Source organism: Variovorax glacialis, from assembly GCF_051216375.1.
Lineage (GTDB): Bacteria > Pseudomonadota > Gammaproteobacteria > Burkholderiales > Burkholderiaceae_C > Variovorax.
Window position 1 is genome coordinate 720,187 of record NZ_JBPJZT010000001.1, and the last position, 53,814, is coordinate 774,000.

Sequence of the window (53,814 nt, forward strand, 5' to 3'; positions counted from 1 at the left end):
GACGAAGTCCGCGAAGGTCGAGGCGCCGGAACCGGCGCCGGTCGCCACGATCGTGCGATCGGCCGGCAGGCCCGCGGCCTGCAGCGCACGGGCATAGGCGGTTCCGTCCTGCGCAAAGACGATCCACGGCTCGACGATGCCGAGCACCGCACGCAAGCGCTCCAGCGCGCCCGGCGCCAGCGCGTAGGCCGGCGAGATCGGAGCGAGCGGGACGTTGGCCCAATGGGCCGCCCAGGCCATCAAGGCGTGCTCGATGGCGTTCTCCGAGAGGATCGCCAGGGGACGGTGCGGTCCCGCTCCGGCCTTGACGAGGGCACCCGCGAGCCGGCGCACCGTGCCCAGTGCCTCGGCATAGCTGATGCGCCGCCATGCACCGTCCTCGGTGCGCTGCGCCAGGAGGGTCTGATCCGGATGGATGGCGGCCCAGTGCGCCAGCCAGTGAAGGATGAACGGCGGATGCGGCTCGAGCACGCGCGGCGAGCGCAGCAGCACGGCGCCCGCATGGTCCTGCTCGACGAGCACGGCAGGTTCGTCGAAGACGGCCAAAGGCGCGTCCGCGGCCCGGTCGGGACTGCTCTCTGTCATGTCGATCTCCAAAACTTAACGGCGTTATGTTGTGCTCGCCATCTTTGAGCCGCAGGAGCCATTTGGCTAGTCCGTACAAACCCTAGGCTTGTTCCGGAGCATTTGAAGAATCAAACTTGACAGTGTTAGGTTTGAGCGCCTATGCTGACTTCCTCGGACATCGGCAACCCCGCAACAGGAGACAGAAATGCACTTGACTGGTACCCATCTTTTCCCTGCCATGGACCGCGTGGTCTTCGGCAGGCCCATGGCGCAGGTGGTCGCCGACGAGGCCGCGCGACTGGGCAAGAAACGCGTCTTCCTCATCGTCAGTCGCACGCTGAACACGGAGACCGACGCGATCAGCACCTTGCGCAATGCGCTGGGCGAGCGCTTCGCGGGCCTGTTCGACGGCGTGCCGCAGCACACCTCGCGCGAGGTCGTGGCCAGGGCGACACGGGCGGCCCTCGATGCCGAAGCGGACCTGCTGGTGGCGGTCGGCGGGGGGTCGGTGGTGGACGCGACCAAGATGATCTCGGTGTGCATGGAGCACCGCCTGGTCGATCCACGTCTGGAAGGCCTCGATGCGTTCGAGACCAAGCCCGGGCCCGACGGTCGGCCCATCCGTGCCGAGTTTCGCGGGCCCTCGGTGCGCATGATCGCGGTGCCGAGCACGCTCTCGGGTGGCGAGTACAACGCGGGCTGCCTCGTGACGGACACCGAGCGGAAGCTCAAGCAGACCTTCTTCCATCCGCTCATGATGCCGATGGCGATCGTGCTGGATCCGCAACTCGCCCTGCATGCTCCGGAGACCCTCTGGATCGGCTCCGGCACGCGCGCGATGGACCATGCGATCGAGGCCCTGTGCAGCCGCATGGGCACGCCGCTGGTCGACGCCGTCGTGCTCGAAGGCATCCGGCGCATGGTCGACGCGCTGCCGCGCAGCAAGGCCGAGCCGGCCGACGTCGAGGCGCGGCGGGACTGCCAGATCGCCTCCTGGCTGTGCTCCTACGGCCTCCAGTCCCGCGTGCCGATGGGCGCCAGCCACGCCATCGGCCACGTGCTCGGAGGCAGCTGCGACGTGCCGCACTTCCTCTGCACGCCCGCGATGATGCCCGGCATCCTGAAGTACAACGAACCGGCCTCGCAGGACGCGCAGCGCCTGCTGGCGGGCGCGCTGGGCCATCCGGACCTGAGTGCGTCCGAGGCCTTCCGGCGATTCGCCGCGTCGCTCGGCCTGCCGACCAGCCTTGCAGGTGTCGGGGTCGGGCGCGAGCAGTTCGACCTGATCGCCAGGAACACCATGACCGAGTTCTTCATCTTCAGCAATCCGCGCAAGGTGCGCACGCCGGAAGAAGTGCTCGACATCCTGGCGCTGGCCGCGGAATGAAGGAGGACGCGGCCATGCCCACGCATTCGAACCTTGGCGGCGTCAGCCGCCGCACCGCGCTCGCATCCCTTGCGCTGTTCGCGATCTCGGCGCGCGCCCAGGACTTTCCGCGCAGGCCGATCACCGTGATCTGTCCGTTCAGCCCGGGCGGCACGGCCGACGTGCAGCTGCGCGCCCTCGTCGTCGCGGCGGCGCGCGACATCGGCCAGACCATGATCGTCGAGAACAAGCCCGGCGCCGCGGGCACGCTGGGCCCGTCGACCCTGGTCGGCGCCCACGCGGACGGCTACACGCTGTCGCTCGGGACCACGATCGCCCTGCTGCGCCAGCCCTTCATCCAGCCCACGCGCTACAACCCCGCCAAGGACTTCACCTACATCGCCGGCGTGACCCGCTTCGAATGTGGCCTCGTGGTGCGTGCGGACGCGCCGTGGAAGACGCTCGACGACTTCCTTCGCGAAGCCAAGCGCAATCCGGGCAAGGTCTCCTACGGCACGGTCGGCGTCGCCACGGCCCAGCACACGGCGATGCTGCGGCTGGCCGAGAAGGCCGATGTCGACTGGACCAACGTGCCCTACAAGGGCTCCGGCGAAGTCTTCAACGCGCTGCTGGGCGGCCATGTGCAGGCGATCTCCGAAACCTCGGGCTGGGCGCCGTTCGTCGACTCGGGCAAGTTCAGGGTGCTCGCGTTGTACGGCGACAAGCGGCTCAAGCGCTGGCCCGACGTGCCGACGCTCAAGGAACTGGGCTACGACATCAGCGAATCGATCCCGTGGGGAATCATCGGCCCCGCGGGCATGGATCCGGCGGTCGTGAAGAAGCTCCAGGACGCGTTCCAGCATGCGCTGCGCGATCCCGCCTTCGAGGCCAACCTGGCCTCGGTCGGGCAGGAAGCATGGGGTGCGGATTCCCGCGCCTTCACCGACTACGTGAAGTCGCGCATTCTGGTCGAGGAAGACGTCGTGCGTCGCTACCGTCTCAAGTTGCAGTGAAGGATTCGAACATGTCAGCCAGTCAACCCATTCTCGTGACGGGCGCCGCCGGCGACGTCGGCGGCATCGGCCGCAACGTCACCGCGCTGCTGCTCGCCAAGGGCCACCGTGTGCGCGCGCTCGTGCGCAGGGAGGATGAAAGGGCGCAGGCGCTGCGCGACCTCGGCGCCGAGGTGGTCCAGGGCGACCTGACCGATCTCGATGCCATGCACCGGGCGATCGAAGGCTGCGCGCGTGTCTACTTCGGCATGTCGGTCTCGCCCGCCTATCTCGAGGCGACCGTCAACACGGCGGCGGTCGCGCTGCATCACGGCGTGGAGGCCTTCGTCAACATGTCGCAGATGACGGTGACGCAGATGAGCATCACGGAGAGCACGCCGAGCCCGCAGCACAAGCTGCACTGGCTGGCCGAGCAGGCGCTGCAGTGGTCGGGCCTGCCCGTCGTGAATGTTCGCCCGACGGTCTTCATGGAGGGCTTCTTCCTGCGCTTCGCCGCCGCCGGGGTGCGCCGTTCCGACGAGCTGGCCCTGCCGATGGGGCAGGGCAGGACCTCGCCGATCTCGGCGGTCGACGTCGCGCGCACGGTCGCCGCCATCCTGGACGACCCTTCGCCCCATATCGGAAAGATCTACAACCTGACCGGGCCCGAATCGCTGGACCTCGATCAGTACGCGCGCGAGTTCTCGGAGGCGCTGGGGCGCACGATCCGCTACCGCGACATCCCGGTGTCCGGATGGCGCCAGAAGCTGCTGGAAGCCGGGCTGCCGCCGCATCTGGTCGACCATGTCTCGGCCATGGCGGCGCTCAATGCGCAGTCGCGCTACGACCGCATGACCGACGACGTGCTCAGGCTCACCGGAGAGGCGCCCATGCGGGTGCGCGACTTCGTGCGGCTGCACGAGGAAAAGTTCGTCCTGCGCGCGACGTCGACCGCGGCCTGAGGCCACCTCCTCCATCGTTCATCCTGGGAACCACCATGACGCTACCCACCGTGCTCGCCGATCGCCTGCGACTTCCCGTCGTGGCTTCGCCGCTCTTCATCATCTCCAACCCCGACCTCGTGATCGCCCAGTGCAAGGCCGGCATCGTCGGGTCCTTCCCGGCGCTCAATGCGCGGCCCAAGGAGGATCTCGAAGTGTGGCTGAACCGCATCGAGCGCGAACTCGCCGAGCACGACCGGCTGCATCCCGATCGTCCGGCGGCCCCGTTCGCGGTCAACCAGATCGTGCATCGCTCGAACGACCGGCTGGAGCACGACATGGAGGTCTGCGTGCGCCACCGCGTGCCGATCGTCATCACCTCGCTGGGCGCGCGACCGGAGATCAACGACGCGATCCACAGCTACGGCGGCATCGTGCTGCACGACGTGATCGACAACCGGTTCGCGCGCAAGGCCATCGAGAAGGGCGCGGACGGCCTCATTGCCGTGGCGGCCGGTGCCGGCGGCCACGCCGGCACGCAATCGCCCTTTGCGCTGATCCAGGAAATCCGCCAGTGGTTCGACGGGCCGCTGCTGCTGTCGGGGGCAATCGCGTCGGGACGGTCGATCCTCGCTGCGAAGGCCCTCGGCGCGGACCTGGCCTACATCGGCTCCGCCTTCATCGCGACGCGGGAGGCCAATGCGCCGGACGGCTACAAGGACATGATCGCCGCATCGAGCGCCGAGGACATCGTCTACACGAACCTCATCACCGGCGTTCACGGCAACTACCTGCGGCCCTCGATCGTGGCCGCGGGCATGGATCCGGACGATCTGCCGGTAAGCGATCCGACGAAGATGAACTTCGGGTCCGACCGCCAGAAGCCCAAGGCGTGGAAGGACATCTGGGGCTGCGGACAGGGCATCGGGGTGCTGCGGAACGTGCCGACGGCCGGGCAGCTCGTCGAGCGCCTGGCCACCGAATACGACAGGGCCCGCAACGAACTGCTGGGTCGCGTGGAAGCGCCCGTCGCGGCGCGATCGACGAGCGGCACCCGCATGATGGCGATGACCTGATCCGTTCACGGGCGGCACGACTTCGGCGTATCCGTACACTGGCATCAGTCCCGTCCGACAGACCGAGATGCTGCGACAGGGATGATCGGAGTTCGTCCGCACCGTGGCGGAAGCCCGGTGCCCCAACGCTTTCAGGAGAGCCCGAATGACCAGCAAGAACACGATCTGTCTTTGGTACGAACGCGAGGCCGTGGAGGCCGCCAATTTCTACGCGAAGACATTTCCCGACAGCGCCGTCGGCACGATTTTTCGCGCACCGGGTGACTACCCGGACGGCAAGCAGGGTGACGTCCTGACGGTCGAATTCACCGTCGCGAGCATCCCTTGCATCGGGCTCAACGGCGGGCCGCATTTCAAGCACAACGAATCCTTCTCCTTTCAGATCGCGACCGACGACCAGGCCGAGACCGATCGTCTGTGGAATGCGATCGTCGGCAACGGCGGCGAGGAGAGCGCGTGCGGCTGGTGCAAGGACCGGTGGGGTTTGTCGTGGCAGATCACGCCGCGCGCCCTGACCGAGGCGATCGCCGACCCGGACCGGGCTGCAGCCAAGCGCGCCTTCGACGCGATGATGACGATGAAGAAGATCGACATCGCGACGATCGAGAAGGCACGGCGGGGCTGAGCTATTGCGATGCCCGCTACCAGATAGCGGTTCCCGGCCCGGCGATTGATTCGATTCGAGAAAAAGTGTTTGTCGGATCGCGGCTTTCAGCGGGCGTCTGCGCGACTTAAATTTCACTTCGCAGCGGTCGCGGATTCACGAGGCCGCACCCGCCAGGGGTCGCAACTCGCGACCTAACCATCAAGGAAATCGACACATGAACGCCAACTCTTCCGCCAATGGCTCTGCATCGGAAGCCGGATCTTCGATCGGCATCTCTACCGTCCACGCCGACCGGTTCGAGCGTCAAGGAAATGAATCGACGGGCCAGACCTGCACCGGACGGGTGAGTCACGCCGGCGCGGCGCCGACGGAATGGGACGAGTGGAAGTCCGTGCGGGACCTTGCCTGATCCGATGCTCGGGGAGGCTGTCTACCGACCGGCCTCGGAGATACCCGGATCGCTGGATGCCCCGGCGGACTTCATCAGCTCGGGCGAAGAGTACGGGCTGCCGTCGCGGCGCACCATATCCCGCGCGCGGAAGATGTCCTCTGCCTGGATCTGCTCGACGACGATTCTCGGCTGCTGCTGAACGCTCCGCTCGGTGGCGGGATCGCCGCAAGGTCGGTCCGTGACCGTCATGCGACCGTCGGGCCCCTTGCAGTGATTCACTGGATCCGCGATGGCGGATTGGGCTGCACCGACCACTGCCAGGATGACGAGCAAGCGCAAAGCGTTCATTCGCTGATCATAGGGCGGCGCATCGCGTCTCGTCCAGCAGTTGTGCTATGCACGTCGTCGTACCGCCGCACCCGGGAATCCGTAGCCGACCGTGATGAATTGCGCAATTCACCGAGTCGCAGGGAGTCAGTACACCTTCTTACATATCGCTTCAGGCGTCTTCGCAAATTCTGCAGGCGGCCTACAGTTGGCTCCATGGAGAGATACAGATCGAAGTCCTTTTTCATTCAGGAGGTGTTATGGAAGCAGTCACCGACGACGCCGGCCAACTCAGGGCCGCGGCCACCAAGGCAGAGGTAGCGGCCCGTCGCGCCCACAAAGCCGCGACCGAGGCCTTCCAGCACTTCCTGAAGAACGACGGGGTCGCGCCCCCCGACCAGGCCTTCGACGCGGCGAAAGCGAGCGCCAAGGCCGCGCAGGAGGCCTGGCGCAAGTACGTGCATCACTTCGCCCTGCACGGCGGGCACCTGCATCGCTGCTGACGGAACCGGGCTGCGGGGGCTGCCGGGTTACCTGGAAGCCCTGCGCGCAGGCGCCGTCGCGGCGCGTTTGATGACTGGCTTTGCCGCGGCCGAGGCCCCGGCCTTGGAAGACCGCGGTGCCCGCTTGGCGGGTTTCCTGGGCGCACCGCTCAACGCTTCGAGCAGGTGTCGTCGGGCAAGCTCGTACGAAACCGTTTTCTCAGGCATGGCGACCTCGACTGGTAGGGAATCGCGCAGGCCGGCGGGGGTTGGGTCAACGGCCCGGGCGCCTGGATTCCGAGGTCGATGCTATGAGGCCGCGGTCTCGAAAGCCAGCTTACGTCCCCAAAGCACGCAAGCCCCTCGTGGGAATTCGCGATGCCCTATCGCTTCCAGAATGCCCACCACGCCGTCCGTCGTCGGGCCGGAGAGCGCAATTCCGCACCCAGGGTCGACAACGCGCCCTGTCGCCGGCGGAGCTCGCGCTCCAGCACGTGCGCCAGGTCGTTGGCGTCCTGCTCGCCCTGCAAGGCACGGCGGCGCCATGCGGCCGCCTGCTGGGCCAGCTCGTCATCGCTCAGACTCTCGGGGTTCAAGGACATCGCGGCCATTGTGAGGGGTTCTCGCAACCTCCATCCCCCGGAATTACTCGGAGCACCACCGCGTGCCGCCGGGTACCCTGTTCGGTGGATGCCAGGAAGGCTTCGCGGCAGCAGGGTCATCGGCCCATGGGGTGCAGCGCGATCACGGCCCAGGCGCCGTCGTTGAAGGCCGCCCTCCCACCGAGGGCAGGCAGCAGCGCCTGACCGTCAGGAAGCGCCTGTCAGCTTGCATTCCGGACTGACCGCCGCCGTCACCTTGGCCACCGGCTCGACGGCGCGCAGTTCCATCTCGGCCCGTCCTTCCCCCGCCTTCACTGCCTGCACGATGAGCAGGGGGCGCAGGAGTTGATGATCCGCGGCTCGCATCTCCACATCGCCCACCACGGTCGCCAACTTGATCCCCGCGAGGGCCTGACGTACCGCATCGACGTCGGTGGAGTTCGCCTTGAGGATCGCAGCGTGCAGCAGTTCGAAGGCGAGATAGGCATCCACGCTCAGGTACGTCGGCTTGCGCTTGAACCGGGCCTCGTACGCCTTGACGAACGCCGCATTGCGCTCTCCCGGCATCGACCAGAAATAGCTCTGCGTGCCGTAGACACCGACCGTGCTGTCACCTTGCCCGCTCAGCAAGACTTCGTTGACAGTGCTGGCCGAGATCACGGTCTTGTACTTCGCGAACAGGCCGAACGCCTGCTGCTGCTTGGCAAAGGCAATGCCCGCGGATCCCGGGTAGAGCATCGCCAGTCCCTCGGCGGGCTTGGCGTTCAACTGCGAGATGTAGGAGCCGAGGTCGGTCGCGGTCATCGAGGCGAAGATCGTCTTCTCGATCGTTCCGCCGTTGTCCTGGACGAGGGCGCCGAATTTCTTGGCGTAGTCGTGGCCGACTGCGTAGTCGGCCATCAGCAAGTCCCAGGACTTGATGCCGCTTTCCTGCAGCTGCGTGCGCAGGCCGTTCATCACCATGCTGTCGCTGGTGTCGATGCGAAAGTAGTTCTTGTTGCAGTTCTTGCCCGTGAGGTCGTCGCTGGTGGCGTTCGCATCCAGGAACAAGGCATTCATCCCTGCCACCTTGGCCGTGATGGCCAGCGCCGTGCTCGATGCGTTCAGGCCCGTGAAGAAGGACACGCCGCCTTGCGATACGAGCTTGTCCGCGGCCGCCATGGCTGTCGCGGGCGATCCGGTGTGGCTCTGGATGACCAGTTCGTACTTGCGTCCCAGGGCACCGCCCTGGGCATTGAGCTGTTCGACCGCGAAGGCCGCGCCCTCGGCGATGAACGACCCGTTGGCGGCGAACGGCCCCGAGTCGATGTTCACGACGCCCAGCCTGATCGGCCCCTGACTCTGCGCCAGGGCCAAGGAGGACAGCGAACCCACGATGCCGGCCGTGGCGATGGCAAGGGCCAGGCGGCGGCGGTTGTGACTGATCATGATGACTTGTCTCCATTGAGTGCATGTTGCTTTGGTGCGCTGGCTGCGCTCGCCAGCAGGACTTCGACGTCCGGCAACAGATCCGGACTCGACTCCCAGGCCTGTGGCGCAAACCAGGCGCGCTGGAACCCGATGATCGGACGGCTGCAGGCGACGACGATGCCTTCCACCTCCTTGCGCAAGCCCGGATGGCCTTCGGGCAGGCCTCGAACGATGCGACTGAGCTCGGTGCGCAAGGCGGACGAGACCGCCTCGAGCTGGACCTGCCGGGCTTCGGCCGAGGCGAGCAGCGCCGTCGCCTGGCCGCACAGCCTCGTCAGTTCCGGTGCGCCGCTCCCGAGGCGCTGCATCGCCTCGGCCGCGCCGCTGCCCATCGCCAGGTACAGCCTGAGCTCGAACCGCACGCGGTCACCGATGAGGTTCACGCGCTTCGATACGAAATCCAGGTACTTCGTCATCAGCGCGACCTGCTCGCGCGCGAGCGTGTCGCTCGCCTGTGCCACGCAGGGCCCGATAGTCATGTCGAGCGACGACATGCACCCCCGCAGCCCATTCAAGGTTCGATCGGCCATCAGCAGTCCTCCATGGATTTCAGCAACTCGTCCGCGAGGGAGCTGACCGCTCCTTCGACGAAGGCCAGAAGCACGTCCTGGTGCGACTTGCCCAGGCGCACCACCCGATAGGACGACGCCATGCTCGACACCATGAGCTGATAGGTGTTGAAGACGCGGTAGTAGTGGAGTCGACGGGGATCGATCGTCAGCCCCGACAGGCGCTCGTAGTCCGCATAGAACTGCTCCAAGGGGATCAGTCCGCTCACGAGGAATGTCTTGCCATCCTCGGCCACATTGCCGAACAGGTGCGTCGTCGTATAGGCCAGGTCCCTGTGGCGGTCGCCGAGATAGCCGCGCTCCCAGTCCAGCCATCCGTTGATCCGTCCCGACTCTTCGTCGAACAGGAAATTGCCGCTTCGATAGTCGCCATGCAGCACGCTCACCCGGTCCAGTTCCGGCAGGTTTTCCTCCAGCCAGTTGGCGGCGTACTCGATCAGCGGGAAGTCCTCGCCACGGTCTTCCTCCCACACGCGGCGCACGCGGTTGAGTTGCCACAACGCAGACTGCGTCGAGCCGACTGCCGGGACATCGAACGCGTCGAGCCGCGCGCCAGACCAGTCGAAGGTGTGGATCGCGGCCAGGTGCTGCATGAACTGCGGTGCCAGTCGCGAGCGCAACTCGGGCCCGAAACGTGTGCCTGTTCCGCTGACCCTTTGCCGGTCGTCCGACGGCTTGGCGGTTCCTTCGATGAACTCGTAGACGATGGCGGGTTCGGGAAACCATCGGCCGTCGGCATCGACCCAGTGCGTTCGAGGAACGGGAACGGCCGTGGCGACGGCCGTGATGAGCTGATGCTCGCGCCGGCGGCTGGTGGCGTTCAGCGACTCTGCCGGCTCCATTCGCACGACCAGGCGCGTCGAGGTCCGGCCGGCCGCGGGATCGTTCCATTGCAGCGTGAAGCCGAACTGGAGTTTCGATGCGCCGCCTGTCAGCCATCGCTCTTCGGAAAGCGTGAATGCCCCCTCGACATGGTCCGAGAGGAAGCCCCGCACATGGCCGGACATCTCTTCGAGCGTCGGTATACGGTACGGGCCGCTGGCGCGACGCCGCATCTTGCGCGTCAGCATGAGGTCATATTCGGCCTCGGTCGGGTAGGCGGCGCGCACCGCCGCGCTGAACGCTTCCGCCGGCGCATCCCGCATCCGGTCCGCCGCATCGTCGCCTGCCGGCGCGAACATCCGGCCGGGCTGCGGCGGCGCTTCAAGGACTTGCATCGCTGCTTCCATGTGCTGGAACCGCTGCCGGTCCATCTCAGGCGGTCAGGGCAGGGATGGGGTCCGTCCAGCGACGACCCCTCAGCTTGCTTTCGACGGGCAGCGAGTGGTTTTCCTGCAGCGACCCGTGACCGATCTTCCCCGCGTGCTCCCAGCGAATGAGGCCGATCCAGCAGATGCAGGTCGAGTACGCCCGCCAGGGCGCGCCCGCGAGCGGCGTACCGCGCAACTGGTACCTGTTGCCGCGCTGGTCGGTGGCAATGACGTCGATGGAGAAGGGAACGATGCCGACCCGCGTGGTGCTCATCTCCAGTTCCACCAGTGCATGGACCTTGCCCTTGTCCAGCAGGTAGCCGTGCGCAAACTTCTGGTCCTGGCCCGCCGGCTTGGTCGGGTCGAGGTGCATGTGGAAGCGGAAGCCGAGCTCCTCGCCGAACTGGGCCCAGACCGAGTTCATGGGCGGTATGTCCATCTCGGGACGCGGCCCCCAGCTGTGGTTCATGCGGTCGACGATGTCGACCTTGTATTCCTTGCCTCGCACCTTCAAGGTCCCCTTGACCCGCGCGTGCATGTCGTAGTGGCCCTTGTAGCCGCTGCCCATCGAGGTGCTTGCGAGTTGCTCCGCCTCGGTCTTGCCGGCGAGCGGGTTCTCGTCGCGGTCGTGGATGTCGAAGGGCTGCATGATCCCGACGTAGTCGACATGGATCTCGGTGCCGTCGCTGCCGACGTAGTCGATGCGGTAGTCACGCGGTGCATTGACCGCCTTCACGCTCAGGCCGTTGGGGGCGTGAATGTGAGAGAAGCGCTCGGGCAGCGGCAGGTGATAGCGGGTATCGACGGAGAGCAGTTCGAACTCCGTGCTGCTGACCGCTCCCATCACCCGGATGTCGTTGGACATCGTCCCCAGCACGGGGCGGGTGACGACGTAGACGTGCGCGAACAGGCGCTCCTCGGGAACCGAAATGGGGATGTAGTAGGTCTCGGCCCAGGTGTAGTCGTCGGTCGGGCCGTGGTGGTATTCGAGGTCTTGGGCAGTGATCACGTTCAGGTACCAGGTTGGTTTGTTCAGATTGCAGCGTCCGTCCACTGGCGTTCGACGCCGCTCGACACACCCTTGCTGACACCGGGTCCGTGCGCGTCAGCGCGTTGCCGGCCCTTCATGACTTCGCGCTTCGCTTCGGGTGCGAAGTGATGGTATTCCGTCGGGCGGTATAAATGCAATAATCCCAACATACGGGATTATTATCGTTTTCCCGGTGGAAGGATAATGCAGCACTTCATTTCAATCGGCAGGGGCGGATCGAGCCACTGCCCGGACACACTCGTCGAATGGCAACCCAGACAAGCAAGACACGGCCAGAAGCCGAACTCCCCTCGCCGACAGCGACACAGAGCAGTTCGGAGCGCGTGCTGCGGGTGATGGATCTCTTCACCGAGACGGCGCCGAGCTGGACGGTCGAAGGCATGGCGAAGGCGCTCGGACTCGCACGCACGACGGCCTACCGCTACGCGAAGACACTCACTGACACCGGCTTCCTCGCTTCGCTCAACGCAGGCGTCTATGTGCTGGGCCCGCGAATCATCCAGCTCGACCGGCAGATTCGGCTCAACGACCCGCTTCTGCAGACCGCGCCGCCCCTGATGGATGCCATCCGCAAGCAGGCGGCGGGCATCCAGCTGCTGTGCAGCTACTACGGTGACCACGTGCTGTGCATCCACGACGTCCGGGTGGACAAGGAGGTTCCCTCGGGCTACGACCGCGGGCGGCCGTTTCCGTTGTTCCGTGGCGGACCGTCGCGCATCATCCTCGCCTGCCTGCCCCAGCGTCAGTTGAAGGACCTCATGCTCCACCATGGCGCGGACATCGCACGCGCCGGACTGGGACAGGACTGGCAGGAGTTCCATCGCAAGATGAAGGCCATCCAGCAGGCCGGCTACTTCGCGGCGAAAGGGGAGATCAACCCGGACACCTACGGTATCTCGGCGCCGATCCTCCACACGAAGGGCATCGCCGGCAGCCTCACCATCGGGCGGCGGCTGGCCAATCTGAAGGAGCGGGAGATTCCGTCCCTGATCGAATTGACGGTTGAGACGGCGGCCAGGATCAGCAAGGCGATCCAGGCGATCCAGGCCGATGCGACCACCGACGCGAACCCGTGAGCGTCGTGTCGCCTCGTCCCACACCCAGCGCCCGGTGCAGGCCGCCCCGGTGACGCAGAACTCCGGACGGATCGCGTCGCTCGACGGCCGTCGCCTGTCAGCCCTGCTGTTCCTCGTCACGGCGCTCTGGGGCTTGAACATGGTGGCGCTGAAGACCATCGCCTCGTACTTCGACCCGGCCGTGATGGCGACGGAGCGCGCGGCCATCGCCGCGGCGTTCCTCGGGTTCATGCTGTGGAGGCAGCGCCACAAGCTGCGGCGCACGCGAATGACCGGGCGTCAGTTCGCGACCGTGCTGGCCTGTGCGGCGCTCATGGTCTATCTGAATCAAATCCTTCTTGCCGTCGGCCTGGTGCGGACCTCCGCCACGAATGCGTCGGTGGCCATCGCCCTGAGCCCCCTGGTGTCATCCCTCATGGCCGCGTTGATCCTGCGCGAGCGCATTGGCCTGTTGCGTCTGGTGGGCGTGGCGCTGGGCTTCGGCGGCGTGCTGATCGTGGTGCTGCATTCGTCCGGTGCCCGGCTGGGGAGTGCGGGCCTGGGCGATGGGCTGGTCGTGGCATCGGTCGTGACCTTCTCGATCGGCGGCGTCCTGATCCAGCGGCTCGCCCGGGAGACCGATGCGCTCTACGCGAGCGCGTCGATCTACGCTTGCGGCACCCTCATGCTGGCCCTGCACACCCTCGCCGTCGGCGCTGCGCCGAACGTCGGCGCCTGGCTGCCCGGGTTCTGGCCGCTGATGCTGGTGCTGTTCTCGGCGTTGATCGCGACGGCCTTCGGGAACCTGGCGTGGAACCACGCCATCGTGAAGATCGGCGTCGCACGCGTCTCGTTGTGGTTCTACTGGGTGCCCATCTTCGGTGTGGGCTTCGCCGCGCTCCTGCTGGGCGAGACGCTCACCCTCTGGCACGCCGTCGGCCTCTTCGTCGTGATCTTCGGGACTGCCTTGGGCACGTACAGCCGCGCCTGAAATCCCGGGTCGAGGTGTTGCACGTCGGTGTGCCGGACTGACAGTCATGGCGGCATCGATGCCGCGCGCCAGTTTCTTCCACTCGATCGCTCGGTCACGGCGCAGGAGATCGCAGATGCGGCGGCCGGCACGGCTGCTTCGATCTGGTGGACGCCCGCCGCCTAACTTCCTAGGATGGTCGGGCAGGCGGCAACGAGCCGTCCGAGGAGCGCAGATGCATCGACTCAAGGCTTTGGCAGCAATCGGATCGATCCTGGCCGGACAGGCCGTCATGGCGCAGGCCCCGCGACCCGCCGCCTCGGCGCCGGGAGCCGCGGGCGATGCGTCGACCCTGTCGTGCGCCGATTTCAACGCCGCCGCCTCGCAGGTGCTGCCGAGCGCGAACGCAAGCGAGGCGCAACGCCGCCGTGCGGTCGAAGCCCAGGACTACCTCGGCAACGGCATGGTGTGGTTGCATGGCTATCTCACCGGACGCAACGGGCCGTCGACCGGCCGGCTCACGCGCGACTGGATCAGCACCACCGTCGCCAGGCTTGGCAAGGAATGCGCCGCTGCCAAGGATCCGGCTTCCACCCGCCTCGTCGACCTGGTGCAAAAGCCATGAGCGTCCTGAACACCGCGCGCGCCCGTGTGGCGGTGGCCTTGACCCTGGCGCTGCTGGGCGCGGGCGCGGCCGACGCACAGCGCCATCCCTCGCGCCATCGCCCGCCGCCGCATCACTGGGACAGCGGCTGGAACAACAACCACTGGAACAACAACCACTGGAACAACGACTGGCACAACCGCCGCGACGCGCAGCGGGCGGGCGTGGCGACCGGCGTGGTGGCCGGCGGCGTCGCGGGCGCGGCGGAGCGCAACCGGGCCGACCAGCGCCATGCCGACTGCCTCTGGATCACCGGAGACGTCTGGGAGTGCGACCGCCGTCGCTGGGACGACGAGATGCGCGCCAGTGACCGCGCGCGCCGAACCGGCGTGGTCGCGGGCGTGGCGGCTTACGCGATCGTGCGCAACTAAGCACTGCGCCGGGCCCGCGACGGCCGGTGACTTTTGTCGCTGCCCTGCCGCAGGCCTGCGCCTCGTCGCCTTGTAGGCCAATGCCCCGCGACGCGTTTCCGGGGCGGTTGCACGGGCAACCGGGCCATAGAATTGCGCGCGCTTTGGGCCGCCGGGCCGGGCGCCACGCCCTCACAATGACCCGGAACCCATGCCCATGAAGAGCGAACTCCAAGCGATCCTGTCGACCTTGCAGGACAACGAAGCCAACATCATCCCGACCTGGCTCGACGAGCTTGGTGCCAAAGAGCCGGATGCGCGCCGGGCCATTCAATCGGACGCGCAGGAGTTGCTGAAGCTTCTGCGCGAGGCGCTCGCGGCGGACGCCGATCCGAATGCCATGGAATCGAAGGCATGGACAGGCACCCGCCAGGTCCTGGAGGCCCTGTCTCGCTCACGCGCCGCGCAGGGGTACTCGGCCAGCGACACGAGCCTCTTTGTTCTCGCCCTGAAGAAGCCGTTGTTCGACGGATTGCAGCGCAAGCTCGCCTCGGATCCCGCGACCCTGATGCAGGCCCTGTGGACCGCGACAACGATGGTCGACAAGCTCGCCCAAAGAACGGTCGCCACTTTCCAGCAGGCGCGCGAGGACATCATCAAGCGCCAGCAGGAGGAACTGCTCGAGCTGTCCACACCGGTCATCAAGCTTTGGCACGGGGTGCTGGCGGTTCCGATGATCGGCATCCTCGACAGCAACCGGACGCAGATCGTCATGGAGACCCTGCTGCAGAAGATCGTGGAGACCGAGTCGGAGCTTGCCATCATCGACATCACGGGCGTGCCCACCGTCGACACGCTGGTCGCGCAGCATCTGCTCAAGACGGTCAGCGCAATCCGCCTGATGGGCGCCGACTGCATCGTCAGCGGCATCCGTCCGCAGATCGCGCAGACGATCGTCCACCTGGGCATCGACCTGCAAGGCGTCAGCACCAAGGCAACGCTGGCCGATGCGCTGGCCCTGGCGCTGCAGAAGACCGGCTGGCGCATCACCCGCAGCGACTGAACCCGGCCATGGAACGCATCCCGATCCTGCGGATGGGCAAGACGCTGCTGGTCACCATCCAGGTGGACATGCAGGACCAGACCGCACTGACATTGCAAGACGACCTGGCCGAGACGATCGCGCGGACCGGCGCCACCGGCGTCATGATCGACATTACCGCGCTGGAAATCGTCGATTCCTTCGTGGGGCGCATGCTCACCAGCATCTCGAGCATCGCCCGCGTGCTGTCGGCGACGACGGTCGTCGTCGGCATGCAGCCGGCCGTGGCCATCACCCTGATCGAACTCGGCCTGTCGCTCGAAGGCGTCCGCACGGCGCTCAATGTCGAACGCGGCATGGAGCTCCTGCGCAGGACGCGCCAGGAGAGCCACCTTGGAAACTGAACGCTCCGGCGAGTTGCCGGTGCTGTCCGAGCAGAACATCGTGGCCAGTCGCCAGCTGGTGCGCACGCTGTGCCAGCGACTCAAATTTTCCCTGGTCGACCAGACCAAGACGATCACCGCCGCCAGCGAGCTGACGCGCAATACCTTGATCCACGGCGGCGGCGGACGCATGCGCTGGGAGCTCATCGAGCGCGACGGCAGGCAGGGCCTGCAACTGCATTTCGAGGACGAAGGACCCGGCATCCCCGACCTGAAGCTGGCCCTGACCGACGGCTGGACGACGGGCAGCGGCATGGGCCTCGGCCTGCCCGGCAGCAAGCGCCTGGTGAACGAATTCGTGGTCGACTCGGCCCCCGGCCGCGGCACTCGCGTGAGCATCATCAAGTGGAAGTGATCCGGGGCTGGACCCACGCCTCCTTTCCCATGGGCGATGCCAGCCGTGTCGGAGAGGCGCGGCGCCATGCGGCGCAAGTGGCGGCGCAACTTGGCTTGAGCGATGTCGAGGCCGGGCGCCTGGCGCTGGTGGTCACCGAACTGGGCACCAACCTCGTCCGGCATGCGCGGCACGGCCATCTGCTGATCGCGGCCCGACCGGACCAGGCCGATGTCGAGGTGTTGGCCATCGACGAGGGACCGGGCATCCGGGACCTGACACAGGCGATGGAGGACGGCTTCACGACGCGGAGTTCCCCGGGGACCGGGCTCGGCGCGGTCAAGCGCCTCGCGAACGATTTCGACATCCATACCGAAATGCCGCACGGCACGGTCTGCCTGGCGCGTGTGCGCAAACAGGCGGGGGCGGGCGCGACGGCCTCCGCCGACAGGCCTGCCTTCGACGTCGGCGCCATCTGCGTGCCGGTGGCCGGCGAGGTTGCCTGTGGCGATGCGTGGGGCGTGGCCTTGGACGGCACCGACGCCACCGCGCTGGTCGCGGACGGGCTCGGCCACGGACCGGAGGCAGCCAAGCCCTCGCAGTTGGCGGTGGCTGCCTTTGCGGAAGAGCCACGGCGCGATCTCCGGGGCCTCGTCGAAAAGATCCACCTCGAGCTGAAGACGACCCGGGGCGCGGCGGTGTGCCTGACCCGGGTGCATGGCGCGGACGACACGCTGCGGTGCGCCGGCGCGGGCAATGTGGCCGTGCGGGTGGTGTCCGGCGTCTTCGACCGCTCGATGGCCACCCAGCATGGCACCGCGGGCGTGCAGATCCGCAAGCCGGAGGAAACGTCGATGGCGCTGCCGCCCCATGCGCTCGTGATCCTGCACAGCGACGGCCTGGCAACCCGGTGGGATACTCAACACATCCTGCCGGTCCTCGGTCGAGACCCGGCGTTGGTGGCGGCGATCCTGATGCGCCACTATTCCAGAAAGCGCGACGATGCCACGGTCCTGGTCATCCGTCGGAGGACCTAAGGATGCCGACAACAGATACGGAACGCTCCAGCATCGATGCGGCGGCCCTGGCGGCGAGCCGGGAAGAAATCGAGTCTCTGCGGTCCGAACTCGAGGAGACCAACCGCGGCGTGGTGGCCCTCTACGCCGAGCTCGACCAGCAGGCCGAGCAACTCAAGCGGGCGACCGAACTCAAGAGCCGCTTTCTCTCGTACATGAGTCACGAGTTCCGCACGCCGATCAGCGCGATCCGGAGCATTGCGCGACTGCTCGTGGACCGCGTCGACGGCCCCCTGACGCCGGAGCAGGAGAAGCAGGTGAGCTTCATCCAGTCGACCGCGGCGGAGTTCTCGGAGATGGTCGATGACCTGCTGGACCTCGCGAAGATCGAGGCTGGCCGGGTCGAGATCTCGCCGGCCTGGTTCGAGATGGTGGACCTCTTCTCGGCGCTGCGCGGCATGTTCAAGCCGGTGCTGACGAACCCCGACATGTCGCTCGTGTTCGAGGAGCCCGAGGGCTTGCCCAAGCTCTACACCGACGACCGCAAGCTCTCGCAGATCCTGCGCAACTTCATCTCCAATGCGCTCAAGTTCACGACGCATGGGGAAGTCCGGGTGTCGGCCACGCGCGAAGGCGATGAGTTCGTGAGGTTCTCGGTGCGCGACACCGGGATCGGCATCGATTCGAAGTACCACGGCGCCGTGTTCAACGACTTTTCCCAGATCGATTCGCCGGTGCAGAAGCGCCTGCGCGGCACGGGCCTCGGCCTGTCGCTGAGCAAGCAGCTCGCGATCCTGCTGGGCGGGCGGGTGGAACTCGAGAGCGAGCTGGGCAAGGGATCGACGTTCTCCGTGATCGTCCCGGTACAGCTGGAGATTTCCTCCCCACAGCAGAGCGCCGGCGCCGAGGGGTGAATCGTGCCCGAAAGCGTCATCCAGACCACCATCGATCGCAGCCAGCATGTGGTGCTGGTGGTCGACGACAACCCGACGACGCGTTACTCGACGGCCCGCTTTGTGCGCGCGGCCGGTTTCCAGACCGAGGAGGCCGCCACCGGCGGGGAGGCGGTGAAGAAATCCACCCACCGCGTCTCGGCGGTCGTGCTGGACGTCCATCTGCCCGACATGAACGGCTTCGAGGTGTGCCGGCGGATCCGTTCGGACGAGCGAACGTCCTTGCTGCCCATCATCCATCTGTCGGCGACCTACGTGGAGAACGAGGACAAGGTCGCGGGCCTGAACGCGGGTGCCGACGCCTACCTGGTGCACCCGGTCGAACCCGCGGTACTGACCGCGACGCTGCAGGCGCTGATCCGCGCGCGACTGGCCGAAGACAGCTTCCGGCGCAGCGACATCCGGTTTCGCGCGGTCTTCAGCCAGGCGCTCAGCGGCATGGCGCTGTTCCAGTCCAACGGGGCCTTTGCCGATGTGAACCCCGCCATGGCGCACATGCTGGGACGCTCCCGGGAAGAACTGCTCGGCCGGCCGATCAGCGACTTCGCGCCGCCTGACTGGACCGATTTCGTCAGCCATCGCACGATCACGGCGTTGGAGGCGGGGGCCTCGTGGCATGGCGAATTCCCGCTCGTTCGTCCGGACGACAGCTGGGTGTATCTGCAATGGAGCATCTCCGCACACCTGGAGCCGGGACTTCGCATCGGCATCGCGGTCGATGTGTCCGAGCGGCAGGAACTGGATCGCCGGCGCCAGGAGGTGCTGGAGCGCGAACAGGCGGCGCGCACGACGGCAGAGCGTCACAGCCGCACCAAGGACGATTTCGTGGCGGTGCTCTCGCATGAACTGCGCACCCCGCTCAATTCGATCTCCGGCTGGGTCCACATCCTTAAGAAGCGCGGCGCCACACCCGAGATCCTGAAAGGCCTGGAGGCCATCGACCGCAATGTGCATGCCCAGGCGCGCATCATCTCGGACATCCTCGATGTGTCGCGCATCAACTCGGGCAAGCTGCGGCTCGACCGCGAATGGACCGACCCGGCCGAGGTCGTGAAAACCGCGATCGACGCGCTGCGCGACCTGATCGAAGCCAAGCACCTGACGCTGGACATCCAGTGCCCGGGCGAACCGCGACCGGCCTGGCTCGACCCGACCCGCTTCCAGCAGATCGTGTGGAACCTCGCGACCAACGCCATCAAGTTCTCGAAGGAGGGCGGTGCGGTCGGCGTCGTGCTCGCGCGCGAAGAGGACACATTGAAGCTTTCGGTGCGGGACGCCGGCAGGGGCATCCGCGCCGACTTCATCGAACACCTGTTCGACCGGTTCACCCAGAGCGATTCCCCGGACAGTCGTTATCACGGCGGGCTGGGGCTCGGGCTTTCGATCGTCAAGCACCTTGCTGAACTGCACGGCGGCGGTGTCGTCGCCACGAGCGCCGGAGAGGGCCAGGGTGCCCTTTTCGAGGTCACGCTGCATGTCGCCCAGACCGGCACAGAGGTCGCGGCGGCCACGGTGGGCGGGGCCGACGAGATTCCTCCGCCCCAGGCGATCTCGCCGCTCGCGGGCGTCGACGTCCTGGTCGTGGAGGACAGCGCCGATGCGAGCGAGATGCTCAATGTGGTCCTGGCGGATGCCGGCGCCCGCGTGCGGATGGCGACCGACTACGTCGGTGCCGTACAGGCCGCCGCGGAACGCTGGCCGGATGTACTGGTGAGCGACGTCGGCCTCCCCGGGAGGGATGGCTACGAACTGGTGCGCGAACTCCGCGGCACCGCGGAGGCGTCGGACGGCCAGCGCCTGCGTGCCATTGCGCTGACGGCCTTCTCCCGCGACCAGGACCGGGTCCGCGCCTTGGCTGCGGGCTTCGACATGCACCTGGGCAAGCCACTGCAACCGCACCGGTTGATCGCGGCGATCGTCCAGCTCATGGGGTCGGGCGGCACGCCCGATGGGTCCGCGGAAGACGCGGACTTGCAAGACCCCGGCGCCTGAACGCAAGCCCGGGTCGAGCCCGGACCCAGGGACTTCGTTGCGGTCCTAGGGGAATAGCGCCTACTTCGGCAACTCCTGAGCACCCACGCGGGCAGGCCAGCTCTCGGTTACGGTCTTCGAAACAAGAATCAAGAAGCTCACTGACATGGCTGCGCAACTGGTATTCCTCGTTGAAGACAATCAGCGGATTCGGGAGCATCTGGTCCCTGCCTTGGCAGTACTGGGTGCGGCGACCGTGATGGCCGTTGCCGTGTCCGAGGAAGAGGCGATTCACTGGCTGGCCCAGCACAAGGGGCAGTGGGACCTTGCCGTCGTGGACCTTTTCCTGGAGCGGGGCAGCGGTCTTGGCGTCGTTCGATGGTGCGATGGACGCGAGCCGCGTCAACGCGTGGCCGTCCTGACCAACGATGCGACCGACGCCATGCGGATCGCATGCAAGGAGGCCGGCGCCGATGCCTTCTTCGACAAGGCGACCGAACTCGAGGAGTTCTTCGAGTTCTGTCTGGAGTCGACCCGTTCCTGAGGTGGAACCTGCCCGGCGCAACCAGAGCAGCCTGCGATCACAGATCCTCGATGACCAGCATGCGATAGCGCTGGGCCATGGAGTAGGGGACGCGACGCACGACCTCCATCATGCGTTCCGCCGTCTCCTCGTCCGGCGTCTTGACCAGCAAGGCGTGATGGCCTTCCCTCGCCAGCTTGGTATAGGCCCTCACCGTGGCGCCTTCGGTTCCCGCCGAAGGGAGCGGGTCATCGGCGTCGGAAACGGTCGGCGTGATCTGCGACATGATCGTCGCGGGCGTGAGCAGGAAGATCTCGCTGTCCTTGAGGCGGGTACCCAGTTCGGTACCGACCGACACGGCCGATTCCTGGTCAGGGAACATCACCATCGAGTAGCCGGTGGGATAGAAGCCACCGCCGATGCTCGCGATCATCGAAGGGTCGAGGCTGAAAGAACTCAACATGGCTACCTTCCCAGATGCACGCGGACCGCATCGGCCTGGTCGCCCACCTCCGCCACCGCCTTGCGGAGTTGTTCCTCGGTCACACCGAGCGATTGGGTCCACTCCGTGATCTCCTGGTTCTCGTTCACGTTGATGCGCGCGCGGTCCTGCCCGCCAGTCAACGCCTTGTTGTCCGCCATGTGATGCTCCTTCAGCCAGTCCATCGGGTCGGGCTGTCTTTCCCTTTCCTGGGCTGACAGTGCCTGAATCAGTTGCGCTCGGGGGTCGAGTGAGTCCATGGGTGCTATTGGCGCGTGCCGCCGATCGCTGTGATGAAGGACATCGGGGATTCTTGTTGTGATGCCAGACCTACGTGACCCTGGAGATTCGACACGGCGTCGCTAGCAGAGCTGGAAAACGGGGTCAATGTCGCACGACATGAGGATTGCCGGCTTTCGACGATCGCTGACAGCGTCCGCCTGCAATCACTGACCGATGGCAGCGGACGGAACTCCTAATTTGCTCTTCCAGATGATCCGGACGGTCGAAACCGGCTCGACCGCGATCCCTCCCTCGCCGGAAGCGGAAAGTCAGCAATGGTCAATCAGAAGCCCGACACAAAACCATCGTCGAACGTTCCACCGACCATTGCGGTCCCGACGGAGGCAGAGGTGCGCGCTGCCGACCTGGAGCAGGACGACGCGAAAGTCAGGCAGGTGCAGGCGGAAGACCGCGAAACCCGCATCCGCGAAGCAGCCTACTCACGGGCTGAACAGAGAGGCTTCGCGCCTGGCCATGAGGATGAGGATTGGCTGGAGGCCGAGCGCGCCATCGATCGGGATTGATCAGCCAATCATCGAAACCCTCGCCCCTTCGCCGCGCAATCGGCCCCCGGCTTCGGCCTCGCTCAGCCGCCTTGCAATGACGGCAGGAGCCGCAGGCGATCAGCATGCTCGGGCCGGAAATGGCGAGCACGACCCCCGCGATGGCGATCGGGATCCACTGGCCCAGATCGATGAACTTGCTGAACAGCGCGACCAGCACCGCTGATGCTCCCCATCGCGACACCGGTCGCCGCCACCACTGTTGAAACGCATGCCGAACGACATAGGCCATGAGGCAGCGAATGCGCCCTAGCCACGCTGCAATCTTTAGTACTACATTGCAATCTCAGCGGGATTGTCAGCCGCAAGATTTGGGGGAGGTGCCATGAGAGCCTGTCCGGGGCAAACGTCACAAGCAGCAAAGCGGTGGCATCGCCATGTGGATCCCAGGTAGTCGCCGTGCCGCCGAGAGCCTGGCCGAGTTTTCGGACACGGCCTGCTTCGTGCCCTGCAGGCACTGTTCCGAGTTGCTGCAGGAGGACGATCGGTACTGCCGGTACTGTGGCGGCGACCAGTTCGATACCGACCGCTTCAAGGCGGAGCCCGTCGTCGGGCCGCCACCCGAGCCTTCCGTCGTGCGCGTTGCCGAGTCGCCGCCGGTCGACGTCGATTTTGCGGACACCCTGCAGCCAGAGATGCCCACGGCGATCGTCGTCCACCGGGCCACCATGCTCGCCGCCAACGAGGAAGCGAATCCGGATGGCTTCATAGATCTGCGAGCGAACGCGTTCGGGCAGCGAAGAGTGCTGGAGAGGGGTGCGCTCATTCGCCGGACCGGCCGATCGACGACCCTGTTTCGTCTCGCGGTCGGCGCGCTGGCGCTGGCGGCGCTGCTTGCGCTCGCGCTGGGCGGCAACCTCGAACTCGACAAGCTCTGGGCGACCGCTGATCCGCCGCCGCCGGCTGCCGCCGCGCTCCGCACCGATCCGGGTCCGACGAGCCTCGCACTCGGCGTTTCGGATGCCGGGGACGCCTTGAATGGGCCAACGGCATTGGGCGAGCAGGAAGAACAGCCGGTCCGGGCCGGCACGCGCGATCCGGTGCGAGACATCAGCTCGGAAGTGACCAGGGCGCTTGGACTGGGGGAGTCTTCCGCACCCGCCGCACCCGCCGCACCCGCCGCACCGGCTGACCTGCCCCTCCAGCTCCCGGTGGTTGCCGAACCCGCCCCTGCGAGCGGCGCCGCCGAGCCGAAGCAGGACGGATGCAGCGAGACGCTGATCGCGCTCGCGATGTGTCCGAAGCCCTGAGCATCAGAAGGAGAAGGGGCTCTGCCCAACGCGCAGTCGATGCCGGAGTTCACATGACTCCATGGCATCGACCAGCGTGGCGCTGAGCTCCTCGGGATCGAGGGTCAGCAGCTCCCTGACGCACGTGGCCTGCACTTCGGTGAAGCGCGTCGGCGTCCAGGACTCGAGCAGGCGCTCGGCGGCGTCACTGTCCCTGGTGCCTACCTTGGCGAGCAGGAAGATCAATTCCGCCTGCGCTTCCGTGAAGGTGCCCGGAATGGCCACTGGGTTGCCTTCCTGGGGACCTCATTCCCGTCCCCGGCAGTCCTCATGTTCATGCACCCATCGGGCCGCCTGCTGCTCCGCATGCCGAAGCGCCTCGGCAGCCGTCGCATATGCGTCCGTGTCTCGGGGCAATTCGATCTGCCGACCCGCGTCGCCGACGCAGATCACAACGGGCAGGAACGTTCCATTGTCATGAGGCTGTGCCCCGCAAAGGAAGGCCCTGCCTCGGTAGGCAAATGCCTGAAACTGCTTCAGCACCTCGCTTCCGTCCATGGTTTGCTGTGCCTGCGTATTCATTGTTGTCTCCTTGACTGAGCTGCACCAACTTGCGCGCGGGCGGCGGAATCTCTTGTCGGAAGATGGCGCGTGAGGGTGAGCGACGAAGGTGCACGACATTTCGAACCTCCAGGCGCATGGGTTGACGAAAAAGGATGACGAGGCGGCGCACGACCCCGTGCTAAGACCGGACTACGACATGGCTGTCGCATCGTCCTGCGGCGTTGTGGCAACCGTTGACTCCACCCACCTTCACGAGGAAAGACATGACGATCCAGATCAATGGTTCGGCGGTAGAAATTCCCGACGATCCGCGGGTTTCCCTGCTCGATTTCGTCCGCGAGCACCTGCACCTCTTCGGCGCCAAGAAGGGCTGCAACCAGGGCGCCTGCGGTGCTTGCACGGTGCTGATCGATGGCCAGCGCGTGCTCTCCTGCCTGGCCCTGGCGGTCCAGTTCGAGGGCCGCTCCGTCACCACCATCGAAGGGCTTGCGCCGCAAGGCGAACTGCACCCGCTGCAGAAGGCCTTCATCGCGCACGACGGCTTCCAGTGCGGCTACTGCACGCCGGGCCAGATCTGCTCGGCCGTGGGCATGGCCGACGAGCTGCGTCGAGGCGTCCCCAGCCACGTAACGGCCGACCTCTCGACCGACACCATCGCCCTCAGCCACGACGAACTGCGCGAACGCATGAGCGGCAACCTGTGCCGCTGCGGTGCCTACAACGGCATCGTCGCGGCGATCGCCGAGACCTGCGCGGAGACGCCGACATGACGCCCTTCACCTATGCCCGCCCGCACGATGCGAGCGATGCGCTCCGGCTGGGCAGTGCGCCCGGCGCCAAGTACCTCGGCGGCGGCACGAACCTCGTGGATCTCATGCGCGAGACCATCGAGCGGCCGACGGTTCTGGTCGACGTGACCGGCCTGTCGGACGCCATCGAGGAACGGCCCGACGGCAGCCTGCTGATCGGCGCGGCCACCCGCAACACCAGCCTCGCCGCGCACCGTGCGGTGCGGAAGCGCTATCCGATGCTCGCCCGAGCGGTCAGCGCCGGGGCTTCGGCGCAGATCCGCAACATGGCGACGGTCGGCGGCAACATCCTGCAGCGCACCCGTTGCAGCTACTTCTACGACGACGAAGGCTCGCGCTGCAACAAGCGCAGCCCCGGCCAGGGCTGCGATGCGGCCGGGGGCTTCAACCGCTCCCACGCCATCCTGGGCGCTTCGCCAGGCTGCGTTGCGACGCATCCGTCCGACATGTGCGTGGCCCTGGCGGCGCTCGGCGCGCTGGTGCACCTGCAGAACGCACGCGGAGAACGCACCCTGGCGCTCACGGACCTGCACCGCCTGCCCGGCGACCATCCTGAAATCGAGACGCTGCTCGAGCCGGGCGAACTGATCACGGCCATCGAATTGCCGGTGTTGGCCTTCGGGGCGCGCTCGACCTACCGGAAGGTGCGCGACCGCGCCAGCTATGCCTTCGCCCTGGTCTCGGTGGCGGCGGCCATCGAACTCGACGGCGGCATCGTCAAGGACGCTCGAATCGCCCTCGGCGGCGTCGCGCCCAAGCCCTGGCGCGCATGGAAAGCGGAAGACGCACTGCGGGGACAAGCGGCCACCGGGGACAACTTCCGCGCCGCCGCCGAGGCGGAGCTGGCCGGCGCGCAACCGCTGCGCGACAACGGATTCAAGGTCGAACTCGCGAAGCGGACGATCGCTGCCGTGCTCGGCGAACTGACGGAGATGAAGCCATGAGCATCGTTCAGGAAACCCTTCAGGCGGTGATGAAGAAGGCCATCGCGATCGCACCCGACAAGTGGATGCCCGGCGGCACGCCGGATCCGCTGATCGAAGACCGCGGAGGCCTGATCGGCGCGCCGATTTCGCGCCTCGACGGGCCGCTCAAGGTGCAGGGCAGGGCGCAGTTTGCCGCCGAATTCCCGATGGAGGACATGGTCTACGCCGCACTCGCGTACAGCACCGTGCCCAGGGGGCGGATCGCGACCCTCGACGCCCATGCGGCGAAGGCGGCGCCCGGCGTGGTGCTGGTGATGACCCACGAGAATGCGCCCCGCATGAAGCCCATGCCGCTCTTTCTGTCGAAGCAGAAGGCGGCCGGGGGCGACGATCTGCCAGTCATGCAGGACGACCGGATCCACTGGAACGGCCAGCCGGTCGCGATCGTGCTCGCCGAGACCCAGGCGCAAGCCGACCATGCGAAGTCGCTCATCCGCATCGGCTATGAAATCGGGCCGGCCACGACCTCGTTCGAGGCTGCCAAGGCGAACGGGACGAAGCCCGGCACCTTTCAGGGCGAGCCGCTGAAACTGGAGATCGGCGACGCCGAAGCGGCGCTGGCAGCGGCGCCGCACCGGTTCGACGCGATGTATTCCACGCCGCGCCACAACCACAACGCCATCGAACTGCACGCCGCGACCTTGGGCTGGAAGGGTGACGAGCTGATCATCCATGACGCCACGCAGGCTGTCGCCCACATGGCCTGGTCCATGGCGGAGATCTTCGGTCTCGACGAGAAGCAGGTGCACGTGACTTCTCCCTATGTGGGCGGGGGCTTCGGCAGCAAGACGCTGTGGCGCCACCAGATCCTCGCCGCGGCGGCCTCGAAGCTTGCGGGTCGGCCCGTGCGGATCATGCTGACGCGCGAAGGCGTGTACCGGGTGGTTGGCGGGCGAACGAACACCGAGCAGCGCGTGGCGATCGGCGCGCAGCCCGACGGGCGCTTCGACGCGCTGATCCACACCGGGGTGGTCGCGATGAGCGGCCACAACAACCTGCCGGAGCCCTTCGTGCTGCCGGCGCGGTCTGCCTACGCCGCCGGCAACATCAAGCTCGACGTCGAAGTGGCGACGGTCGACATGCTGGCCAACACCTTCATGCGCGCGCCCGGCGAGGCCGTCGGAACCTTCGCCTTGGAGAGCGCCATCGATGAACTGGCCGACCAGATGAAGATGGATCCGATCGAACTGCGCATCCGTAACGAGCCCGAGAAGGATCCGACCACCGGCGCGCCTTTCTCGTCGCGCCACATCGTCGAGGCCTACCGCGCCGGCGCGGAGCGATTCGGCTGGGGCCGGCGGAACGCGACCCCCGGCACGCGCCGCGAAGGCGAGTGGCTGGTCGGCATGGGTTGCGCGACGGCCACGTACCCGTACTACCGCATGCCGGGCGGGGCGGCACGCATCACCCTCCTGAAGAATGGCCACGCCACGGTCGAGATTGCAGCGCATGAAATGGGCATGGGCACCGCAACGGTGCAGACGCAGGTCACCGCCGCCCGGCTCGGCCTGCCGATCGAGCAGGTGCGTTTCTGCCACGGCGACTCCCGTTTCCCGGGGCTCGTGCTGGCCGGCGGCTCGCAGCAGACGGCCTCGATCGGCAGCGCGGTCATGGCAACGCAGCAGGCACTCTTCGCTGAACTGCTCAAGCTCGCGGGCAAGGATTCACCGCTGCATGGGCTCGGCCCCGACGACGTGGTCGGCCGCGACGGCGGCCTGGTCAAGCGGGACGATCCTGGTCGGTTCGACAGCTACACGGCCATCCTGGCGCGGGCGGGGCGCGATGAACTGGTGGTCGAGGCGAGCGCGCCGCCGCCGCTGGAGACGCAGCATTGGTCGATGCACTCGCATGGTGCGATGTTCTGCGAGGCGCGCGTGAACGCGGTGACCGGGGAAGCCCGCATCAGCCGCTTCCTCGGCTCTTTCGACTGCGGCCGCATCCTCAATGCCAAGACGGCGGCGAGCCAGTTCCGCGGCGGCATCGTCATGGGTCTGGGCCTCGCGCTGATGGAAGAGACGCAGGTCGACGAGCGCAACGGCCGCGTCATGAACCCGAGCCTCGCCGAATACCACGTACCCGTGCACATGGACGTCCCCGACATCGACGTGATGTGGACCGACATCCCCGATCCGCATTCTTCCATGGGTGCCCATGGCGTCGGTGAGATCGGCATCACCGGCGTCGGCGCGGCCGTCGCCAACGCCGTCTTCAACGCGTGCGGAAAGCGTGTCCGTGCCTTGCCCATCACCGTGGACAAGTTGATGACCTGACCGGATGTGTTGCTCGATTCCAACGAGTGACGACTGACTTCAAACCCTGTCAACCGCGGGTCGGAGGCATCGTTGTGACTTGACCATCTCTGATGGCACCATGTCGATCCCAACTCCCAAGGAAAACCAATGAGCAAACTTCTTGCGGTCCTGATTGCGGGCCTGTTCGCGGCCGGCGCCTATGCCCAGAATCCGGCGGGCACCTCCTCGGAACAGCAACCGATAACGAACAGCAAGGCGCAAAACCGCGCACAGGCCAGGGCGGATGCGCGCCCCCAAGGCAAGGTGAGGAAGCCGGCGGGCGATCAGGTCAACAGCACTGAACTCAACCCCGAGGCCGCCGGCGGCAAGGCGGCCGTGGCCGGCCAGAACAAGGCCAATTCCAAGGCCCAGGGCATGGTCAAGAAGCCCAGGGGTGACGAGGCCAACAGTGCCGAACTCAACCCCGAGGCCGCCGGTGGCAAGGCCGCCGCAGCGGGCCAGGCCAGGGTCGAGGCTCGCGACGCCAAGGCGGCGGCGAAGCAGAAGTAAGCCGACCGGACAAAAAAAGCCGGGGTGACCCGGCTTTTTCAAGACGGCGCGTCTTCAGAGCGGAAGGCGATCGCCGCGCGCGGCCCCACGGGCCTGGAGACGCATGTTGGAGCGGTCGACGCTCGATCCGACGTGCATGACACCCTGGCCGTAGCCTTCGGCGTACGGGTTGGCGCTGTGCGCGGCCGCAAAGCCTTGCGAGCGAACCGAAGCGCGGTCCATCGAACTGGCGACGCTCGTCACGCCTTGCCCGGCTGCATCGCCGAACTGGTCGCCGCTGCGTGCGGCCACAGCGCCTTCGGCGCGCACTGTCGCACGGCTCTGGGTCGATGTGACCTTGATGACGCCGTCATAAGTCTCTGCGTGGACGCCGGCGGCGGCGAGGATCGCGAGGGCAAAACCGGAGAGGAGCTTGGAAGCGGTGTTCATCGTCGGATTCCTTTAAACGATTGAAGGGGTTGGCGTGCGATGAAGTTTGCGCTTGCAGCAGGGCTCCTGGATGTGCGTTTTCGCACCTCGGCGCGCATGTCGTCGCGACATGTGGAGTCGGATGGAGATCAGGCGCGTCGGCGGTCCGGCGGGCATTCGATCTCCCCCAGCAGGCCGTGCTGCTGTGCACCATAGACGTCCCGGTCGAAGGCCGAACCGCTACCGCGCGTCCCGATGGTTCGTGGCACCGTGACCTTGATCGCGTGAGCCCGGGCGAAAGGGATGACAGTGACTTCGTCGACCTTCACGCCATAGAGCCGCGCGACGCTATCGGACGTCAGCACGCCGGCGTCGAGCACGCGCTGCCAGGTTGCTGCGTCCGCGAACATGACATCCAAGGTGATCTGGAAAGGCCCGGCGTTCTTGCTTCGCAGCACGCTGGCCAGTTGCTGGAGACTGGGCATCACACACGCTCCATGTCGATCGGGAACAGCGCGCGCTGGTCGGCCACGCGCATCAGGTGATAGACGCTGAACTCGAACACCTCGCCGGCCGCCGTGTCGGAGGGCGAGAACGGGAAGGCCAGGTTGCCCGCGGTGGTCTTGCGGCCCGGAAACGGGCAATGCAGCAGCGAGGAGCGCGCCAGCGACAGCACGTAGCTCGCCAGCGCCTGCGTCTTCGCGACCACCTCGATCAGCACGCCGACCTCGTGGAGCTCCCTGGCGCGATGCGGCTCGCGCAGGCCCAGCACCGCGTCGCGGCCGTAGACCTTGAAGTCGATGCGAAAGTCCGCGTCGGCCACCTCCGAAGGCAGGTTGCGACGCACGGCCTCGCGCACCGTGGTCTCGATGCCGTCGAGCTGGCCGATGATGTGCGTGTCGCGGATGCCCGCGAGCGTGAAGGCCCGGAAGCCCGCGCTGCGTGCGCCTTCGAGCTTGATCTGCAGCTGCGGCGTCGGCAGGAAGCGCGAGCCGCTCACGCGCACGGTTTGCGCGTCGACCTGCTCGAAGCGCGCGTCTCGCATGTCGACCCGGCCTTCGGGTTCGTGCAGCATCAGCGGATCGCCCTGCTCGTACATGGTGTGGGCGGCCGCCGACTCGGGCGTGCAGACGCGGTGGGGCGACAACGGCCTGACCAGGAAATGATCGGACCGGATCGTGCCGAGCAGGCAGTCGTTGGTGCCTTGCGGCACCGCGCATTGCGCGCCGCATTCCATGATCTTCGCCATGTGGAGCGCGAGGGCCGGATCGAAGCCGCGAGCGATCGGCAGCGCCGCATAGATCGCCGTGTCGCAGGCGCGTCCGGCCAGCACCACGTCGGCACCGCCCGCCAGCGCGTGGGCGAAGGGCTCGCAGCCCATCTGGCCGACGATGCGCACGCTGTCGCCGACGTCCGCTTCGGTCAGGGCCTGCACGCCGGGCATCGACTGGATGCCGTCGCTGCGCAGCGCATCGCGCACCGCCGACTTGTCGATCTCCGAATGAATCGTCGCCAGCTTGAAATGAAGACCTTCCTCGCGCGCAATCTCCAGCAGGATCTCGCGCACAGCCTGCAGATGGGGCTCACCACCGGCGAGCCCCGCGGAGCCGATCACCAGCGGAACATCACTGGCGCGGGATTGGCGCAGCGCGATGGACAGGTCGCGCCGGACCTGCTCGCGCCGGATCATCGATGTGCCGCTGCCAAGGTAGTAGGGGCCCGCGTCGGTCGAGCCGGCGTCGGCCCCGTACATGTGCGGCCGCGCTTCGGCGCCGCGCTCGAGGCTCTGGACTTCGAAGCCGTAGCCCAGGCAGCCGTTGAGCGCGACGATTCGCAATTCATTCATGGGCATGCGCCTCTCAGAATTCGAGCTGGATGCCGGTCTGGCGCACGAAGTCGCTCCAGAAGGGCTGCTCGGTGTGGATCAGTTCGCCGAAGGCCGAGGACGACAGCGGCATCGGATCGAGTTGCTGGTTCGCGAGCAGGGCCTTCACCTCCGGCGTCGCCAGCGCCTTCGTCGACGCGTCCGACAACGTCCCGACAATGGCCGGCGGCGTGCCCGCCGGCGCCACCAGGCCCCACCACGCGCTGAGCTGCCACTTCGGCAGGCCGACTTCGGCCGCGGTCGGCACGTCCGGCAAGGTGGCCAGGCGCTCGTGCGAGGTCACGGCCAGCGCGCGCAGGCGGCCGGCCCGGATCAGGGGCAGCGCCGCCACCAGCGTGTCGCAGCCGAACAGCAACTGCCCGCTGGCGACGTCGGTGAGCGCGGCACCGCTGCCGCGGTAGGGCACATGGACCGCCTTCACGCCCGACTGCTTCAGAAAATACTCGGCCGCCAGGTGCGTGATCGTGCCGACGCCCGCCGAGCCGAAGGAAGCGCTGCCGCGCGCCAACTGCCGGGTGAGTTCGTCGACGCTGTGCGGTGCATCCGCCGTGTCGGCCGTCACCAGAACGAAGGCAGTGCGCGCCAGGCCCGAAACCGGGACGAAGTCCTTGTCCGCGCGGTACCGCACCTTGGGGTTGAGCGCCGGATTGGTCAGCAGGGTGCTGGTCGTCGCCAGCGTTAGCGTGTAGCCGTCCGCCGGCGAGCGGGCGCCTTGCTCGGTGCCCATCACGCCGCCCACGCCGGCACGGTTGTCGACGATGAGGGGCTGTCCGAGCAGGGGCCCCATCGAGGCCGCCATGATCCGCGCCAGCGCGTCACCGCCGGTGCCGGGCGCGAAGGCCACGATGAGCTTGATCGGCTTGTCGGGGAAGCGAAGCTGCTGCGCGTTCGCCGCCGGCAGGCGCGCCACGGCCAGCGAGGCCAGTGCGGCAAGGAACAGCCGCCGCTTGAGGAAGGTCGGCGTGCTCATGGCTTGCGCAATGCCTTCAGGGCATCCCCGAGTTTCTGCGCGAGCGGCGATGCTGCGTAGGCATCGGTGACGACCTCGATGTACACGCCGGTCTCGGCATCGCCGGCCACGGCCAGCGCGTCGTCGAGTTCGCCACAGGTCGTGACACGCGCCGTCATCCAGCCATCGCAGCCAAGCGCGTGCGGCAGCTCGGTGTAGCGCCAGGGGGCGACGTCGTTGTAGGCGATGGCCGGATCCTTGTTCAGCAGCCGCTCGATCAGATAGCCCGCATTGTTCAGCACGAACACGATCGGCTTCAACCCGAGGCGGCCGAACTGGCCCAGCTCCTGCACCGTGAGCTGGTGCGAACCCTCGCCGGTCAGCAGCACCACGCGCCGATCCTGCGCGGCCACCGCGACGCCCAGCGCGGCCGGCGTCGCCCAGCCGATGGAACCCCACAACGTCTGGTTATGGAAGGTCGCGCCTGCCGGCAGATGCGCGAATCCCAGCCCCATCGAGACGGTGCCGGTCTCGGCGACCACCGTGTCGCCGGCCTGGAGGAAGTCCGCCCAGCGCGGATAGAGCGCATCGACCGTGATCGGATCGGCGCCGCGGCCCTTTCGCGCTTCCGCCGACGCGGCCTCGATGCGCCGCCAGGCACGCCTGGGCAGCCGCTCGGCCAGCGCGGCCAGCAGGTCACCCATCTCGACGTTGGCGTAGGTCTTGCCGTCGACGTGCGCGAGGTGATGGCCGATGGTGATCGTGCGCGCCGCATCCAGCCGCGCGGTGAAGGCGCCGGTGTTGAAGTCGGTCATGGGCGAGCCGACGACCAGGACCCGGTCCGCGCGCTCGACGAACTCGCGCACCTCGGGCGTCATCAGCGCGCCGTCGTACATCCCGATGTAGGCGGGCTGTCGCTCGTCGAGCACCGACTTGGCCATGAACATGGTCGCGAAGGGCAGCCCCGACCCGTCGATCAGCGCCTGCATCACGTCGCGGGCGCCGGTGCGCGCCACCAGGATGCCCGGCAGCACGCAGGCGGTCTCGGCCGCTGCCAGCGCCGCGACGATGGCGCCGGCGGCCGCCTCGAGGGCCGCAGGATCGCTGCGCGCCGCCTCGACCGGCAGCGCATGGCCGGCGACCGGCATCACCGCGAGATCGGCCGGGAACGCCATGTACACCGGCCGGCGATGATGCAATGCCTCGGCGATCAGGCGCTCCGTCTCGTGGGCCACGTTCCAGGGCGTCATCACCGCGCTGGCGCAGACCACCGGATCGCTCATGCGCCGGTAGAGGCCGTATTCGCCATTGCCCAGTGTGTGATGCATCAGCGCGCGCGCAGCCTGTGTCGGCATGCCGGGCATGCCGACCAGATGGAACACCGGCAGGTGCTCCGCGTACGCGCCGGCGATGCCGTTGATGGCGCTGAGCTCGCCGACGCCGTAGGTGGTGCTGAGCGCGCCGACCCCCTTGATCCGCGCATAGCCATCGGCTGCGTAGGCCGCATTGAGCTCGTTGCAGCAGCCCACCCATCGCAGCCGCGGGTCGTTGCAGACCGCATCGCTGACCGCAAAGGAATAGTCGCCGGGGACGCCGAAGACGGCGTCGACGCCGATGTCGTGCAGGCGGGAAAGAACATGCTCGATGACGCTTCGGGTCATGACGGCCTCCGGTTCAGGATTTGGACGGGTGGTCACAGCATCGAGGCCTGGGCCAGCGCATGGGCAAAGACGGGGAGTTCGAGGCGCTCGATGCGCGACTGCTGCTGCGCGCCGAACACGTCGCGCTCGTCGGGCGAGGCCGAGATGTTCGGCCGGTCGATCGAGATCTTGATCGCATTGCAGGTGTCGACGAAGAAGCTGCCGACGACGTGCTCGGGCGCGATGCCCAGGATCTGCGCGACGCTGCCCTTGTGGAACAGGTTCGAGTGCAGCGCGGCCTCGTAGTCAACGGCCGAGTTGAAGACGATGTCGAAGGTCAGGCGGTTGATGCCGGCGTCCTTGCTGCGGATCACCACCGCCATGTCGAGCAGGCCCCGGCTGCCGTGGGGCTCGCCGCGCGGCGGGACGTCGGCGATCAGCGACAGCGTGCGGTCGTCCACGTTGCCCTCGTAGCCGGTGATGCCGATATCGAAGTAGCGCGGCCGCTCGCTGCCCTCCCTGACCCAGTCGGCGCCCTCGGCGCGGTAGTAGGTGATCGGGAACAGCGTCTTCTTGATCACCTCCTCGTTCTGCAGCAGGTGGTAGAGCGTCCACTCGTAGGCGTCGGCGGCGTCTAGGTTCAGGTGCGACGAGGCCTTCGGCTTGGCCACCCTCGTGATCGCCTCGACCTCGGCCGCGTGACGCGCGGCGAGTTGCACCGGGTCCCGGTCGATGGTGCGCAGCAGCACCGCGGGGTGCTGCGCGTCGGCATCGATGATGCGGTAGTCGGCGTCTGCAAGCGCTTGCGGAAACTGCGCCTCGATCAACTGGATCACCGCGGCCTTGATCTTCTCGTAGTTGGCGAAGAAGACGGGGTCGCGCGTGCCGCTCGGCACGATGGCGCCATAGAGGCCGTCCTCGCGTCGGAAGCTCACCAGGTTGGGCGAAAGCGGATAGGCGATGTTGCCCGCCGTCGCCTTGCGGCCCGGATAGCCGTAGTGGATCAGGTAGTGGGTCAGCAGGCTGGCCAGCGTCTCGGCGGCCTGTGGCGTCTTGGCGCTGGTCTCGATGATGATGCCGAGCTCGCGCTCGTCACCGGCCACCGGCTGCATCTGCACGCCGTTGCGGCCATACACCAGCAGCTCGGGCGGGATCTTCGGCAGGTCGGCGGCATCGATATGGATCAGCGACACCCGTCGCTTGCCCAGCCGGCGGGCCCCTTCGAGCTTGATGCTCCACGGCCAGGGCCGGTCCGCGCGCACGAACTTGCTGTTGCGGATGCCGGTCGTGGCGGCATCGCGCGCGAAGAACTCCGTCTGGTCCATCACCAGGATGCCCTCCGGATAGAACTGCAGCTGGGGATGACTTTCCTCGTAGAGCGAATGCGCCGCGATCGAGTACGGCGTGCAGCGGCGGCCTGCTTCCGGCGCCACGAACACCGCCGAGCCATCGTCGTACACCTCGGCCACGAGGCAATCGGAAGGCGTACCCGGATCGCATGCCAGCGCACCGCACTCCAGCACATGCCCCACGTGGTAGGCGATGCCGGCATCGATGCCGCGACGGACCATGTCGGCGGCGAACAGCGCGATGTCGCAGGCGCGCCCGGCGAAGATGTACTGCGCGCCGCTCTGGAGCGCGGTGATGAGAGGGTGGATGCCCATCTGCCCCACGATGACGCTGTCGCGCAAGGCTTCCTCGCTCAGCGCGGGGCCGGCGCCGGTCGGCCGCAATGCGCCCAGGCGCAGTTCCCGGATGACCACTTCCGGGTCGAGCTCGGAGCGGATCACCGCCACCTTCGCGTCCGTGACCTTCAGCTCGGCAAAGACCTCCTTGGCCACCTCCAGCATCCAGTCGAGGTTGCGATTGCCGCCCGCCATGCCGCAGCTGCCGAGGATGACCGGGCTGCCGGTCGCGAGGCCTGCCTCCACCATGTGCCGGTAGTCGGCTTTCACCGCCTCGCGCTCGAAGTATTCCTCGCCGGTGCCGAGGTAGTACGGACCGGCATCCATCGAGCCCGCGTCCGAAATGATGGCGTCGATGCGGCCCCTCAGCGCCTGCTGCAACGATGCCCTCGGAAAGCCGTAACCCAATGCCCCGCAAGCGGAGACCACGCGATACACAAGATTCGCCACAACGCACTCCTCGGTGTTCGACGGCAGCAGATGCGCTGCGCGCCTTCGATGGGACGAACTGTGGCGGCGATCCGCGGACTTGAAAAATAGGGTCTCGCTATACGCCTATACCCGCTCGATATGGGCCGGGTGGCGGGTGCTACCCATTGCCGAAATCTCCCCGAGTGCGCAAGAATGCGCGCGCAGACACCGCGCGGGCGCGGGCTCAAAGACACGTGATTCGAAGGCCGGAACGAGGCACGCCGCCATAGGGAGGGCCGCTGTGCCGCACGAAGCCGGGCGGTTTCCATGGCGCTGCCGTGCGCCAACTGAAATGCGCACTCCTACGCGGCGACTGAAGGAATCGGGTGCGCTCTGACAACGAGGAGACAGCATGCAAGCCTTTCACGTTCGGGTCCGGCGTTGGTGCACCGCCGCTCTGATGGTCATCGCTTCATCGGCGGCGTGCGCGCAAAGCGTCGACGACCTGCAACGCGATGCGTCAACGCCCGGCGACGTACTGACCTATGGCATCGGTTGGAGCCAGCAGCGACACACCACGCTCGGCGCCATCACGCCGGCTAACGTGAAGGGCATGGTTCCCGTGTGGAACCTGAGCCTGGACAACTCCGCCAATGCGTCGAGCCAGCCGCTGATCGTCAATGGCGTGATGTACGTCGCCACGCATTCGCACACGCTCGCCGTGGACCCGGTGAGTGGCCGGCAGTTGTGGAAGGTGCCGGTCGAACTGCCGGCGGACATCAACGGCTATCTGTGCTGCGGCATCCAGAGCCGCGGGCTGGCGGTGCTGGACGGCGTGCTGTACCGCACCACGCTCGACGCCCACGTGATCGCGATGTCCATGAAAGACGGCAAGCAGATCTGGAAGGTCAAGGCGGCCGACTACAAGCAGGGCTACAGCATGACGCACGCGCCCCTCATCGCGGGCGGCGTGCTGATCACCGGGATCTCCGGCGGTGAGTACGGTACGCGCGGCTTCCTTGACGGCTGGGACTTGAAGACCGGCGAAAAGAAGTGGCACCGCTGGACCACTGCCACCGGCAGTGAACCCGGCGCCGATACCTGGAAGCCCGGCATGGCGGAGACCGGTGGCGGGCCGACCTGGCTGACCGGCACCTACGATCCGGAACTCAACCTGGTCTATTGGGGCGTAGGCAACGGTTCGCCGTGGAACGCGGCCATGCGCGGCACCGACACGCTTTACGTCGGCTCCGTGCTGGCCTTGCGACCGGCCACCGGCGACGTGGTCTGGCACTTCCAGTTCAGTCCCGGCGATCCGTACGACTACGACGGCACCAACGAACTGGTGCTGGCCGACCTGCCCGGCACCGGCAGCGGCAAGGTGCTGATGCAGGCCAACCGCAACGGCTTCTTCTATGTGCTCGACCGGACCAACGGCAAGATGCTGTCCGCACAGCAGTTCGCGCGGAAGGTGAACTGGGCGACCGGCATCGACCCGGCCACCGGCCGACCGATCGACACGCCCATGACGGCCAATGTGCGCAAGACGGCGATCGGCAGCGCGGCGGTCGAGGTCTGGCCGAGCGCCTACGGCGGCAAGAACTGGATGCCGATGAGCTACGACCCCGGCCGAAAGCTCGCCTTCTTCAATACGGTCGACCTGGGCATGAAGATCAAGTACGTCGACCAGAAGCGGCCGGGCGGGCCGAACTGGTGGCTCGGCCTCGAACTCGAAGGCTTCGTCAGCCCGGCCGATGGCAACCGCGGCGCGCTGGTCGCATGGGACCCGGTGGCGAACAAGAAGGTGTGGGAGGTGCTGCTCAAGTCGCCCAACTGGGCGGGTGTGCTGACCACCGCCAGCGGGTTGGTGTTCACCGGCACGCAGACCGGGCAGTTCAAGGCCTACGACGCCAAGGATGGCAAGGAACTGTGGAGCTTCCAGACCGGCAGCGGCATTACCGGCCTGCCGATTGCATGGGAAAAGGACGGGCGCGAATACATCACGATCATGTCCGGCGCGGCCACCGTGTACGGTGCGCTGGCCGGCGACCCCGAACTGGCGAACATTCCCGCGGGCAGTTCGCTCTGGACGTTCGCCCTGCAACGATGAGGGGACTGCCGGGGGGTCGGGTTCAGGCCGTGGTGCTCGCGGCCGCTCTGAGTGGGGCAGGCCACGCCCACGCGCAGGAGGTGCCAGTGCCGGCCACGCCAGAAGCGGGCCGCAAGGCCTACACGAGCTACTGCGTGCGCTGCCACGGCATCAACCTCGCCGTGGGCAGCAGCGCCTTCTACGACCTGCGCACCTTTCCGAAAGACGAGAAGGCTCGCTTTCTCGAATCGGTGACGCAAGGCAAGCGCGCCATGCCGGCCTGGGGTGGCACCCTGAAGCCGGGCGAGCTCGAGGCCATCTGGGTCTACATCGGCAGCGTCAACGGTTGGTAGGGCCGTCGTCGTATTCGGCCTTGACTGCTGTTCCCACGCTTCACCGGGACGGGTCGCCGCCGATGTGCGTCATGCCCGCAGGCGCGTGATCGTCGATGAAGCGGTGGATGAAGGATCCGAGCAGGTCACGCACCGCCTCGCCCGCACGGGTGAGGGGCGCGCCCTCGCCGAACGCCACATGCGCGGTCTGGAAGATCGCCGGCTCGATCGGCGTCGCGACCAGGCCCTCGGCGCCCGGCGTCGCCGACAGGTCTCCCATCGGCAGGACCGTGACACCGACGCCGGACTGCACCGTCGAAAGGATTCCGTGGAGCATGTCGGCCTCGGCGGCAAAGCCCGGCGTCAGGCCGGCGGCCGAGAACTGGCGGTCGAGCAGCGCACGGGTGCCGTTCGGCGGTCCCGGCAGCACCAGTGGCAGCGCGGCGACCTGCGCCAGCGACACCGACTTCGCAGCCCTCGGCGAACGCTTGCGGTCGATCAGGTACAGCCGCTGGCGAAACAGCGCGCTGCGCGCAAGGCCCTGCGCGGCGCTGACCTCGTCCTCGAACAGGATCGCGAGGTCCAGGGTCTGGGCCAGCATGCGCGAGCGCAAGGTGACGCTGTCGGCAGTGACCAGGCTCAGGTTCACCAGCGGCAGTGCGGTCTTGCAGGCCTTGACGAAGGGGCCCGACAGGAAGGAGGCCAGTGTCGACGACAAGCCCAGGCTGACGGAGCCCGCGACCTCGCCACCGGTGAATCGCACGAGTTCGGGCAGCTTCTCGATCTGGCGCAGGATCGACACCGCCTCGCGATAGAGCACTTCGCCAGCGGCCGTGGGGCGCACGCCGCGCGCGCTTCGATGCAAGAGACTGACGCCGAGCTCTTCCTCGAACTCGGCCATCTGCTGGCTCAGCGCCGGCTGGGCCACGAAGATCGTTGTCGCGGCCCGGGAGAAGCTCCCGGCCTCGACGATCTTCACGAAATAGCGCAGGTGACGCAGTTGAATGGCTTCGCTCCCGGGCAGTGAATGCCGGCAATGTACAACGCGAATCCACGCGTGTGGACGGCCGCCGGCTTGTCGCAGGGGTCAGGCCTTCTTGACGACTTCGGTGGCGACTGCCTGCGTGTAGGTGATCTTCATCTGGTCGCCTACCTTGACGCCGATCAGTTGCGTCGGGTCCTTCAGGTGCACCTCGGTGAGGTGGCCGTGGGGGCCAAGCACCGTCACGTTGCCTTGTGCCTCGTTGATGGCCCAGATGTTGGTGACGACCGTCGTGCGTTCGACCGCGGCTGCGCCCGGCATGCCCGCGCTACCCGCTGCGTCTGCTGCCACCGTGCGCGCAGCCATCCGGATGCCGTCGCCCTTCTGGAAATCGAGCGCTTCGGCGCGCACGTAGGTCGCGTCGACCGAGTCGCCCACCTGGATCTTGTCCAGGCCCTTGACCGCGCTACCGGCCTTCACCGCGAACTCGTTGCCTTCGGGGCCCTTGAGTGTGATGACGCGGTTCTTCATGTCGATGGCGGCAACCGTGGCCGTGATCGTCACGGCCTTGGCCATGTTGCCGGCGTCCATCACGCGGATGGGCTGCTGAACGGGTTGCTGGGCGAACGCCGCTCCGGTGAACACCACGGTGGCGCAAAGCGCGCTCATTGCAAATCGATTGAACTTCATTTGAGGTAACTCCTTGGATGGGTGGCGAGATGGATCGCCTCGGTATGGACATCAGACTTCGTTTGACTCGACGACGCGAACGCATCGGGGAGTGACTGAATGCTAGGTTCCGGTGCCGCAGGCAAGTTTTCCCGCCGTACCAGTTCTGTTCGCCGTGTCTCAAGGCGGGCGCGAACGATCTGCCAGCCAGTGCGCGTCGCCGGTGATGGCGGTTCATCGTCAGCGCGCCCTGGGACACGGAGAACAAAGCTGGGACCACCGGCAAACCCACGCCTGAGTGCGAAACCTAGCATTCCCACACCCCGATGCCTCGCATCCAACGTGTCAAGGAAATGCTCATGCAACCAGCTGTTTGCGGCAGTCAAAGCAGCCCCTCCGTGCCTCACATCGCCATCGTCGGCGCCGGCATCGCCGGGCTCGCCACGGCCTACCGTCTTCGGCAGGGCGGCTTCGAGGGTCCGCTCTCCGTGCTCGACAAGGGCCTTTCGTCGGGCGGGCGCCTCTGGTCCGAGAGCGTCGCTGGCGACCCCCTGGTCATGGAGTACGGCGCAGGTCGGTTCCACGCGCAGCGCCATCGCCGGCTCAACGCGCTCTGCGATCAGTTGAATCTTCCGGTCGTCCCGTTCGACTACCGCGCGTGTCCTTCGTCGCAGCGCAGCGAGTCACGCGAGGGCATACGACGTCGTTGGCACGGCGTGCTGGTCGAACTGCTCGAGGCCGCACGTTCGCAGGTCGGCGAGTATGTGAGTTTCGCCAGCTTCAGCGCCCATGTCCTCGGCGCTTCGACCGCCTTCCAATTGCAGTCGATCTGCGGCTACGACTCGCTCTTCAATCCCGCGTTGCCGGTCGAAGCGGGCTTGAGCATCCTCACGCATCACCCGGAGACGCAGTACCTTTTCGAGGGTCACACGGACCATTGGTGCACGCTGCGTGATGGCTTCCAGTCACTGCCGCGCGCATTGGCGGCCGAGTTGCAAGGCACTGTCGACTTCCGGTTCGACACCGCGCTCGAGCGCGTCGAACCGCTGAACGATGGCTCGTACCGGCTGCGGCTCGGCGGGCGTCGCACGGGCACGTTCCAGGAGATGCGCGCCGATCAGCTCGTGCTCGCGACACCGCTGCAGGACTTGCGACGCATCGATGGGCTCCAGTCGCTGATGCCGAAAGACGTATGGCGGCGACTCGAGTCGATTCCCTTGCTCAAAGGCTGCATTGCCTTCGATCGAGCGTGGTGGCGCAGCCCGGATGAAGCGCAATGCGTCATCGCCGACACACTGCTCCGCAAGGTCTACGTGACACCCGGAAGCAACGCGCTGTGGTTCTACTGTGATGGGGCCAGCGCCCGCAAGCTGCATTCGATGCTGGAGGCGACCGGAACATTTCCGATGCAGCTTCTCGAAAGCCACCTGGGCACGCCAATACCGGCCCGGGTGCATGCACGCAGCCATCGATGGAAATTCTGGGAGAACGGCATCAGCTTCTTCCGGCGTTCCGGGGAGTCATCCTCGTACGCAGACTTCGCGCAGCTGGCGCCCGGCATCTCGATCTGCTCCGACATCTGCACCGATCACCTCGGCTGGGTGGAGGGATCGCTCGCGAGTGCCGAGGCCGTCGCAGCCCATGGGCACCGACTCGCATCGTCGAGCGCGACGCCGCATCGCGACCGCCGCCTTCTTGTGCAACGGGGATAGACCGTGGAACAGGCATCACTCGACATGGCGGCGGTGTGGACCGGCCGCGCCTTGGGGGGCATCGTCGTGCTCCTGCTGCTCGCCGACGGGCTCGTCAACCTGTTCGCACCGGAACTGACCTCGAAGGCGATGGTCGCCACGGGCTTTCCGCTGGCACTGTCGCGTCCGCTCGGTGTCCTGATCCTCGTGTGCGCGGCGCTCTATGCCGTTCCCCAGACGAGTGTCCTTGGGGCGATCCTCGTGACCGGCTTTCTGGGGGGCGCGATCTGCGCGCACTTCAGGCTCGGCCTCTTCCTGTCGCCGCCCCAGGTCGTGAGCCTGCTGCTCGGCATCGCCACGTGGGCCTCCCTCTATCTCCGGTTCGGCGCTCTGCAGGCCCTGCTGCCCTTCGTTCGCTAGCGGGCACCACGCGTGCGCCATTCATATCGCCCTCTCGCAAAGGAAACTGACATGACCTACACGCCCTATCACGGGCGCCTCCCCAATGGTGGCTGGAAATGACCGCGCCGGACCCCACGCCGCGGCGCGACGCGACCATCGCCGAAGCGCTGCTCGCCGTCGAAAGCGTGCTCGTGCGCGCGACCGCGGTCACCGCCCACGAGTTGCGTCGTGTGCATTCGATCCACCTGCCCGCGGCCGACGTGCTGCTGATGGTCAACGACGTCCTGAACGACGTCAGCGCACAGGAGGACGGCAGCCAGCGCAGCGACCATGAGATCGAACGGCTGATCGTCGACCACACGATTGCCGCGGTGCTCGCGGCGCGCGCGACCTTGCTCGCAGGGCGCAGGCGCTAGTCGCCATGTTTCTTCGCGTCGCTTTCGTTGTCCTGCGGATCGCGGCGGCGGCCCTGCCAGCGCCGGTCCGTGTGCCCGCAATGCCCGCCGCAGATTGAAAGTTTTCACCCATGAATGCGCTATGGAAGTGCAGGACCCGGCCGAGTCTGTCGGCCCCGAGGAGTTGAACGATGAATGACGACGCGCTGAAGCGCCTGATCTGCCTGGGCTGCGGCTTTGTCTACGACGAAGCACTGGGCCTGCCCGAACACGGCATCCCGCCCGGCACCCGGTGGTCCGAGCTGCCGGACGATTGGCACTGCCCCGATTGCGGGACGCCGAAGCAACATTTCGAAATGGTCGAGCTGCCCTATGCCGCTGGCCAACCTGCGGCGCATGCCGCTGCCTGAGCGAGAAGGAACGAAGATGACCCACACCAGTTTCGTGATGCGCGCCAACGAGCGCGGCTACGACAAGTTCCTCTCGACCGGCGAGGCTTCGTCGTACATCGGCGGCCACCCGGAGGCGATGCTGACGCGCCATTCGAGTTTCAACTTCGGCCCGTACCAGCAGGGCATGCCGGGCTTCGGACGCGTCCGCGTCTTCGGCGACGAGGTGTTCAGCGGCGCGGGTTGCGGCTACAACATCCATCCCCACCACAACTTCATCATCTGCGCCTTCGTGCTGCAGGGCACGCTCACGCACATCAACACGGTCGGCAACATCGACCAGTTGATGCCGGGCGACTTCTATGCCTTCTCGGCCGGCTCCGGCGGCAAGCACTGCGAGATCAACCTGCGACGCGACGACGTCCACGTGATCTACATCTGGATGCTGCCCGACCAGCTGCTGCTGCCGCCGTCCTATGGGCGCAGCCACTTCGATGCGCTTGCCAACCGCAACCGCCTGGTCACGCTGGTCGGCAACGCGGATGGCGCCTTGCGGATCTCGCAGGACGCCAAGGTCTCCCGACTGGTGAGCGACAAGGCGATGCCGCTCGCCTACCAGCCGACCTCGAAAGACCACGGCGTCTATGTCTTCGTGCTCGAAGGCGAGGCGGAATGCAACGGCACGAAGCTCGGCCGGCGCGACAGCGTGGGCGTCTGGGGCGGCGAGCCGATCCAGCTGCGCACCGGTGCGCAGGACTGCGACCTGCTGATCGTCGAGACCGTGCGCTGAACGCACATCAGAAAGGAATCAACCATGCCGATCATCCAGCTTCATCACCCCGCGGGCTCGCTCGACAAGGGCCGCAAGGCCGCGCTCGCACAGCGCCTGACCGATGTGCTGCTCACGATGGAGGGCGGCGCGAAGACCCCGGGCGGCCTTGCCTTCGCGTCCGTCCTGTTCACCGAGGTGCTCGAGGGCGACTGGTGGGTGGGCGGGTGCAGCGACAGCACCCATGGCGCGCCGCCGGGCCGCTTCCTGGTCCATGTCAGCATCCCCGAGGGCTACATGAACCAGGCGCACAAGAGCGAAGTGCATGCCCTGGTCCATGGCGCGATCGTCGAGAGCGCCGGGCCGGGCTCGGGGGCCGGCGTGCTGGTGATCATCGACGAGGTTCGCGAAGGCAACTGGGGCGCTGGCGGCCAGACGATCGGCATGCGCCGGATCTCGAAGGCGGTGGGGCTGTCGCCAGACAGCGAGCGTTTCCAATGGGTGCAGGCCTATTTCGATGCCAAGGCGCGGCAGTACGCACAGGCGGGCTATCCCACGGACCTCGGTGGATTGCTCGTGGCAGCGCCGCAGACCGCGACGATCACCGTGCCGAGTCCGGTCACCGGCGCATCCCGGCCAGAACGCGCTCCAGAGGCGTCTGCGAGACGCTGAGGGCGCCCGAGCACGGCGCATCGATTCCGACCCAATGAGGAGCGGGATCGTTTTCCGGATCGCCCTTGCGCACGCACGCCAGGCGTCTCGATCCCGGAGCGCTGCAGTATCGTGACCCATCGAAGCAAAGGAGACGTCCCTGTGATCATCAAGACCCAACAAGACGTGACGACCGCGGTGCTGGCGGAGTTGGCACGCAGCGACAACCCGCGCTTCAGGCACATCATGACGGCAGCGGTGCAGCACCTGCACGGCTTCGTGCGAGATGCCGGGCTGACCGAGGCCGAGTTCCACCAGGCCTGCGGCCTGATCGCCAAGCTCGGCCAACTCACCACGGCGTCGCACAACGAGGTGGTGCTCATTGCCGGCTCGCTCGGCATTTCGTCCCTGGTGTGCCTGCTCAACAACGGCGACCACGGCCAGACGGACACGACCGCCAACCTCATGGGACCGTTCTGGCGCCTCGACTCGCCCGTGACGGCGAACGGGGAATCGATCGTCCGCTCGCCCACGCCGGGCGCGCCGATCTTCGTCAACGCCTGGGTGCGCGACCCCGGGGGGCGGCCGGTGGAAGGTGCCGAAGTCGACGTGTGGCACACGTCTGCGGAGGGCTTCTACGAGAACCAGGACCCGGGGCAGGCCGACATGAACCTGCGGGGCAAGTTCACGACCGATGCGCACGGCCACATCGCGTTCAGGAGCGTGAAGCCGGCGGGCTACCCGATTCCGTTGAGCGGCCCGGTCGGTGCGCTGCTGCGTGCGCAGGGCCGCCACAACATGCGCCCGGCCCACATCCATTTCATGATCTACAAGCCCGGCTTCAAGACGCAGTTCTCGCAGGTCTATTCGAGCGACGACCCTCGACTGGAAACCGATGTGCAGTTCGGCGTGACGCAGACCCTCGTCGGCCAGTACGTGCTGCATGCCGACGAGCCGGCGCCGGCCGCGGACGTCGGCGAACCGTGGTATTCGCTCGACCATCACTTCGTCATCGAACCCGGGGAGGCCAGGCTGCCCAAGCCGCCGATCACCGGCAAGGCGAGCGGCGAGCGGCCCGCCCTGCAGGTGCTCGAGCGCAAGGACTGAGGCGAGATGCCAGATTGCAGTTGAAACGAGGCCTGGCGCAGCGCGGGCCGGTGGGCCGGACCTGCCGAGCGCCGGGCAGGCCCTTGTAACTGGGGTGACTTACTTCAGGAAATCCTGCAGCGTCTTGCCGCTGTCGATGCCGGCCTTCAGCCACCGGGGCATCGGACCGCGGCCGGTCCACGAGTTGCCGGTGCCGTCGCTGTAGTGAACCTTGGAGGGTGCGCGCTTGGCCTTCTTCGCAGGCGACTTGGCGGTGGCGGCGCTGGCATCCACCTTGTCGATCGCAGCGGCGAGGTTCGTCCTGGTGCTCGACGACGCCCGGAACTCATCGATCGAGCGTCCCGCCGCCAGGGCATCACGCAGCCAACGCGGGCGCGGGCCGCGGCCCGACCATGCATTGCCGGCGCCATCGCTGAATTGGGCCGAGGCCTTTGCAGGCTTCTTCGTGGCCTGCCTGCTCGGCGCGGTACCGAGGCCCAGGTGGGCGGCGGTCAGTCCGTAGTGCGCGATCGCGACCTTGATCCGGTCGACGACGCCCTTGATCTCGCTGTCCCGCAACGCTTCGGCCTGGCGTTGTAGTTGCTCGATCTGCTTCTGGATCTGCTTGTAGGTTTGTGCCATTGCTTGCTTTACTCGTTCATGAACGAGAGTACTGACGACTCTCTGGGGCCGATTCTGCCACTCCCTGTGTGGAAGTGTTGCATGCGGCGAAGGGACAGGTGTGTAAAGCAACATCACCGACAGGCTTCACAGGTTGGCTGCGGACGCCCTCAGACGACGTCCGTCGGCGTGCTCACCACATGCTTGTAGCGATCCATCACCGCCACCTCGACGCCCAACCAGCGTGCCACTTCCTCGGGCGACGTTCCTCGGCGCAACTGCCGCATCGCGAAGGTGTGCCGGAGCTTGAAGGTCCCGCCTTCGTTGCCATCGAGACCTGCCTCCGCGAGCAGTTGTCTTGTTGCCGAGTAGTGGGATTGCTTGCTCCAGGGCTTGCCGGTCGCCGTTGACGGAAAGAGCATCGCACCCGGGATCCCGCGTTCCGAACGGACCTGGAGCCAGTGCTGCACCAGCTCGCCGGCCCAGGGCGCGATCGGCGTCTCGCGCGCCGGCGAGTCCCCGCTGGCGGGGATCGAAATCTTCCAGGGCCGATCTCGCACGCGGCCGCCGCGCGAGATCGGCGAATGCAGTGTGAGCGAGCGCACCTCGGCCGGCGTCAGGCCACCGCCCAGATGCAGCGCGACAGCCACGCGATTGCGAAGCTCCTGCCAAGTGAACGCCGCGTGGGCATCGCGACGGGCGCCGACCCCGGGGCGAGGGCGCGCGTTGGACAGGAACGCGATCAGGTGCTTCGCCTCGGCCACCGAAAGATATTCCGGCAACGGGTCGCTGCTGGCAGCCTCCGCATAGCGCACCTGTGGATTCTCGGCAAGCCAGTCCGAAGCGGCCGTATTCGGTGGTTCGTCGGACTGCGCCGCGTGGTGGCGCAGCACCCGATCGATCAGGCGAAGCAGTCGGAGCGCGTGACGTGGGGTGAGAGAGAGGTCGGGCCTCTTCATGCCAAAACGCGCGGATTGAAAGGCCTGCAGATCGCGCACGTCGAGTGACGCCAGCGTGACCGTCGGCGATTGGCTCAGGCACCAGCCCATGAAGCCGCGCCACATCTCGCGATAGACGTCGATCGAACCCGGTTGCCGTAGCGCGCCGCTTGCGCGCTGCTCAGAGAGCCACTGCTCGAAGGCGTCGCGCAGGGCCTGGTGGTCAGGGGCTTCGGCAAAGATTGAAAGGGATGGCATCCGGTCAATATACTGACCCTTTGAGGCAATGCCGCCTCCGCGGCAATGCCATCCCGACGCGCTCAATTCGTTACTGCACCAGCCGGCAGCTTCTCCGCGGGCATTCCGTGCCCGATCAGGGCGAACTGGATCTCGGGCGTGCTCAGGCAGACGCGGTCAGCGGCAACGGCGGGGTTCGGATGCAGCAGCGCAACCGCCATCGCCGCCACCGACAGTCCGCTTGTCAACCAAAACAGGCAGCGCGAAGAGAGTTTCATGGCCATGTGCTCCGGTGAAGGGGATCGCGCCGCGTGCGCGATTTGCATACCCGTGAATCTAGGCTTTCACCCCTGGTTGGCGGAGTACGCAGTGCACCGGGCCGATGTGACCTATGTCACTCGCCCGAGGACACTGGTCGTAATCGTGGCTTTTTTCATGGTTCCCGGGTCCTCGCCGGCCGCGCGGACGCCAGGCGAGGTCGAGCTGTGGCAAAACGACCCGCAAGTACAACGTCCATGAGCCCGGTGAAAACACGATCTCCTCTTCAGCTTGTCTCTCCAGTGCGCGCCGCGAACCGGAGCGCGAGCGTCCTGCCCCGTGGGCCCCAAGGTTGATGGTGGGCAGCGTCGACACGAAAGCGCAGATGGACGTCCCCGTGCTGACGATCACCGGGCCGGACAGGGCTCGCTATCGTCTCGGCGACCCGATGCACCTGCATGACGGCAAGGCGCACCTGGGATTCGTGGAGTCGGTTCGCGTCAGGCCCGGCGGTCATGAGGTCGAACTCGAGAACTTCCACCCTTTCAGTACCCCGCTGCGCCGCCGCGCCCAGCTAGGCAGGGTGGTTCTCGCCGAGGTGCTCCATTTCATCGTGGCCACGTTCCCGTCCGTGCAGTCGGTGCGGGTCACGTTGTCGAGCAGCATCGAATCGTTTCCGGGCGAGGGCATCGAGCTGGCGCGGATCCGGGCCGAGCTGCTCCAGAGCACAGGTTGCGAACACGTGACGATGGTTCCGAAGCCGCACGCGCGCTACATCGGTCACTTCGAGGTGAGCGCGATCTGGACCTACAGCGCCTCGAGTTCCGCGACCCTGGACGCCGTGCTGCGGGCAGAGCGTGCCGCGTACCGTGAATGTGAAAAGGACACGATGCCGACGGAGACGTCTGCACTCAGGCGCATGATCCAGCGCCTGTTGAGCCGGCGGTCATAGCCGCTGAATGACCCGCTTCGCCGGCGGCGGCGACCGACTCCCCGAGTCAGCCTACCGGATCGGCATCCTCGTTCTCGCCGACCGCGCGCGGGCCGACCCTTTCATCGGGCACCAGCTTGCAGAGCGCCACGCATCCGGCATCGAAAGCGTCGCCCCACGTCGCCGATGGCTCGTCGGCGGCGGCCAGCGCTTCCCAGACGCTCGCGTCTTCCCTTGACTCGACAAGCAGCCAGTAAAACTTGCCCGGCTCGGGCTCGTCGACGGTGATCGCGATTCTGCGCAGTTGGGTGGTCATCGGAGAGGGGCTCGTTTCACAGACAGGATATCCCCTGCCGCGCAGCAACCTTGCCGGAACCTGAACGGTCGCAAGGAGATTGGCGTCGGGTCGGCTGATCGGGCAGCCGCGTCCCAGGATGGCGTTCCATTGCCCGCGCGCCTCAGCTCAGCTGACTTCCTGCGTGCGGCGTCATAGCAGGCCGGCGCTTTGCGCCGCATCCACGACCGAGCCCGTCAAATCGCGGACCTGTGCGGCGAAGTCTGCGGAGGGCGAGGAGACGAAGGTCGTGCTCCACACCAGGCGCGAATTGGAAACGTCCGTGATGCGTCCCTGCGCAGCAAAGCCGGTCCCTCCCCAGCCGCTTCCGCCGATCGGTGCGCTCAAGCCGATGCCGCCCCCACCGCCGCGTCCCCAGCTGAAGCCACCGATGCCGATCGAGGCGCCAGAGAATCCCCCGCCGCCGACCACGGCGGGCGTAAGGGCGACGACCAGGACCGTCCGGGCGCCGATGCTCTGCGCGTCGGCCATCAACCGGCCATCCCGTTCGCCGCCGCTGGCCGGCGTATTCTCGAAACGCGCCACCACGGGGTTTGCGCCTCTCATCCGAAGCTGGCTGGAAAGCCAATCCTGACAGTTCTGCTGCATGGAAATGTCCCAGGCCTCGCAGGCCACGAGGACCTTCTCCCCGCGCAGGAGCCCGGAGTTGGCGCCGAGCGTTGGTTCGATCCATTCTCCCGATCGCTGGGGAACGGGCGATGCGCACGCGGCAAGGATGACGGTCGCCAACAACGAAACGCGTCGGAAACAGGACGAGACGACTTGCATGACGAGCCCCTAGTGCAACAGCAGAGGCACAGGGTGTGGCGCCGTGCGACGTTCGCAAGGAAGAAGGCGCAGATGATTGAGGTAGGAATCGGCCGCTAGTCGTTCGTCGGAGCGGCGGCAGACCCACCGACGATCATTGGCTAGACCTGTAGAAGTGAGCCCGGAACGGTATCGGCATTCCAGCCGAACCGGGCGCCCGACAGCTGGCCCAGCCACGGGCTGCCGGCGCGTTGGTGCCCGACCAGGGCCACCAGACCCGCGTCCATCGCCGAACTCCGGGTCGGCAGCGGACCCCGCGCGTAGTCGACGATGGAGTGTTCCTCGCCCTGGACGCCCAGATAGACGATCGTCCAGTAGAAGTGCCCTGCACTGGGCTGGTCCACGATCACTTGCAAGTCCCTGCTCATCGCGGGCGCTCCCTGATGTTGCGAAGGGACCATTGGGCTCGCCACGGAGGTGGATGGGGAGTGCGGATGTCACGGTTCGACGCGATTCCTTCTCGCGCCGATCAGCGCCTCGATGGACGCGGTGCCCAGCGCGACTGCGTCGTAGCGGGAGAACTCCTGTGACAGGCGCTTCGCGTGCTGGCGGAATGACGGATCCGCGATGACCTTTCGGACCGCGCCCCGCACCGCGTCGGGCGTTGGCTTCGACGTTCGAAGATTGATGCCGGCGCCGCTCCAGGCCACACGGGCCGCGACTTCGGGCTTGTCCTCGGTCGTGCCGGCGACGACGAGGGGTACGCCCTGCGAGAGCGCCATCTGCACGCCGCCGTATCCGCCGTTGGTCACCATCACCGAAGTTCGCGGCAGCAGGTCCGCGTAGGGCAGCAGCGAGGCGACCCGGACATTGCGGGGCACATGCGTCAGCCCGAGTTCCTGCGGCTGGCGGCCGCCGGTGGCCAGGACGACGAGCGCGTCCTCATCCGCGAGTCCTTCGACGGCGGGTGCGAAGAGATCGGGCTTCGCGTTGGCGATCGTGCCTTGCGACACACGGACCACAGGTCGCGAGCCGTCCAGTTCGTCGAACCAGACGGGTCGCTCCACGCCGCTGGGCGGGTCGACCGGAAGAATGCCGATGAAGTCGACGTTGTCCGGCATGTCGGAGCGCGGGTATTCGAAGCCGGGAACGGTCGGCAGGAGGAATCGCGAAATGTGCCGCGGCGCGTCGAACAGGAAGCCTGCAGGACCCAGACCGACGAGGGCACGGGTATGTTGCCAATGCTGCTGGACGCCGCGGAACACGACGTGCTCGACGAGCCAGTTGAGCAGCGCATTGCGCAGTCGGCCCGCCACCGTCGGCACAGGCGGCAGGCCGAGGCCGAACGGTGCCGTGTCCCGGCTGCGGAGTACGCAGGGCAAGACACTCAGGGTGGCGAGCGGAATGTCCAGGCGTTCATGAGCGATCCCCGCGCCGAACATCGTCGGGTCCGCGACGATGACCTCGGGCTGCCATTCACGAACGATCGCCTCGATGTCCGCGTATTGCCCCGGCGCGGCGTCGATGAAGATTCGCGTCAGGTCGAAGCGCAGTTGGTCGAGGCCTTTCAGGGCGGAGCGGCCTGGAAATTCCTTCTCCAGCTGGAGGTCGTCGTAGTCGCGTGCGACCGCGTAACCCGTGAAGCGCGCGCCGGTCGCCTCGATGCGGGCGGCATGTTTGCGGCCGCTGTACCAGCGCACTTCATGGCCGCGCCCGACCAGCGAGCGCGCCAGCGGCAGCAGCGGGTTGATGTGACCAATGACTGGCACGGTGGCGAAGAGGATCCGGGCCATGGCTGAGCACCTCATCAGGGAAAGCGCAGGCAGAGGATTGTCTTCCCGAGTGAGCTCAGGGACCAAGTGAGCGCTTGGCGGCAGGCCGCTGGGTCCGATGCTGCTACCCGGGCAGGGCTAGTTCCGCAAGGGTGTTTCGCCGCCTGCCAGGTACTCCGCGAGCAAGGCATCGTCGATCGCCACGGGGCCGCCCAGGACCTTGGTCAGGATGCCGGCCCGGCGCAGGCGCTCGACCGAGGCTCGCGCCTTGGCCGGTGTCGCCTTGCCAGGCAGGACCTTCTCGAGTTCGTCGAAGGTCGCCTTGCCCATCGGCGGCATTCCCCTTGCGATCGCGCGAAGCAGCGCGCGGTCGAAGGCATCGAACGGGACCAGCAGCGCGTTGAAGATGGATGCCTGGACGACCAGAAAGTGCTTCACGCCCAGGTCGACGTCCGTGATGCCTTCCGCGGACATGCCTTTCACGACATCCTTCAGCAGGCCCGGCTTGAAGCCGATGCGCGCATAGAGGGCCCGAAGATGGTCCATGGCCAGGGTCTTGGAGGGGTGCACGCTTTGGAAGTGCTCCGCCAGTTGCTGGAGGTATTCATCCCCCAGCGTCGGGAAGTCCATGATCTGGGCAAACTGGTACATCGGCGAACCTGCCGTCGACAGCATCCGCGCGAGGCCCTCCTGATTGGATCCCGTGAAGACCGCCTTGACGATGTCCCGGCGCTTGTGCAGAACCGCGCGCACCGCGGCGACGATGCCGTCGCCCTCGGGCACGTCGGCCAGCGTCTGGACCTCGTCCAGCATCAGCAGGATCGGTTTCCCCGCCGCGGCAGAAAGTCGCGTCACCAGGGCATCGAGCCGCAAATGGGGCTCGGCGGGCAAGGGTCGGCGCGCCGGCGCTTCGCCCATGTCGATGGAGGCGCCGATCAGGCCGACCTTCTTGATGGGCGTATGCCCGATGCGGGCCATCCGGGAATTCGGAACCAGGATGTCGTCCAGGGCCTCCTCGAGCGCATGGTTGATCGCGCCGAGCGGATCGCTCTTGTTCGCCCAGAGATCGGCATACACCGGAAGCATCCCGGCCTTCGCCGCCGCCGGCGCCAGGTCGTTGTCCAGGAAGTAGGTCTTCCCCACCCGGCGCGGCGCGAACATCGCCACAGGGCGGCCCGGCTGCGCGCTCAGAAGACCGATATAGGCCTTGGCCAGGTCCGGACGGCGGACCTGGAGATCGTCAAAAGTCTTGCTCATTGCTGCTCATTGTCGCTGGAACAACAATTGTCGTTTCAGGCGCACTGAACGACAAGAGCGATCTGCGAAGGTCAACCGGCCGGCGCGCCGGATCACTCCGGCGCAACGGACTCAGGACACGCCACTGTCCGCCTGTTCCCTGTCCACAGCTCCGCAGAGGTCCAGCACGGTCATGGTGGATCACGGGAAATGCGATCCGCCGATTGTCCGACGGTCTGCGGCGGCCGCATTCAGGGGCAATCCCCAGCGCGGCGAGCTACACGTCCCTGCGCCGTCGCTGTTCAGATCGGCCTTGAATCCGATCGATGTGCAACGACGCCGGAATGGCCGCGTCATCCGACCGGCGGGTGACGGCCGGGTTCTCCAGGCCTTCCGCCGGCCCTGCGTCCCTCGTCTCGACACCCGGAAGAGACAGCGTGAATATCGCCCCAGGGCCGTCATTGGCATGGGCCCACAGGCGACCCCCATGGTTCTCGACGATGGTGCGGCTCACCGACAGGCCGATCCCCAGACCCTGGCTCTTGGTGGTGTAGAAGGCCTCGAAGAGGCGATCCGCGTCGACCTCGCCGATGCCGACGCCGTTGTCCTGGACCGAAAGCTGCAGCCCGCCATCGGCGCTGCGTTCCGTCCTGACCTGCAACTGTCGCGGACGGTCATCGACGGTGCTCAGGGCGGCCGAGCCATTCATCAACAGGTTCAGGATCACCTGCTGCAGCTGGATGCGGTCGCCTTTGACCAAGGGCAGTGCCGGGCAGAACTCCGCACGCAGCGACACGCGGTTGCGCTGAAGCTCGCTCATCGACAGCGCGATCACTTCGCGTGCGGCCTCGTTGATGTCGACCGCCTCGGTCGCCGTGTTCTGCTTCGCGAAGAGCGCGCGCAGGCGCTTGATCACATCGCTTGCGCGATGGCTGTCGCGAATCGAACGCCGCACCGTTTCGAGCGCCGCCTTGACGTCCGGCGGATTGGCCGCGAGCAGGTGCTGGCAGGCGCTGCAGTTGTTGATGATGCCGGTCAGCGGCTGATTCACTTCGTGGGCGATGGAGGCGGTCAGGACGCCCATGCTCGCGACGCGCGTCATGTAGGCGAGCTCCGACCGCACTTGCGTGAGCGCTTCTTCGGAGCGTCGACGCTCAGTCACGTCCTGGATCGAGCCGACGTACTCGAGCCCGCCTTCGGCGTCCAGGCTCGGATAGGCCGTGATGCGCAGGTTCTTGTACGAACCGTCCCGCATCCTGAGGCGGGACTCGTAATCGAGGTCCTCGCCGCCCGCTCGCGCCTGCGAGACCTTGTCGTACAGCAGAGCGACATCTTCGGGATGCACCCGGTCGGCGACGCGATCGAGCGTGACCGGCGAAGCCAGGGGCAGGTCGAGGATCCGGTAGAACTCGTCCGAGGCGGTGATCTCGTCGGTGTCCACCCGCCAGTAGAAGCTTCCGGTCTGGCTCACGCGCTGGCCCTCGGCCAGCAGCACCTCGCTGCGGCGCAGCTTCTCCTCGGCCAGCTTGCGATCCTCGATGTCCACGTTCGAGCCGAAC

The 53,814-nt window shown here is 66.8% G+C and carries 62 protein-coding genes and 1 pseudogene (2 of these 63 cut by a window edge); 34 read left to right on the forward strand and 29 right to left on the reverse strand.

Annotated features, from left to right (window positions below; all coding sequences use genetic code 11):
- On the reverse strand, positions 1–585 hold the beginning of the coding sequence (locus tag ACSFBL_RS03560; protein ID WP_435514361.1) for an AMP-binding protein. It extends 1,308 nt beyond the left edge of the window; the window shows 585 of its 1,893 coding nt (coding positions 1–585); the start codon lies at positions 583–585; its stop codon lies beyond the left edge, outside the window.
- Between the two features lie 187 nt (positions 586–772).
- Here ACSFBL_RS03560 and ACSFBL_RS03565 point away from each other — a divergent pair, with 187 nt between their 5' ends.
- The 6 genes from ACSFBL_RS03565 (at position 773) to ACSFBL_RS03590 (ending at position 5,958) form a co-directional block, all read left to right on the forward strand.
- On the forward strand, positions 773–1,954 hold the full coding sequence (locus ACSFBL_RS03565; protein ID WP_435514362.1) for an iron-containing alcohol dehydrogenase: 1,182 nt from the start codon (positions 773–775) through the stop codon (positions 1,952–1,954).
- A 14-nt stretch (positions 1,955–1,968) separates the two neighbouring features.
- Positions 1,969–2,946: a Bug family tripartite tricarboxylate transporter substrate binding protein gene (locus ACSFBL_RS03570; protein WP_435514363.1), complete on the forward strand. Its 978-nt coding sequence runs from the start codon at positions 1,969–1,971 to the stop codon at positions 2,944–2,946.
- Between the two features lie 11 nt (positions 2,947–2,957).
- A complete protein-coding gene (locus ACSFBL_RS03575; protein ID WP_435514364.1) occupies positions 2,958–3,887 on the forward strand; it encodes an SDR family NAD(P)-dependent oxidoreductase in 930 nt (309 codons plus the stop codon).
- A gap of 35 nt (positions 3,888–3,922) precedes the next feature.
- The gene (locus tag ACSFBL_RS03580; RefSeq protein ID WP_435514365.1) at positions 3,923–4,942 is read left to right on the forward strand and encodes an NAD(P)H-dependent flavin oxidoreductase; all 1,020 of its coding nucleotides are present in this window, start codon (positions 3,923–3,925) and stop codon (positions 4,940–4,942) included.
- Between the two features lie 145 nt (positions 4,943–5,087).
- Positions 5,088–5,567, forward strand: a complete 480-nt coding sequence (locus tag ACSFBL_RS03585) for a VOC family protein (protein ID WP_435514366.1) — start codon at positions 5,088–5,090, stop codon at positions 5,565–5,567.
- A gap of 196 nt (positions 5,568–5,763) precedes the next feature.
- A complete protein-coding gene (locus ACSFBL_RS03590; protein ID WP_435514367.1) occupies positions 5,764–5,958 on the forward strand; it encodes a hypothetical protein in 195 nt (64 codons plus the stop codon).
- A 21-nt stretch (positions 5,959–5,979) separates the two neighbouring features.
- Here the strand turns inward: ACSFBL_RS03590 and ACSFBL_RS03595 are convergent, their stop codons facing one another.
- Entirely contained in the window at positions 5,980–6,288 is a 309-nt protein-coding gene (locus tag ACSFBL_RS03595) for a hypothetical protein (protein ID WP_435514368.1), read from the reverse strand.
- Between the two features lie 239 nt (positions 6,289–6,527).
- On the opposite strand from ACSFBL_RS03595, the gene ACSFBL_RS03600 reads away from it, so the two are divergent.
- Positions 6,528–6,770, forward strand: coding sequence for a hypothetical protein (locus tag ACSFBL_RS03600; protein ID WP_435514369.1), 243 nt, complete (start codon positions 6,528–6,530; stop codon positions 6,768–6,770).
- Between the two features lie 362 nt (positions 6,771–7,132).
- Here the strand turns inward: ACSFBL_RS03600 and ACSFBL_RS03605 are convergent, their stop codons facing one another.
- From ACSFBL_RS03605 to ACSFBL_RS03625, 5 genes are all read right to left on the reverse strand, one after another.
- Positions 7,133–7,351 carry a hypothetical protein gene (locus tag ACSFBL_RS03605; protein ID WP_435514370.1) on the reverse strand — a complete coding sequence of 73 codons (219 nt, stop codon included), beginning with the start codon at positions 7,349–7,351 and terminating at the stop codon, positions 7,133–7,135.
- 207 nt (positions 7,352–7,558) lie between these two features.
- Complete coding sequence (locus ACSFBL_RS03610; RefSeq protein ID WP_435514371.1) at positions 7,559–8,779, reverse strand: ABC transporter substrate-binding protein; 1,221 nt, start codon at positions 8,777–8,779, stop codon at positions 7,559–7,561.
- Positions 8,776–9,351, reverse strand: coding sequence for a hypothetical protein (locus tag ACSFBL_RS03615; RefSeq protein ID WP_435514372.1), 576 nt, complete (start codon positions 9,349–9,351; stop codon positions 8,776–8,778). Before ACSFBL_RS03615 ends, ACSFBL_RS03610 begins: the two co-directional genes overlap by 4 nt.
- Complete coding sequence (locus ACSFBL_RS03620; protein ID WP_435514373.1) at positions 9,351–10,607, reverse strand: phosphotransferase family protein; 1,257 nt, start codon at positions 10,605–10,607, stop codon at positions 9,351–9,353. Before ACSFBL_RS03620 ends, ACSFBL_RS03615 begins: the two co-directional genes overlap by 1 nt.
- Positions 10,608–10,644: 37 nt before the next feature.
- Positions 10,645–11,649 (reverse strand): DUF7064 domain-containing protein, encoded by a 1,005-nt coding sequence (locus ACSFBL_RS03625; protein ID WP_435514374.1) that lies wholly within the window; start codon positions 11,647–11,649, stop codon positions 10,645–10,647.
- Positions 11,650–11,936: 287 nt separating this feature from the next.
- Here ACSFBL_RS03625 and ACSFBL_RS03630 point away from each other — a divergent pair, with 287 nt between their 5' ends.
- The 11 genes from ACSFBL_RS03630 (at position 11,937) to ACSFBL_RS03680 (ending at position 21,033) form a co-directional block, all read left to right on the forward strand.
- The gene (locus tag ACSFBL_RS03630; RefSeq protein WP_435514375.1) at positions 11,937–12,767 is read left to right on the forward strand and encodes an IclR family transcriptional regulator; all 831 of its coding nucleotides are present in this window, start codon (positions 11,937–11,939) and stop codon (positions 12,765–12,767) included.
- Positions 12,768–12,816: 49 nt separating this feature from the next.
- Positions 12,817–13,737 carry a DMT family transporter gene (locus ACSFBL_RS03635; protein WP_435514376.1) on the forward strand — a complete coding sequence of 307 codons (921 nt, stop codon included), beginning with the start codon at positions 12,817–12,819 and terminating at the stop codon, positions 13,735–13,737.
- A 214-nt stretch (positions 13,738–13,951) separates the two neighbouring features.
- Positions 13,952–14,341 (forward strand): hypothetical protein, encoded by a 390-nt coding sequence (locus tag ACSFBL_RS03640; RefSeq protein WP_435514377.1) that lies wholly within the window; start codon positions 13,952–13,954, stop codon positions 14,339–14,341.
- Entirely contained in the window at positions 14,338–14,751 is a 414-nt protein-coding gene (locus tag ACSFBL_RS03645) for a hypothetical protein (protein WP_435514378.1), read from the forward strand. The genes ACSFBL_RS03640 and ACSFBL_RS03645 overlap by 4 nt, the downstream gene beginning before the upstream one ends.
- Positions 14,752–14,947: 196 nt before the next feature.
- Complete coding sequence (locus tag ACSFBL_RS03650) at positions 14,948–15,793, forward strand: STAS domain-containing protein (RefSeq protein ID WP_435514379.1); 846 nt, start codon at positions 14,948–14,950, stop codon at positions 15,791–15,793.
- 8 nt (positions 15,794–15,801) lie between these two features.
- Positions 15,802–16,176, forward strand: a complete 375-nt coding sequence (locus tag ACSFBL_RS03655) for an STAS domain-containing protein (RefSeq protein WP_435514380.1) — start codon at positions 15,802–15,804, stop codon at positions 16,174–16,176.
- Positions 16,166–16,570: an anti-sigma regulatory factor gene (locus tag ACSFBL_RS03660; protein ID WP_435514381.1), complete on the forward strand. Its 405-nt coding sequence runs from the start codon at positions 16,166–16,168 to the stop codon at positions 16,568–16,570. The genes ACSFBL_RS03655 and ACSFBL_RS03660 overlap by 11 nt, the downstream gene beginning before the upstream one ends.
- On the forward strand, positions 16,561–17,586 hold the full coding sequence (locus ACSFBL_RS03665) for an ATP-binding protein (protein WP_435514382.1): 1,026 nt from the start codon (positions 16,561–16,563) through the stop codon (positions 17,584–17,586). Before ACSFBL_RS03660 ends, ACSFBL_RS03665 begins: the two co-directional genes overlap by 10 nt.
- A 2-nt stretch (positions 17,587–17,588) precedes the next feature.
- Positions 17,589–18,479, forward strand: a complete 891-nt coding sequence (locus ACSFBL_RS03670) for a sensor histidine kinase (RefSeq protein ID WP_435514383.1) — start codon at positions 17,589–17,591, stop codon at positions 18,477–18,479.
- A 3-nt stretch (positions 18,480–18,482) separates the two neighbouring features.
- Positions 18,483–20,510: a hybrid sensor histidine kinase/response regulator gene (locus ACSFBL_RS03675; protein ID WP_435514384.1), complete on the forward strand. Its 2,028-nt coding sequence runs from the start codon at positions 18,483–18,485 to the stop codon at positions 20,508–20,510.
- A 145-nt stretch (positions 20,511–20,655) separates the two neighbouring features.
- Positions 20,656–21,033, forward strand: a complete 378-nt coding sequence (locus tag ACSFBL_RS03680; RefSeq protein WP_435514385.1) for a response regulator — start codon at positions 20,656–20,658, stop codon at positions 21,031–21,033.
- 37 nt (positions 21,034–21,070) lie between these two features.
- On the opposite strand, the gene ACSFBL_RS03685 is transcribed toward ACSFBL_RS03680, so the two are convergent.
- Both ACSFBL_RS03685 and ACSFBL_RS03690 read right to left on the reverse strand, forming a co-directional pair.
- Entirely contained in the window at positions 21,071–21,472 is a 402-nt protein-coding gene (locus ACSFBL_RS03685) for a hypothetical protein (RefSeq protein WP_435514528.1), read from the reverse strand.
- A gap of 5 nt (positions 21,473–21,477) precedes the next feature.
- On the reverse strand, positions 21,478–21,654 hold the full coding sequence (locus ACSFBL_RS03690) for a DUF3606 domain-containing protein (RefSeq protein WP_435514386.1): 177 nt from the start codon (positions 21,652–21,654) through the stop codon (positions 21,478–21,480).
- Between the two features lie 396 nt (positions 21,655–22,050).
- Between ACSFBL_RS03690 and ACSFBL_RS03695 the strand changes: the two genes are divergently transcribed.
- Positions 22,051–22,299 (forward strand): DUF2934 domain-containing protein, encoded by a 249-nt coding sequence (locus tag ACSFBL_RS03695; RefSeq protein WP_435514387.1) that lies wholly within the window; start codon positions 22,051–22,053, stop codon positions 22,297–22,299.
- Here ACSFBL_RS03695 and ACSFBL_RS03700 read toward each other — a convergent pair.
- A pseudogene (locus ACSFBL_RS03700) lies at positions 22,295–22,535 on the reverse strand (hypothetical protein); the annotation flags it as partial. The gene ACSFBL_RS03695 and the pseudogene ACSFBL_RS03700 sit on opposite strands and share 5 nt — an antisense overlap.
- 180 nt (positions 22,536–22,715) lie before the next feature.
- Here ACSFBL_RS03700 and ACSFBL_RS03705 point away from each other — a divergent pair.
- A complete protein-coding gene (locus ACSFBL_RS03705; protein WP_435514532.1) occupies positions 22,716–23,588 on the forward strand; it encodes a hypothetical protein in 873 nt (290 codons plus the stop codon).
- Positions 23,589–23,591: 3 nt separating this feature from the next.
- Here the strand turns inward: ACSFBL_RS03705 and ACSFBL_RS03710 are convergent, their stop codons facing one another.
- Positions 23,592–23,852 (reverse strand): hypothetical protein, encoded by a 261-nt coding sequence (locus ACSFBL_RS03710; protein ID WP_435514388.1) that lies wholly within the window; start codon positions 23,850–23,852, stop codon positions 23,592–23,594.
- A gap of 21 nt (positions 23,853–23,873) precedes the next feature.
- A complete protein-coding gene (locus ACSFBL_RS03715; protein WP_435514389.1) occupies positions 23,874–24,149 on the reverse strand; it encodes a hypothetical protein in 276 nt (91 codons plus the stop codon).
- 245 nt (positions 24,150–24,394) lie between these two features.
- Between ACSFBL_RS03715 and ACSFBL_RS03720 the strand changes: the two genes are divergently transcribed.
- The 4 genes from ACSFBL_RS03720 to ACSFBL_RS03735 all read left to right on the forward strand — a co-directional run bounded on the left by ACSFBL_RS03720 (position 24,395) and on the right by ACSFBL_RS03735 (position 28,727).
- Entirely contained in the window at positions 24,395–24,901 is a 507-nt protein-coding gene (locus tag ACSFBL_RS03720; RefSeq protein WP_435514390.1) for a 2Fe-2S iron-sulfur cluster-binding protein, read from the forward strand.
- On the forward strand, positions 24,898–25,884 hold the full coding sequence (locus ACSFBL_RS03725) for an FAD binding domain-containing protein (RefSeq protein ID WP_435514391.1): 987 nt from the start codon (positions 24,898–24,900) through the stop codon (positions 25,882–25,884). The genes ACSFBL_RS03720 and ACSFBL_RS03725 overlap by 4 nt, the downstream gene beginning before the upstream one ends.
- Positions 25,881–28,196 carry a xanthine dehydrogenase family protein molybdopterin-binding subunit gene (locus tag ACSFBL_RS03730; RefSeq protein ID WP_435514392.1) on the forward strand — a complete coding sequence of 772 codons (2,316 nt, stop codon included), beginning with the start codon at positions 25,881–25,883 and terminating at the stop codon, positions 28,194–28,196. Before ACSFBL_RS03725 ends, ACSFBL_RS03730 begins: the two co-directional genes overlap by 4 nt.
- Before the next feature lie 129 nt (positions 28,197–28,325).
- On the forward strand, positions 28,326–28,727 hold the full coding sequence (locus ACSFBL_RS03735; protein ID WP_435514393.1) for a hypothetical protein: 402 nt from the start codon (positions 28,326–28,328) through the stop codon (positions 28,725–28,727).
- A gap of 54 nt (positions 28,728–28,781) precedes the next feature.
- Here ACSFBL_RS03735 and ACSFBL_RS03740 read toward each other — a convergent pair whose 3' ends face one another.
- From ACSFBL_RS03740 to ACSFBL_RS03765, 6 genes are all read right to left on the reverse strand, one after another.
- On the reverse strand, positions 28,782–29,156 hold the full coding sequence (locus tag ACSFBL_RS03740) for a helicase SNF2 (protein ID WP_435514394.1): 375 nt from the start codon (positions 29,154–29,156) through the stop codon (positions 28,782–28,784).
- Between the two features lie 128 nt (positions 29,157–29,284).
- A complete protein-coding gene (locus tag ACSFBL_RS03745; RefSeq protein WP_435514395.1) occupies positions 29,285–29,620 on the reverse strand; it encodes a DUF4387 domain-containing protein in 336 nt (111 codons plus the stop codon).
- Positions 29,620–30,981, reverse strand: coding sequence for an acyclic terpene utilization AtuA family protein (locus ACSFBL_RS03750; protein ID WP_435514396.1), 1,362 nt, complete (start codon positions 30,979–30,981; stop codon positions 29,620–29,622). The genes ACSFBL_RS03745 and ACSFBL_RS03750 overlap by 1 nt, the downstream gene beginning before the upstream one ends.
- Before the next feature lie 13 nt (positions 30,982–30,994).
- On the reverse strand, positions 30,995–31,990 hold the full coding sequence (locus ACSFBL_RS03755; RefSeq protein ID WP_435514397.1) for a Bug family tripartite tricarboxylate transporter substrate binding protein: 996 nt from the start codon (positions 31,988–31,990) through the stop codon (positions 30,995–30,997).
- Positions 31,987–33,630, reverse strand: coding sequence for an alpha-keto acid decarboxylase family protein (locus ACSFBL_RS03760; protein ID WP_435514398.1), 1,644 nt, complete (start codon positions 33,628–33,630; stop codon positions 31,987–31,989). The genes ACSFBL_RS03755 and ACSFBL_RS03760 overlap by 4 nt, the downstream gene beginning before the upstream one ends.
- A 32-nt stretch (positions 33,631–33,662) precedes the next feature.
- Positions 33,663–35,744: a DUF4387 family protein gene (locus ACSFBL_RS03765; RefSeq protein ID WP_435514399.1), complete on the reverse strand. Its 2,082-nt coding sequence runs from the start codon at positions 35,742–35,744 to the stop codon at positions 33,663–33,665.
- A 373-nt stretch (positions 35,745–36,117) separates the two neighbouring features.
- Between ACSFBL_RS03765 and ACSFBL_RS03770 the strand changes: the two genes are divergently transcribed.
- Positions 36,118–37,815, forward strand: coding sequence for a PQQ-dependent dehydrogenase, methanol/ethanol family (locus ACSFBL_RS03770; RefSeq protein WP_435514400.1), 1,698 nt, complete (start codon positions 36,118–36,120; stop codon positions 37,813–37,815).
- Positions 37,816–37,901: 86 nt separating this feature from the next.
- Positions 37,902–38,147, forward strand: coding sequence for a c-type cytochrome (locus tag ACSFBL_RS03775; protein ID WP_435514401.1), 246 nt, complete (start codon positions 37,902–37,904; stop codon positions 38,145–38,147).
- 40 nt (positions 38,148–38,187) lie between these two features.
- Here ACSFBL_RS03775 and ACSFBL_RS03780 read toward each other — a convergent pair whose 3' ends face one another.
- Both ACSFBL_RS03780 and ACSFBL_RS03785 read right to left on the reverse strand, forming a co-directional pair.
- Entirely contained in the window at positions 38,188–39,210 is a 1,023-nt protein-coding gene (locus ACSFBL_RS03780) for a LysR substrate-binding domain-containing protein (RefSeq protein ID WP_435514529.1), read from the reverse strand.
- 3 nt (positions 39,211–39,213) lie between these two features.
- Positions 39,214–39,798: a hypothetical protein gene (locus ACSFBL_RS03785; RefSeq protein WP_435514402.1), complete on the reverse strand. Its 585-nt coding sequence runs from the start codon at positions 39,796–39,798 to the stop codon at positions 39,214–39,216.
- A 377-nt stretch (positions 39,799–40,175) separates the two neighbouring features.
- Between ACSFBL_RS03785 and ACSFBL_RS03790 the strand changes: the two genes are divergently transcribed.
- The 7 genes from ACSFBL_RS03790 to ACSFBL_RS03820 all read left to right on the forward strand — a co-directional run bounded on the left by ACSFBL_RS03790 (position 40,176) and on the right by ACSFBL_RS03820 (position 45,181).
- Positions 40,176–41,489 (forward strand): flavin monoamine oxidase family protein, encoded by a 1,314-nt coding sequence (locus ACSFBL_RS03790; RefSeq protein ID WP_435514403.1) that lies wholly within the window; start codon positions 40,176–40,178, stop codon positions 41,487–41,489.
- A 3-nt stretch (positions 41,490–41,492) separates the two neighbouring features.
- A complete protein-coding gene (locus ACSFBL_RS03795; RefSeq protein ID WP_435514404.1) occupies positions 41,493–41,888 on the forward strand; it encodes a DoxX family protein in 396 nt (131 codons plus the stop codon).
- Positions 41,889–41,986: 98 nt separating this feature from the next.
- A complete protein-coding gene (locus ACSFBL_RS03800; protein ID WP_435514405.1) occupies positions 41,987–42,286 on the forward strand; it encodes a hypothetical protein in 300 nt (99 codons plus the stop codon).
- A gap of 170 nt (positions 42,287–42,456) precedes the next feature.
- The gene (locus ACSFBL_RS03805; RefSeq protein ID WP_435514406.1) at positions 42,457–42,675 is read left to right on the forward strand and encodes a rubredoxin; all 219 of its coding nucleotides are present in this window, start codon (positions 42,457–42,459) and stop codon (positions 42,673–42,675) included.
- Positions 42,676–42,691: 16 nt separating this feature from the next.
- Positions 42,692–43,444, forward strand: coding sequence for a pirin family protein (locus ACSFBL_RS03810; protein ID WP_435514407.1), 753 nt, complete (start codon positions 42,692–42,694; stop codon positions 43,442–43,444).
- 24 nt (positions 43,445–43,468) lie between these two features.
- Positions 43,469–44,095: a tautomerase family protein gene (locus ACSFBL_RS03815; RefSeq protein WP_435514408.1), complete on the forward strand. Its 627-nt coding sequence runs from the start codon at positions 43,469–43,471 to the stop codon at positions 44,093–44,095.
- A gap of 141 nt (positions 44,096–44,236) precedes the next feature.
- A complete protein-coding gene (locus tag ACSFBL_RS03820; protein WP_435514409.1) occupies positions 44,237–45,181 on the forward strand; it encodes a dioxygenase family protein in 945 nt (314 codons plus the stop codon).
- A 99-nt stretch (positions 45,182–45,280) separates the two neighbouring features.
- Here the strand turns inward: ACSFBL_RS03820 and ACSFBL_RS03825 are convergent, their stop codons facing one another.
- The 3 genes from ACSFBL_RS03825 to ACSFBL_RS03835 form a co-directional block, all read right to left on the reverse strand.
- Positions 45,281–45,802, reverse strand: a complete 522-nt coding sequence (locus ACSFBL_RS03825; protein WP_435514410.1) for an H-NS family nucleoid-associated regulatory protein — start codon at positions 45,800–45,802, stop codon at positions 45,281–45,283.
- Positions 45,803–45,951: 149 nt separating this feature from the next.
- The gene (locus ACSFBL_RS03830) at positions 45,952–46,977 is read right to left on the reverse strand and encodes a tyrosine-type recombinase/integrase (RefSeq protein ID WP_435514411.1); all 1,026 of its coding nucleotides are present in this window, start codon (positions 46,975–46,977) and stop codon (positions 45,952–45,954) included.
- Positions 46,978–47,039: 62 nt separating this feature from the next.
- A complete protein-coding gene (locus ACSFBL_RS03835; protein ID WP_435514412.1) occupies positions 47,040–47,240 on the reverse strand; it encodes a hypothetical protein in 201 nt (66 codons plus the stop codon).
- 371 nt (positions 47,241–47,611) lie between these two features.
- Between ACSFBL_RS03835 and ACSFBL_RS03840 the strand changes: the two genes are divergently transcribed.
- Positions 47,612–48,166, forward strand: coding sequence for a hypothetical protein (locus ACSFBL_RS03840; RefSeq protein WP_435514413.1), 555 nt, complete (start codon positions 47,612–47,614; stop codon positions 48,164–48,166).
- Positions 48,167–48,212: 46 nt separating this feature from the next.
- Here the strand turns inward: ACSFBL_RS03840 and ACSFBL_RS03845 are convergent, their stop codons facing one another.
- The 6 genes from ACSFBL_RS03845 to ACSFBL_RS03870 all read right to left on the reverse strand — a co-directional run.
- Positions 48,213–48,461, reverse strand: coding sequence for a hypothetical protein (locus tag ACSFBL_RS03845; RefSeq protein ID WP_435514414.1), 249 nt, complete (start codon positions 48,459–48,461; stop codon positions 48,213–48,215).
- A 171-nt stretch (positions 48,462–48,632) separates the two neighbouring features.
- Complete coding sequence (locus tag ACSFBL_RS03850) at positions 48,633–49,268, reverse strand: hypothetical protein (protein WP_435514415.1); 636 nt, start codon at positions 49,266–49,268, stop codon at positions 48,633–48,635.
- A 140-nt stretch (positions 49,269–49,408) separates the two neighbouring features.
- Positions 49,409–49,675, reverse strand: a complete 267-nt coding sequence (locus ACSFBL_RS03855; RefSeq protein WP_435514416.1) for a hypothetical protein — start codon at positions 49,673–49,675, stop codon at positions 49,409–49,411.
- Positions 49,676–49,744: 69 nt separating this feature from the next.
- Entirely contained in the window at positions 49,745–51,040 is a 1,296-nt protein-coding gene (locus ACSFBL_RS03860) for a glycosyltransferase (RefSeq protein WP_435514417.1), read from the reverse strand.
- A 117-nt stretch (positions 51,041–51,157) separates the two neighbouring features.
- Complete coding sequence (locus ACSFBL_RS03865) at positions 51,158–52,276, reverse strand: hypothetical protein (protein WP_435514418.1); 1,119 nt, start codon at positions 52,274–52,276, stop codon at positions 51,158–51,160.
- Positions 52,277–52,532: 256 nt separating this feature from the next.
- Positions 52,533–53,814: the 3' portion of a PAS domain-containing sensor histidine kinase gene (locus ACSFBL_RS03870; protein ID WP_435514419.1), read on the reverse strand. Its footprint extends 1,535 nt past the window's final position; 1,282 of the gene's 2,817 nt are visible here — the last part of the coding sequence; its start codon lies off the right edge, out of view — the gene reads right to left on this strand; the stop codon is at positions 52,533–52,535.

What these genes read in the sequence shown, in the direction of transcription:
- ACSFBL_RS03565 (WP_435514362.1), top strand. Translation starts at nt 773, where the DNA reads ATGCACTTGACTGGTACCCATCTTTTCCCTGCCATGGACCGCGTGGTC.
- ACSFBL_RS03570 (WP_435514363.1), top strand. Translation starts at nt 1,969, where the DNA reads ATGCCCACGCATTCGAACCTTGGCGGCGTCAGCCGCCGCACCGCGCTC.
- ACSFBL_RS03575 (WP_435514364.1), top strand. Translation starts at nt 2,958, where the DNA reads ATGTCAGCCAGTCAACCCATTCTCGTGACGGGCGCCGCCGGCGACGTC.
- ACSFBL_RS03580 (WP_435514365.1), top strand. Translation starts at nt 3,923, where the DNA reads ATGACGCTACCCACCGTGCTCGCCGATCGCCTGCGACTTCCCGTCGTG.
- ACSFBL_RS03585 (WP_435514366.1), top strand. Translation starts at nt 5,088, where the DNA reads ATGACCAGCAAGAACACGATCTGTCTTTGGTACGAACGCGAGGCCGTG.
- ACSFBL_RS03590 (WP_435514367.1), top strand. Translation starts at nt 5,764, where the DNA reads ATGAACGCCAACTCTTCCGCCAATGGCTCTGCATCGGAAGCCGGATCT.
- ACSFBL_RS03595 (WP_435514368.1), bottom strand. Translation starts at nt 6,288, where the DNA reads ATGAACGCTTTGCGCTTGCTCGTCATCCTGGCAGTGGTCGGTGCAGCC.
- ACSFBL_RS03600 (WP_435514369.1), top strand. Translation starts at nt 6,528, where the DNA reads ATGGAAGCAGTCACCGACGACGCCGGCCAACTCAGGGCCGCGGCCACC.
- ACSFBL_RS03605 (WP_435514370.1), bottom strand. Translation starts at nt 7,351, where the DNA reads ATGTCCTTGAACCCCGAGAGTCTGAGCGATGACGAGCTGGCCCAGCAG.
- ACSFBL_RS03610 (WP_435514371.1), bottom strand. Translation starts at nt 8,779, where the DNA reads ATGATCAGTCACAACCGCCGCCGCCTGGCCCTTGCCATCGCCACGGCC.
- ACSFBL_RS03615 (WP_435514372.1), bottom strand. Translation starts at nt 9,351, where the DNA reads ATGGCCGATCGAACCTTGAATGGGCTGCGGGGGTGCATGTCGTCGCTC.
- ACSFBL_RS03620 (WP_435514373.1), bottom strand. Translation starts at nt 10,607, where the DNA reads ATGCAAGTCCTTGAAGCGCCGCCGCAGCCCGGCCGGATGTTCGCGCCG.
- ACSFBL_RS03630 (WP_435514375.1), top strand. Translation starts at nt 11,937, where the DNA reads ATGGCAACCCAGACAAGCAAGACACGGCCAGAAGCCGAACTCCCCTCG.
- ACSFBL_RS03640 (WP_435514377.1), top strand. Translation starts at nt 13,952, where the DNA reads ATGCATCGACTCAAGGCTTTGGCAGCAATCGGATCGATCCTGGCCGGA.
- ACSFBL_RS03645 (WP_435514378.1), top strand. Translation starts at nt 14,338, where the DNA reads ATGAGCGTCCTGAACACCGCGCGCGCCCGTGTGGCGGTGGCCTTGACC.
- ACSFBL_RS03650 (WP_435514379.1), top strand. Translation starts at nt 14,948, where the DNA reads ATGAAGAGCGAACTCCAAGCGATCCTGTCGACCTTGCAGGACAACGAA.
- ACSFBL_RS03655 (WP_435514380.1), top strand. Translation starts at nt 15,802, where the DNA reads ATGGAACGCATCCCGATCCTGCGGATGGGCAAGACGCTGCTGGTCACC.
- ACSFBL_RS03670 (WP_435514383.1), top strand. Translation starts at nt 17,589, where the DNA reads ATGCCGACAACAGATACGGAACGCTCCAGCATCGATGCGGCGGCCCTG.
- ACSFBL_RS03680 (WP_435514385.1), top strand. Translation starts at nt 20,656, where the DNA reads ATGGCTGCGCAACTGGTATTCCTCGTTGAAGACAATCAGCGGATTCGG.
- ACSFBL_RS03690 (WP_435514386.1), bottom strand. Translation starts at nt 21,654, where the DNA reads ATGGCGGACAACAAGGCGTTGACTGGCGGGCAGGACCGCGCGCGCATC.
- ACSFBL_RS03695 (WP_435514387.1), top strand. Translation starts at nt 22,051, where the DNA reads ATGGTCAATCAGAAGCCCGACACAAAACCATCGTCGAACGTTCCACCG.
- ACSFBL_RS03705 (WP_435514532.1), top strand. Translation starts at nt 22,716, where the DNA reads ATGTGGATCCCAGGTAGTCGCCGTGCCGCCGAGAGCCTGGCCGAGTTT.
- ACSFBL_RS03715 (WP_435514389.1), bottom strand. Translation starts at nt 24,149, where the DNA reads ATGAATACGCAGGCACAGCAAACCATGGACGGAAGCGAGGTGCTGAAG.
- ACSFBL_RS03720 (WP_435514390.1), top strand. Translation starts at nt 24,395, where the DNA reads ATGACGATCCAGATCAATGGTTCGGCGGTAGAAATTCCCGACGATCCG.
- ACSFBL_RS03725 (WP_435514391.1), top strand. Translation starts at nt 24,898, where the DNA reads ATGACGCCCTTCACCTATGCCCGCCCGCACGATGCGAGCGATGCGCTC.
- ACSFBL_RS03730 (WP_435514392.1), top strand. Translation starts at nt 25,881, where the DNA reads ATGAGCATCGTTCAGGAAACCCTTCAGGCGGTGATGAAGAAGGCCATC.
- ACSFBL_RS03735 (WP_435514393.1), top strand. Translation starts at nt 28,326, where the DNA reads ATGAGCAAACTTCTTGCGGTCCTGATTGCGGGCCTGTTCGCGGCCGGC.
- ACSFBL_RS03740 (WP_435514394.1), bottom strand. Translation starts at nt 29,156, where the DNA reads ATGAACACCGCTTCCAAGCTCCTCTCCGGTTTTGCCCTCGCGATCCTC.
- ACSFBL_RS03745 (WP_435514395.1), bottom strand. Translation starts at nt 29,620, where the DNA reads ATGCCCAGTCTCCAGCAACTGGCCAGCGTGCTGCGAAGCAAGAACGCC.
- ACSFBL_RS03750 (WP_435514396.1), bottom strand. Translation starts at nt 30,981, where the DNA reads ATGAATGAATTGCGAATCGTCGCGCTCAACGGCTGCCTGGGCTACGGC.
- ACSFBL_RS03755 (WP_435514397.1), bottom strand. Translation starts at nt 31,990, where the DNA reads ATGAGCACGCCGACCTTCCTCAAGCGGCGGCTGTTCCTTGCCGCACTG.
- ACSFBL_RS03760 (WP_435514398.1), bottom strand. Translation starts at nt 33,630, where the DNA reads ATGACCCGAAGCGTCATCGAGCATGTTCTTTCCCGCCTGCACGACATC.
- ACSFBL_RS03770 (WP_435514400.1), top strand. Translation starts at nt 36,118, where the DNA reads ATGCAAGCCTTTCACGTTCGGGTCCGGCGTTGGTGCACCGCCGCTCTG.
- ACSFBL_RS03785 (WP_435514402.1), bottom strand. Translation starts at nt 39,798, where the DNA reads ATGAAGTTCAATCGATTTGCAATGAGCGCGCTTTGCGCCACCGTGGTG.
- ACSFBL_RS03800 (WP_435514405.1), top strand. Translation starts at nt 41,987, where the DNA reads ATGACCGCGCCGGACCCCACGCCGCGGCGCGACGCGACCATCGCCGAA.
- ACSFBL_RS03805 (WP_435514406.1), top strand. Translation starts at nt 42,457, where the DNA reads ATGAATGACGACGCGCTGAAGCGCCTGATCTGCCTGGGCTGCGGCTTT.
- ACSFBL_RS03810 (WP_435514407.1), top strand. Translation starts at nt 42,692, where the DNA reads ATGACCCACACCAGTTTCGTGATGCGCGCCAACGAGCGCGGCTACGAC.
- ACSFBL_RS03815 (WP_435514408.1), top strand. Translation starts at nt 43,469, where the DNA reads ATGCCGATCATCCAGCTTCATCACCCCGCGGGCTCGCTCGACAAGGGC.
- ACSFBL_RS03825 (WP_435514410.1), bottom strand. Translation starts at nt 45,802, where the DNA reads ATGGCACAAACCTACAAGCAGATCCAGAAGCAGATCGAGCAACTACAA.
- ACSFBL_RS03830 (WP_435514411.1), bottom strand. Translation starts at nt 46,977, where the DNA reads ATGCCATCCCTTTCAATCTTTGCCGAAGCCCCTGACCACCAGGCCCTG.
- ACSFBL_RS03835 (WP_435514412.1), bottom strand. Translation starts at nt 47,240, where the DNA reads ATGGCCATGAAACTCTCTTCGCGCTGCCTGTTTTGGTTGACAAGCGGA.
- ACSFBL_RS03845 (WP_435514414.1), bottom strand. Translation starts at nt 48,461, where the DNA reads ATGACCACCCAACTGCGCAGAATCGCGATCACCGTCGACGAGCCCGAG.
- ACSFBL_RS03850 (WP_435514415.1), bottom strand. Translation starts at nt 49,268, where the DNA reads ATGCAAGTCGTCTCGTCCTGTTTCCGACGCGTTTCGTTGTTGGCGACC.
- ACSFBL_RS03855 (WP_435514416.1), bottom strand. Translation starts at nt 49,675, where the DNA reads ATGAGCAGGGACTTGCAAGTGATCGTGGACCAGCCCAGTGCAGGGCAC.
- ACSFBL_RS03860 (WP_435514417.1), bottom strand. Translation starts at nt 51,040, where the DNA reads ATGGCCCGGATCCTCTTCGCCACCGTGCCAGTCATTGGTCACATCAAC.
- ACSFBL_RS03865 (WP_435514418.1), bottom strand. Translation starts at nt 52,276, where the DNA reads ATGAGCAAGACTTTTGACGATCTCCAGGTCCGCCGTCCGGACCTGGCC.